This is a genomic window from Guptibacillus hwajinpoensis, assembly GCF_001039475.1.
Taxonomy (GTDB): Bacteria; Bacillota; Bacilli; order Bacillales; family Guptibacillaceae; genus Guptibacillus; species Guptibacillus hwajinpoensis.
The window spans coordinates 1-57,671 of the sequence record NZ_LELK01000001.1 but is presented as its reverse complement, the minus strand read 5'-3'; the positions used below and the strand labels follow the sequence as shown (position 1 = coordinate 57,671).

Here is a 57,671-nt window from a genome sequence, read left to right as displayed (position 1 = left end):
AGGAGAAAGGGTGTCTTCTTAACGGTTGTTGTTTTCTCGAGTTTTGTTGCCCACTTTTGTAAATCAAACTGAGGTTCAAGATGAATTTGAATCGTTTCTCTTCCACACAACGATGTTACTTCTTGCCTACCGCCTCCCTGTAATGCTGGGTATTCGCGCTTTTGACAAGTAGGGCACCCTTCTTTTGGGGTAGAGAATTTCATAGCGTAACGATGATTATTCCAAATATCCATCGTTAGTAAACTACGATGAAGTTGATCATGCGCTCCTGACACATATTTCATAATTTCAGTTACCTGATAGGATGCGATCATATCAACAATAGGTGAAATGACACCAATCGTGTCACACGTTTCACCTGACGATCCTTCCCCACTCTGTATAAAGCAACGAAGACATGGGGTTTCTTCAGGTACAAACAAAGCGGTCATACCACGAGAGCTTACAGCACCACCATACACAAATGGAATGTTTTCCTTAAAACAAGCATCATTTAGTAGAAAACGAGTTGAAAAGTTATCTGTTCCGTCCATTACAAAATCAATTCCGTCAAGGAGATCCATGATGTTCCCAGCGTTTACGTCAGCTGTTACCGCATCAATCGTAACGGAAGAGTTCATCTTTTCAAGTTTTTTCTTTGCCGCAACCGTTTTGGGTAACGAAGCTGCTACATCTTCCTCATCAAAGAGCATTTGTCTTTGCAAATTGCTTTGCTCTACATAATCGCGATCAACAATTCTTACGTAACCAAACCCTGCTCGGACAAGATGATTCGCAATTGCGGTTCCAAGTGCTCCCATCCCAACAATTAATGCGCTTGATTGACTAAACTGATTTTGTCCCTCTTCTCCAATAGGTGAAAAAAGCATTTGCCGTGAGTATCGTTTAAAGTCTCCCATCTAGTCGATCCCCTTCTGAATAGTCTCGTATTCTTCAGTTGTATTTACATTCATAAAATGTCGTTGATTCGATGCATTAACAGAAACATAATGCACCTTAATTTCATGGAGTAAATCCGTCATTCGCTTTCGTTCATCTTGCAAATGATGTTTAATTACATTCTCACAAGAAGCATGGTAGATTGCGCACAGCGGCTGAATTCTTCCATTCTCTACTGGAACAATAGCCATTGCATCTGGATGAAGCATTAATTCATCAATTAACATGGTAATAAGACCTTCTGTTAGAAAAGGCATATCACATGCGATCGTAACGAAATAATCACCTTCCGTCCTTTCCATAGCAGAATAAATACCTGCAAGAGGGCCCATACCGTCAAATGAATCAACATCCGTTAACAATGTCACTCGATCGCCCTCGCCAATACTAAATTGTTTCATCAAATCATTTTTTGTAACGATAGCTGTTTCACTTACAAGTGGAAGAAGTTGATTCAAAACAATGCGATAAAATGGTAAACCATTTAATGTTGCGAAAACTTTAGGTGAGCCAAACCTTCTCGATTCCCCACCAGCAAGTATTAGGCCATTGATTTTCATATAAACCAAAACCCTCCCGAAAATCCACCGATAATGGATGAAATAAAGTTAACAACATCGTTATTTAATCCCGAGAATCCTTTTGTTCTAAGGGTAGCGGTTTGACAATGTTCATGACGTTCAGTATTAATTCCACACACTCGGCATCGAAACTCTTCTTGAAAGGACGCACCAATTAGTGTATCAAACTGACAACCTATGAACCCACCAAGTGTTACGAATAGTAAAAGTGTAATAGATCCCTCAAAAACGAAAGTACCTATACTTCCAATCAACAATGCTCCAAGAAAAGAAGCCGTTACTCCGAACAAACTAACTGCGCCAGATGTACCAGCGGGAACAAACTGTCTTGTCTTAATGTGAAATGGTGAACGCTTCGATAGAACGCCTAGCTCAGAAGCCCAAGTATCGGAATTAGAAGCTGCAAGGGCTGCTAGAAAAAATCCCAACCACCAGTTAGATGGAAAGAACGCCATCATAATACCGGCAAACGCAGCAGCTCCCCCGTTTGCCATTACCTGATACTGATCCCTAGCTGATCCCTTTTCTACAATATCTTCTATCGCTTCTTTTTTCCTTGCTTTGTATTTACTCCACACAGTCGAAGATAAGAAGAAAACTCCAAGTAATAAAAGCCCTTTCCATTCAAAGCCATATGCTATTAAAGTCCCAACAATCGTTGCAGCAATCGCTCCACCCTTTGTTAGGGAATTCACTTTATATCCTATAAAACCTGTTATTCCACTCAACAAGAAGTATAGAAGCATCATCTGACGCTTAGAAGTTGTTCATTTGTAATAATCGCTTGCACAGGAATATCAAAAGATTCAACTGGAACTGAATCCACTAATTGAAATTCATAGGCAAGAGAAACTGTTGCGTTAGGATAATTCTGCAAGAATCGATCATAGAATCCTCCACCAAATCCAATTCTATATCCTTTTTGATCAAAAATGAGGCCTGGGACAACTAGTAAATCGATCTCATGAGTATGACAAATGATTGTCTCTTCTGGCTTAGGTTCTTTCAAACCAAAGTATACGGTTTCTAGTTGATTCCACTCGGTTAAGTAATAAAAGGTCATCTGCTTTGACTTTGGATCGCATTTTGGTACAGCTACTTTCTTTCCTTCTGACCAAGCCGCTTCAATTATGCTCTTCGTATTGACTTCATTTTTCATTGCAATTGTTAACCCAATCGTTTCTGATCTTAAATAATGTTTATATGTAAAAAGTTGTTCTTTGATTTCGTTATCGAGTTTTTCTTTTTCATTTGGAGTTATTTCATTTAATCGCGCTTTCATATTTGTACGCCATTCGTGTTTTGATTGCACATTCATTCCCCCTACTTACATTTAGTTTAACGGATAATATGCAAATAAAAAAGCAGTAGGATATCCTACTGCTTACTTTGTTTCACGGTGTAACGTTTGCTTTTTAAGTCTTGGGCTGTATTTTTTAAGTTCAAGACGATCAGGGTTAGTACGTTTGTTCTTAGTCGTGATGTAGTTACGATCGCCTGTCTCAGTGCAAGCCAATGTAATTTGTACGCGCATGAATATCCCTCCAAATCCTATCAAACTGTTCATTTAACAACATACTTCATCATGATAACAAACAAATGTTATTCAATCAAGTTGTTTTTCTTGATAACTCTTCATATTTTTCAAGATAATCTTTAACAACATCAACATAAGTTGCATGCGACCAGGTAAGCGGGGCCACTGAAAGCGGCTTCCCCGTATATGGATGAACCTGCTCTGGTAGTATACCACTTGACAGCGCTTGTTTAAATACCCAACTAATATGGCCCTTTGCTTCACCTAATTGTTCAATCGATTCAGCACGAGCAATTTTCCATTTAGCAATCCAGAGCGTACAAATTACCCATGGATTACCAGGAACTTCTTCAACATTCTGTGATTGTTGAAAATAATAATCACTCACATACCGAGCTACTCCACCGATACTTGTATTGACAGTTAATCGCTTTTCAACTTCTTCCATAGTACGAACAATTCGAGCATCGTCAGCCTGGAAAACACCGAAAGCAAACAGTCCGAAAACACTGCTCTCAATTGTATAGTCCTTCGTTACTTCTCCTGTTTCGTTATTCGTATAAAGTCCTCTAATAAAGCAAGCACAATCACTATCGTATAGATGCGTTTCGATACCGTTCTTGATCCGCTCTGCTCCTTCGTAATAACTGTCTGCTCGGTCGTCTTCTCCAAACAACCTTGCAAACGAATGGGCAGCCATCAATCCACCGTAACAAGCTGCAGACGTGAAACTAAATATTCCGAACCGCTCTTCCCAAAGATCATAGGACGGCAAAGGTAAATTTAGGTTCTCATCCATGAACTCAAGTAAAAATTTCGCAGCTGGTCTTACTAGAAATTTATATAGAGACTGTGCGAATTCAATGTCCCCTGTAGATTTGTAATGCTCCCAAAATGCCCATAATACAAGACCCGTTTCATCTTCCTGAATAGGTAGCTGTGAATGTTTTGATCGATCAATATAAGGATGCCAGCTTGACCCTACTGACCCATCTGGGTTGTATTTATGATGCAAATAGCCTTCCTTTGAAAGAAGTTCAGCACAACATCGATAGAAGTTCGACACCATCCCATGGTAACCCGCCTTTGACATAGCAGAAGCAATCAATGCACCATCTCTTGGCCACATGTAGCTATAGTGATCTCGATTGTAGTGCAAGATATCTGAATCATTCGCCGCTATTATTGTACCGTTCTGATTTGTTTGCGTACGCACAATAAGCAAACTTCGTTTATATAGTGAAAGGAGCGCTTGATCCAAATCTGATTCTGGTAGCACTGATTTGTTTACCCAGCGGTTCCAGTACATCCTAATCTTTTCAACAGTTAGAAGAGTACCAATTTCACTTACATATTCATGAATGTTACTTACTTCTTCTTTCGTTCTCCCAACCGTCATCCAGTAGTACGCTGTTTTCTTACTATTGGCCTCTAGTATTGTTTCAAGAGAGAACGTACTATCGACAGATCCCTGTGCAATTGGGTTTGCGTGTAGATGTCCATCCTCGGCATCCCGCCACGTGCCTTCCGCTGCCTGAAATCGTTTCACACCTGTTGTGTATTGTTTAATTCCCGTCTCATCAAATTCCCCATTAAATAGAAAGTAGCGATACCGCTTATAATGGATAACAGATTTCGTATCAGGACAGTAATATGCTGTATCTCCAACTTCTGTTTCATAGATATTTAAATCCTGATGGAAAAAAAGTCTAACTTCACGGCTTTGATTCTCTAAATTATGAACAGTAATCTTACGAATCATTAACATTTCCCTCTGATGAACGCCTTCTTCAAATATCAGTTTAAGACCAAGATGAGGATGATAAGCCGTACTATAGGTCACAAGCGTGTCCTGATCATAATCAGGATGAATTTCCCATTCAGATGAGTGGAGCCATGAGAATTTACCATCGACCCAAACGCCAATCCGATTTGCATGTCCCTGTACATGATTCTGCTGTCCTACATATGGATAGTAAATATCCCTTATTTGTAAAAACTGATCCATATTAATAAGCAGTTGCCCATTTCCAATAACTAAATGTCTTGGCATCTAAACGCCCCCCTGTCAATCTCCTACATTAGTGTATTGCAGAAATGGACAGGTCATTACTATGGTTTTCATAAAAAAACCACATTCCAAATGGAATGTGGTTCCCTACATTATTAAGCATTCAAGTCGTAACGTTTGCCTTTAACAACGTAAATGACACTTTCAGAGATGTTCGTACAGTGATCTCCAATTCGCTCGATGTAGCGACAAATAAAGGATAGCTGTTGAATTTGACTAACACTTTCAGGATGCTTTGTCATCAGTTCTAGTAATTCTTTCACAAGGCGACCGTACATGTTATCAATTTCATCATCTGCATCTGCAACTGCCATCGCTTGGTTAACATCCTCATCGTAGAATGATGCGAGTACTTCTCTCAACATATTATTCGCTTTCTGAGCTAGTGCAGGGATTTCCTCAATAGGTTTCACGAAAGGTTTATCACCGATCCTGATGATAGACTTCGCGATATTAACTGCAAGATCCCCAACGCGCTCAACATCAGTCGTAATCTTCAATGCTGAGATCAATCGTCTAAGGTCAGTGGCAAGAGGCTGTTCTTTAGCAATGAGCCAAATGGCTCTTTCGTTAATTTCCTCTTCAAGTCGATTGATTTTATTGTCATTTTCAATGATTTCGAGTGCTTTATCAACATCTTGATTTTTAAGTGCTGTAATGGCTTCATCAACAGAAATTTGTGCTAAAGATCCCAGTTCAAGTAGCTGTGATTTGATTTCGTCTAATTGTTCCTGAAAATTTTCTCTAACTACCATGTATGCTCACCCCCGAGTAATATTAACCGAAACGACCTGTAATATAATCTTCTGTGCGTTTGTCAGAAGGGTTTGAGAACAACTGATTCGTATCAGAGTACTCAACTACCTCTCCGTTTAAGAAGAATGCAGTTTTATCAGAAATACGAGCAGCCTGCTGCATGTTATGCGTCACAATAATAATGCTGAATTCCTTTTTCAATTCCTGTACAAGCTCTTCTACTTTCAGTGTTGAAATTGGGTCAAGCGCAGAAGTTGGTTCATCCATGAGAATAACATCTGGTTCAATTGCAAGACAGCGTGCGATACAGAGACGTTGTTGCTGACCACCTGAAAGTCCATAAGCATTCTCGTTTAAACGATCTTTAACTTCTTCCCAAAGAGCAGCACCTTTAAGGCTTTTCTCCACAATTTCATCTAAAATCTTCTTGTTTTTAATACCATGGATCTTTGGACCATAAACAACATTTTCATAAATTGATTTTGGAAATGGATTCGGTTTCTGAAAAACCATTCCTACTTTTGTGCGAAGATCTTCCACTTTGTACTTGTTCTCAAAGATGTTCTTCCCGCGATAGTTGATGTCACCAGACATTCTCACAATTGGGACCATTTCTACCATGCGGTTAAGTGCTTTAATAAAAGTTGATTTACCGCAACCTGAAGGGCCGATAATTGCTGTCACTTGCTTCTCAGGAATATCGAATTTAATATCCTTTAGCGCCTGATCCTTACCATACCAGAGGTTGAAATTCTCAATGCTATAGACTGTATTGACTTCTTTTTTCTTTTCTTCAGGACGTGGAGCTTTTACAACCTTCTTTTCATCCATAATTGTCTTCATGATCAAAATCCCCTTTACTTGATGATGAGAGCATCTATTCTCTTATAATCGTTTTGAAAATTTATTTCGAATTAGGACCGCAATGGAGTTCATGATAAGAAGCATTGCTAATAATACTATAATACCAGCTGCAGCAACATCATGGAATTCGGTTTGCGGACGACTTGTCCAGTTAAATATTTGAATAGGCATAACAGTAAACCCAGATAATAAATTCTCAGGTAAATACGCCACAAACGTAAGCGCACCAATCATGAGAAGTGGCGCTGTTTCACCGATAGCACGCGATAACGCTAGGATTCCTCCAGTCAGAATTCCTGGTATTGCAGCAGGTAAGACGACTTTTTTAATCGTTTGCCACTTTGTTGCACCCATAGCATATGATGCTTCACGTAATTCTTTCGGTACAGAACGAACTGCCTCCTGAGCTGCTACAACAATGATTGGCAAGATTAGCAAACTCATCGTTAAACCACCCGCTAGGACACTTCTACCCATTTCAAGCATTCTTACAAAGACAGTTAGTCCAAGTAAACCAAACACAATTGATGGAACACCAGCTAGGTTTGAAATATTAATTTGAATAAACGTCGTAAAACGGTTCTTCTTTGCGTATTCCTCAAGGTATATCGCTGTTCCTACTCCGATTATCAATGACACTGGAGCAATAACGGCCATTAGCCATAAAGATCCAAAGAAAGCTGCTTTAATCCCTGCTTTTTCTGGGAATCTGGAAGCGAAGTTTTGGAAGAATTGTAAGTCCAGATAACCAATTCCTTGAGTCAATATCCGATATAGCAAGATAACAAGAACGACTAACGCAAAAATTGTTGTTCCAAAGAAAACACCTTTAAGAACTTTATTTTGCTTGAGTCTAGTTTGCATTCTACTTTTGACTTTTGCCTGATCAACTAATTGCATTAGTATTCCTCCCTGAATCTACGAGAAATATATTGAGCAACAAGGTTCATAATGAGTGTAAATAAAAACAGCGTCATACCAACAGCGTAAATGCTGTAGTAAATCGTTGTTCCGAACCCTGCGTCACCAAGACTCACCTGTACAATATATGAAGTCATCGTTTGGATAGACTCTGTCACATCAAGTGTAAGTTTTGGTGTTGCCCCACCTGCTACCGTTACAATCATCGTCTCCCCAATTGCACGAGATATCGCAAGTACAACTGAAGCGATGATTCCTGAGAGTGCTGCTGGAAGAACAACTTTAACAGCAACTTCAAAACGTGTTGCACCTAAACCGAGAGCTCCTTCACGGATTGCATTTGGCACAGAGCTCATTGCATCTTCCGAAAGTGAAGCAATCATAGGAATAATCATGATACCAACTACAATTCCTGGGCTTAGTGCATTAAAAACAGGTAAACTTGGAATAACATTTTGTAGAACGGGAGTGACAAAGGTTAAAGCGAAGAAACCATACACAATTGTTGGAATTCCTGCTAAAACTTCTAAAATCGGTTTAATGATTCGTCTAACTCGATCAGTTGCATATTCACTCAAATAAATGGCTGCTCCAAGTCCAAATGGCACTGCAACAAGCATAGCAATACCAGTAATCAAAAGAGTTCCTGAGATCAATGGCCAAATGCCATAGTCTGGATCACTTTCAAAAAACGGATACCAATCTTTACTTGTAAAATATTCAATAACAGATACTTGGCTAAAGAAAGTAATTGTTTCAACGATTAATGTAAATACGATTCCAAGTGTTGTTAATACCGATATGATTGCACATATCAGTAATATCCCTGGAACAATTTTTTCAACAATTTTCGAACGAGACTGTTGTTTCTCTTTTTTATCTTTTATCATCTGACGAATTGACCCTTGCATTTATTACTCCCCCTCACAAAAGAGCAAAACAGGATAAAGTGAGGAGTTCTAACTCCTCACTAAACTGTTTCATTTAATATTACTTACCAGCGATTTCGTTTAGCTTGTCCAATGCTTCAGTGTATTTCTCTTCAGGAAGTGCTACATAACCAACAGCCTCGGCCATGTCACCAGCATTTTCAAAAGTATACTTAGCAAAGTCATTTACTGCTTGTTTATCTTTAACAGACGAATGCTTAATATAAGTGTACATTGGACGAGAAAGTGGTTCGTATGTGCCATCTTGAATTGTTTCAGCGTTAGGCTCAATAGCTTCGCCTTCACCGTTTACAATTGGTACTACATTAAGATTTTCTTTATTTTCAAGGTAGTATGCATATCCAAAGAATGCCATTCCATTCTTAGAACCAGTCACACCATTCACAAGAACATTATCATCTTCAGAAAGCGTTGCTTCCTTATTCATTTGCTCTTCTTCAAGAACGACTTCGTTGAAGTAGTCGTACGTACCAGAGTCAGTACCAGGGCTAAATAGCACGATTTTTTCTTCTGGCCATTCAGAGTTAATATCACTCCACATTGTTGCTTCGCCTAACCAAATTTTCTGAAGTTCTTCAATAGTAAGCTGGTTTACCCAGTCGTTTTCTTTGTTTACTACGATTGAAAGACCATCTTTAGCGACTTCAAACTCAGTGAAATCAATACCTGCTTCTTCAAGTGCTTTCACTTCTTCTTCTTTAATAGGACGAGAAGCGTTACTCATGTCAGTTTCTCCAGCTGAGAATTTCTCGAATCCACCGCCAGTACCGGATACACCAACGCTTACCTTAACATCAGGTTGTGCAGAAGCATATTCTTCAGCAACAGCTTCCATAATTGGAAATACTGTAGAAGATCCGTCCATCAATACATCTCCGGATACTTTATCAGAAGACTCTTCACCGTTACCGCCATTGCCTTCGCTATTATTTCCGCAAGCTGCTGCGAAAACTAACACCATCGACATAACTAGCATAAGCATAATGCCTTTGAACTTCATGTGATTTCCCCCTAAATGGATGTTTGTACTGTGAATGGTGAGATGCCGTTACTCATCTCTCTCACAAGTCATAGAATACAGCCCAGATATTAATGACATATAAACCGAATGTAAAGAAATTGTAAAGACGTGTAGGAAAACGTTTTAATTTGTCTTTTTCTGGGGACTTAGGGATATTTATATACATTCAGATTATGAATTTATTAATAACAGAGATGCATCTCCCCTTAATGTGTCCCCTGATATATAAAAAAACCGCTTTTCAGCGGTTTTCTTCTTAATCCAAATCTTCTTTTTTGGTTTCTTCATAGTTTTTTGGCTTCTTGGCTTCATCTTTTAAATCAAAGTAAGCATCAAGAATACGTCCACCGATCTTTTTGTTAACTTTACCAGAAGTTGAATCATTTAATTCTGGAACAACAACAGAAAAAGCTACTTCAGGATTCTCATATGGAGCGTAACCAACAAGAGTGAGGTTATAATCATCACCTATCTGAGCCGTACCAGTTTTTCCGGCTGCCACATAATCATTACTCTCGAAATATGATCCTGATCTTGCTGTTCCTTCCTTGGTGTTCATAACCATCCACATTCCTCGTTGTACATGTTCTACTTTATCTTCACTCATTTTTATTTTATTCAACAATTTAGGTGTGTGTTGATAAAGAACTGTATTGGATAAATTTTCTTTATCAGATGGTTCATGCACTTCTTTTAGGAGATGGGGTTCAATACGATATCCATCGTTAGCAATAGTTGATATATATTGAGCCATTTGAACAGGTGTATACGTATCATATTGTCCAATTGAAAAATCAAGAATCTTACCAAAATCATTAGAACCACCACTCAAACCAGAACTTTCTCCTGGTAAATCGATACCTGTTTTGACCCCCAGACCAAACTGAGAGAAGGATTCCCTAAATTCATTATAAGCTGTAGGGTCATAGCTACTGCTTTCATATGGTGCATAATCATATTCTGCCATCATCATAGCAATTTTCCACATATAAACGTTTGAAGATCTCTGTAACGCCACTAGATCTGTAATTGGCCCCATTGCATTTGCAGTATAGGAAGATTTTTTACCTTCATCTTTAAAATACAATACTTCGTCTCTTAGTACTGTATTTGGTTTAATTACGTCATATTGATATCCGGTTAAAACTGTAGCTCCCTTTACAGTGGACCCCATGGCATAAGCGTCACCAATAACGCCAAACGTTCGATCTTTAAATTCACCTTTGCTATATTCTTTACCTGCAAGAGAAAGAATCTCGCCAGTTTCAGGATCCATCATGACTACATAACCACGAGTAGCTCCATATTGTCTGGCATCACGTAATTCTTCATCTAGAATTTTTTCTACTTCTTGTTGCAAATCAATATCAAGAGATAGAACCAAGTCATTTCCTCGTTTACCTTCAATTACTTCGGGCTCACCAATTGGTTCCCCTGATTTATCAGTAACATACGTAAGCTTTTCTTTTTGGCCTTTTAAATACTCTTCATATTCTTTCTCAAGATAGCTAATACCAACTTGGTCGTTTCGTTCATAATCTCTTAGTCCGTAATAGCTAAGTTCATCGCGAGGAATCGGTCCTACATTCCCAAAGATTGTCTGAAGTGTATCTCCATATGGATACTCTCGTGTCGCATCAGCCTGAATTTCGATACCTGGAAGCTCTCCAAGATTTTCACTTATCTTTGCAATTTCATCTTCTGTTAAACCGACTTTGATTGTTTGCGAAGAAAGTGCATACCCATTATCCATCGCTCTTTTGATCGCAGCTACTTCCAACTCAGCAGGATCGTTTTTGATCGTATTTAAATCTTTATCAGAAATGCGCTCAATTTGAAGCTGATAGGCATCACCAGACTCCATCTCTTCCCATTCTTTTTCAGTTAATTTCGCTTTTGCTTCTTCAGGGTTTGCGATAATCCAGTAATCTTTCAAGTCTCGATCAATCACATCATCTGTATCTTTTTCAATGAAGCTAGCTAATTTCTGGGCTAATTCGAGTCTCTCAGCCTGCTTCGTATTTTGCGTTCGAATATATGTAAGCGCAAATTCCGGATTATTGTCTACAAGAACGCGACCGTAACGGTCATACATTTTTCCTCTTGGTGCTGTTGATTCTGCAGTCACATTTTCTGTTTGTTCAGATACACGTTGATATTCTTCACCATTCACGATTTGAATGACTCCCAATCGCAAGATCAACGTAGAGAACAGTAGAAAAACGGATAGAAACAATATATTAAGCCTGAACGGAACATGGCTTTTCTTTTTTGAATGTTTCACGATTAACTCCCCTCCAACACATATAGACACCTGTTGCAGACAGGTGTCCCTCTGTAATCTCTTCTACTAACTATACTTACTGGTGTCACAAAAGTAAAGGGACTAAGGAGCTATTGTAACGCTTCTGGTGGTGATTCTGTTTCTGAAACAGGTTTGCTTTTCAGCTTCCTAATAAACAGATAGATAAACGAATATCCTGCACCTACAATCAACAATAAGATCGGGATACTTTTTGCGTCGTTAAACAAAGAGACAGCGATTAGAAATAGGATGATGGAAACTATCCTGCCTAAATTGAGATATACTTCTCGAACCACAATATATTCTATTCGCATTTCAGCAGCATTCCATGCTTTCCCTATTACATCATACGTTAAAGAAATATATGGTACGAGAAGTAAAGGATAAGCAAGAGAAATACATATTCCATAAACGAGTAGCTTCCCGAAGGTCAAATCAGATATGAGAAGAAAAACAGACGCATAAAGCATAATTCCACCATATAATATAGCTTTTTTTCTAAAGCGCGGTTTAATGAGTCGGGTTGCAAGGTAATAAGCAAGAAAAGCGACTGCTGAATTAACAAGTCCAAACGTTCCAATCGCTAGTTCACTTTCAGTTGTAATAAAGACAAGGACAACAATAATGAAAATAAAAGTCCCCTCTCTAATTCCTTGAAAGAAGTGAGCATGCAATATATTCAACCAGTCTGAATTTGATTTCCTCTCTTGGAACACTCGTCTAAATGAAAATGTGCCTTTTGCGGAGCGTCTTTCTAAGAAGAAACTTAAAATTACAGCCGTGAAAAACAATGCAAGTGAAACCGCAAAAATTACTTTATAGCCTGTAAACGCTTCGAGGCTTGATATTACAAATCCCGCGAAAATCGGTCCAATCATCCCTGCAAATGATGTAAGTAGACCTAGAAACCCATTAAAAAAATCTCTCGTTTCTGGTTCAGTAATCTCAAATGTTAACACATTAAAAGCAAGCCAGTAAAAGCCAAAACCTATACCAAGTAATGCTCCTAGTAAGATCAGTAAGTGACTCGCATTCTGACCTAGAGCTAAGACTGTAATATAGAAAAGTGCAAGAAATATGACCCCTATTCTTAATACAATTACCCTGTCCATTTTCTTCGCCCACTTACCAGCCAGGATAAAGGTTAATGGTTGACTAATTACAGCTGCAAGATTGTAAATGCCTATATCAGTAAACTCACCGGACTGTTTCCACAGGTACACATTTACAAACGTGTTTGAGAGCGCAATGCTCAATGCATATAATCCACCGATTGTAAGCAATAACAATAAATCCTTTGTTACTTCTATATCACCAATCATGTGTTTAATGACTTTCATAGCAAACTCCCCTTTTTTCATCCACCCTTATTTTGTATTAATTCCTGCTCGTTATGCGGATGTTTCAAAAAGGATAAACTGTTTTTGAAAGGGGATATGACATGTTCTGCTTTAAACACCAACACAAATCAATCATTCCTGAAGTTCGAAATCATTTCATTATGACGTTAGAAGAAGTGCTTAACCAACTCAATGGCTATTATGTCTATCACAAAAATCGCCATACCATACTCATTAATAATGACTTGGAAGAACTTATCATTACCATGTCAGACAGGCAAATCCTTATAATAAGCGAGTACGACTTTGAAGACGGCTCTAGCCTTACTGATCTCGTCATTGAAAAGGCACTAGCTATTTTTGGTTCCATTTCTGTTCGAATTGAATACTAAAAACCCCGACAACAGAGTTGTCGGGGTTAATCAATTACCTTTTATTATTTAGCTGCTTCGTAACGCTTAGCAACTTCATCCCAGTTTACAACATTCCAGAATGCGCTGATGTAATCAGGACGTTTGTTTTGATACTTAAGATAATAAGCATGCTCCCAAACATCAAGACCTAGAATAGGTGTAACACCTTCCATTACAGGAGTATCTTGGTTAGGTGTGCTCGTTACTTCAAGTTCGCCGCCTTTAACTACTAGCCATGCCCAGCCTGAGCCGAAGCGTCCAGCAGCAGCGTTAGCGAAATCTTCTTTAAAGCTTTCAAAGCTACCGAATTTCGTTTTAATTGCTTCACTTAAGTTACCTGATGGTTCTCCACCGCCATTTGGGCTTAGAAGTTGCCAGAAAAGTGAGTGGTTTGCATGTCCACCGCCATTGTTTCGAACAGCAGTACGGATGCCTTCAGGTAGAGCATCAAGGTTACCAAGAAGGTCTTCAAGGCTCTTAGATGAGTGGTCTTCATGACCTTCTAGTGCACCATTCAACTTTGTTACATATGCGTTGTGATGCTTGTCGTGGTGGATCTTCATTGTTTCTTCGTCAATATGTGGTTCTAGTGCGTTGTAAGCGTAAGGTAGTTCTGGTAGTTCAAATTTAGCCATTGTGAATCTCCTCCTTAAAATAATATGTAACTTGCTGTCAGGACGGGAATCCCGTCACTAGGACATGACGACGTCACAAGTTTACAGTAGCAGATTTGTCATGCGTTTTCAAATAATAAACATTTGAACTTCCGCAACACATATAGATTTTCCCCGCTATATTTAAAATTAAACATCCGAGTAAAAATAGAAACAAAAAAACTCGTCATAAATGACGAGTGGGATCTTTGTTAAGTGGTGGCTCCGGACGGAATCGAACCGCCGACACGAGGATTTTCAGTCCTCTGCTCTACCGACTGAGCTACAGAGCCGAGGGATCTTCTTAAATGTTAGAGAAAACAAGTTAATCTCTATACAAAGAATGCAATATTATTAATATGTATCGTTCACTTACTCTTGAGTGTATTAGCACCTAAGTTTGAGTCTAGGTTGCCCTAATGGGACTCCGAATTAAGTTTTAACGTAGAAGTTTATTCGACGTAGTCAGAATTTATAATTGGTTGCGGGGGCAGGATTTGAACCTGCGACCTTTGGGTTATGAGCCCAACGAGCTACCGAACTGCTCCACCCCGCGACGATATAAATGAATTAATGTTCCTCTACAAGATAATGCTTCAATGCATTGAAAGAGTAAATGGAGGAGGAAGAGGGATTCGAACCCCCGCGGGCGATTAAGCCCCTGTCGGTTTTCAAGACCGATCCCTTCAGCCAGACTTGGGTATTCCTCCGATATGCATTTGGTGGACCCTGCAGGACTCGAACCTGCGACCGGACGGTTATGAGCCGTCAGCTCTAACCAGCTGAGCTAAGGGTCCTTATGTAATATAGTGGGGCGGCTGATGGGAATTGAACCCACGAATGCCGGAATCACAATCCGGTGCGTTAACCACTTCGCCACAACCGCCACTGTGTGTCGTTTTAAAATAAATGGTAGCGGCGGAGGGGATCGAACCCCCGACCTCACGGGTATGAACCGTACGCTCTAGCCAGCTGAGCTACACCGCCATATGGCTCCACAGGTAGGATTCGAACCTACGACCGATCGGTTAACAGCCGATAGCTCTACCACTGAGCTACTGTGGAATATTTCTTAACGACAAGAACTAATATACCATATTAGAAAACAAAGCGTCAATAACTTATTTGAAATTTATTTTCGCTTTAACTAAATTAATTCTGAAAACACTATACCATTCTTTCGTTTACTCATCAAGAACGCCAAAATTATAGTACATAGACTAAGAATACAATCACCATGATAGCTTGAAGAACACCTTTCATTAATGCTCCTCCTAAAAACCCTAGTAGTGATCCTACTCCAACTTGAACAGATTCTTTAAACGGTTTACGGTGAAGAAGTAATTCAGCGCCCACAGCTCCTATAAATGGTCCAAGGAGTATTCCAGCGAACGGAATGACAAAGGGTCCTATTAACAACCCAATCGTACTTCCCCATATAGCTGCTTTTGAACCACCGTATTTCTTTACCCCGAATAAGTTGCTTGCATAATCTGCTGCGAACAATAAAACAGTGAGAAGTAACTGAATAACCCAGAAATAAATCGTCATCGGAGCAAACTCAAAAAACAGACCATACATCATAAATCCTATGTAGAGAAATAACACAGCAGGGATAATGGGATATATTAATCCTACAAAAGCCACTAGAAACGAAATACTAATGAGTAACCAAAATAAAATTTCCATGTTTTCACCCTCCTTTTCCTTTTCCTTCTATTATATACTCACAATTTATTTCCTTCTATTAATATTAGTTAAACACTATAAAAAAATGGAAGCAGATTATTTCTCTGCTTCCATCTTAAACGATTCTATTCTTCGCCAATAACTGCTTCAGCAATATTCACAGCATGGTCGCCGATACGCTCTAGATTACTGATCATATCAACGAATACGATTCCTGCACTACCTGTGCACTCGCCTTCGTTCAACCTTAGAATATGCTGTTTACGAAGGGATCTTTCCATCTTATCTATCTTATCTTCTAACTTCACAACTTCATGAGCTTTCTCAGTATCCCATTTATCCAATGCATCGAATGCTTGTTGAAGAGTTGTGAGAGTCAACTCGAACATATCGTCAAGATCTTTCATAGCAACATCTGTCATTTTCACTTTATTACTAAGTTGATAATCTGCAAGTTCAACGATATTTTCCATGTGGTCTCCTATACGTTCAATATCACGTACAGAGTCCATTAACATTCCGTGTCGAGTCGATTCTTCACCTGATAGAGAAGTTGCCGACAGTTGGATTAGATAATCTGTAATCTTAGTATCTAAGTTATTAATAGCTTCTTCATACTGAGCCGTCTTTTCTGCACTCTTCTGATCTTTTGAAGTCACATATTTAGAAGCTTCTTTTACACCTTTATAAGCAAATTCGCTCATACGGATAACTTCTTCTTTAGCCTGACCAAGCGCAACAGATGGAGAACGTTCGATAAAGACTGGATCAAGATGTTTGGGCTTATACTCAATAGTAGTATCATCACCAGGAATAATCTTTGTTACTAATACAGCAAGTAAAGCAATGAATGGGAACTGAATAATTGTATTAGAAACATTAAAGATACCATGCGCAAATGCTATTGTCATTTCTTCATTTAAATTCAATACACCTTGGATATATGATATGAAAGGTGTGTACAGTGATAAAATAATCAAGAAGATCGTTGTTCCAATTAAGTTGAAAATAACATGTGTAAGAGCTGCTCTTCTTGCTGCTACTGAGGCACCAATTGATGCTAATACAGCCGTTACGGTTGTTCCTATGTTATCTCCAAATAGTACTGGCATAGCAGCTTGAAGCGACATAGCATCCTGAGAGAATAAACTTTGAAGAACGCCAATAGTCGCACTCGAACTTTGTACAATAACGGTAAATACGGTACCAATGACTACTCCTAATATTGGATTGTCACTCATACTAACAGTAAGGTCTTGGAACGCCTGAAGGCTTCTTAAAGGTTTCATACCATTACTCATCAGTTCTAAACCATAGAATAATCCACCAAAACCAAATATTATTTGTCCGAGATACGTTATCTTTTTGTTTTTAACAAAGAAGATTAGTGCTGCACCGATAAAGATTATTGGTAATGCGTAATCTTTGATAGGTATACCGATTATGAATGCTGTTACGGTTGTACCTATGTTTGCACCCATTATGACGCCGATAGCCTGTCTAAGAGTCATAAATCCTGCATTAACTAGTCCTACTGTAAGAACTGTAGTACCTGAGCTAGTTTGTAATAAGATAGTAACTACTATCCCTGCTAGCACACCCATAAAAGGATTCGTCGTAAACCGGTCCAATATATCTCTTAACCGATCGCCTGCTGATCTTTGAAGGCCATCTCCCATATACTTAAGTCCAAACAGGAATATACCTAGACCTCCCACAAACTGAAAGATCATCTCCTGAACGTTGAGTTCCATCATTTCAACCCCTTGCACCTAGATTTATTTTTTTCGACAATACTCAACAAAGTCCCTTGTCTATTATCTACATCGACACCCCCTTTGTAAAGAGTTAATATAGATTTGTAAATTTATTATTAGTAAGTGACCATTGTTTCAGAAAAGTTTCAGATCTTTTGTTGTTCACGTACTCCGATTTAAGCTAAACTGGTTTTGAGGAAAGACCCCTTAATTGGAGAGGAGATTTTGATTTGAACGTTTTTAAACAACTTTATTACAGTTTATACTCACCTAAAATGATGGCTCGCTTTCGTTTCCAAAAACTCGGAAAGCCTATTCTTTATGTATTTTTACTTATGCTACTCACTTCTGTTCCTGTTGGAATCATCACGGCTGTTTCGTTCACAAACGCTTACGACGAGCTTAAGACGTACATGAATGAAGTACCTGAATTTACATTGGAAGACGGGAAGCTTACTTCTGAGCAATCGGAACCTCTTATACGAAATAGAGACGGGCAAACGTTTATATTCGACTCAACAGGAGAAACGAAACCTGATGATGCTCTAGAATATGATGCAGTCATCGCCTTTCTTGAAGATCGTATAGTTGTAAATGATGGAGGTACAAGTCAAGAGTTTGATTACAGTAATTTCAGTACGATGACACTTACAAAACAGGATGTAAGTGAGCTTTCTCAAAACTTAGATAGCCTGTTGCCAATTTTTATTCCCCTGCTTATCTTTGTTGTCTATCTATTTCAAACTGGGCTTAAGTTTATTGGCATTACAGTGCTAGCTACAATTGGTTTACTTTTGAGAAGTATCTCCAAACGCAAAGTATCTTATAAACAACTATGGGTACTTTCTGTTTATGCCGTTACAATTCCCACTGTTTTCTTTGCAATTATGGCGACTTTAAAAACATCAGTACCATTAGGATTCTTGCTATACTGGTTTATAGCGATCATGCTTCTTTACTTAACAATTAAAGAAATACCTCTTCCGAAAAAACGAGTAACAAATGAGCGCACTGATGAAGTAAAATAAAGCAGATTTCAGATAATTCTCAAAAAACACTTGCAATTCGTTTTCACATCATGTAGATTATTGAACAAGAATCATCACAAAAACTTTATACAATTTCATTTCTTATCTAGAGAAGCAGAGGGACTGGCCCTATGAAGCTTCAGCAACCACCGGATTATTTCTGGAAAGGTGCTAATTCCAGCAAGTTGAATTCAACTTGAACGATAAGAAGAAGAGCAGCCAAAGTCTTCTTCTTATAGAGGGCTTTTTTTTATTGCCCTTTACTTATTGGAAAAGGAGAATGATGATGTCAAACAAACAGTATGAAACCTCACTCGTTCAATTAGGTAACAGGTCCGATCCTCAAACAGGGGCTGTAAATCCACCGGTTTACTTCTCTACTTCATACAGCCATAGAGGGGTTGGCCAATCTACTGGATACGATTATTCAAGAACGAAAAATCCAACACGATCCATTCTGGAAACAGCTATAACTGAACTTGAGCAAGGTGATCAAGGTTTTGCATTTAGCTCTGGAATGGCAGCCATTCAAGCAGTTCTCTCTCTCTATAAAACAGGTGATCATATACTCGTTTCTGACGATTTATACGGTGGCACGTATAGGCTCTTTTCACATGCTGAAAATCATTTTGGTATTACATTCACTTATTTCGACAGCCAGCAACTTGAATCCATCCCATCAATTATTCATGATTCCACAAAGGCAATCTTTGTTGAAAATCCGTCTAATCCATTAATGAAACTGACCGACTTAACAGAACTCGCACATATCGCTCATGAACACACCCTGCAACTAATCGTAGACAATACGCTGTTTACCCCTCTTTTACAAAATCCACTTGTTACAGGTGCAGATATTATTGTCCATAGTGCAACGAAGTATCTTGCTGGTCATAATGATGTTCTGGCTGGACTTGTTGTAGCAAAAGGCGAAACCCTTTGTGCTGATCTTGAACGATATCAGAATGGAGCAGGTGCAGTTCTTTCTCCATTCGATTCATGGTTAGTCATACGTGGAATGAAAACTCTCCCCCTTAGACTCAAGCAACATGAAATAAACGCAAAGCTAGTTGTGGAATACTTGACTAAACACGAAGCTATAACAGATGTTTTTTATCCAGGGAAAGGCGGAATGCTCTCATTCCGCTTAAGTTCCGAAGAAGGTGTCGACATTTTCCTAAGAAACCTGAAGATCATCACTTTCGCAGAAAGTCTTGGAGGAGTTGAGAGCTTTATTACCTATCCTGCTACTCAAACTCATTCAGAAATCCCAGAGGAAACGAGATTTGAAAAAGGAATTTGCAATCGATTGCTTCGCTTCTCCGTTGGAATCGAAGCAATTAACGATCTTTTACAGGACCTACAACAGGCACTAACTAATAAGGGAGGCCGTTCAACATGACTGACCATTCTCATACATTTCAAACAAAGCTACTTCATAATAAACACAAAGCTGATGAGGAGACTGGAGCGGTGAGCGTTCCAATCCATCACGCTTCTACGTTTCATCAAACCGATTTCGATCAACCCGGTCGTTATGATTACAGCCGATCTGGCAACCCTACCCGTGAAGCACTGGAAACAACGATCGCAAATCTTGAAAGTGGTTTTCGAGGTTTTGCATTTGCCTCAGGCATGGCGGCAATTTCTACTTCCTTCATGCTCTTATCACAACGCGACCACGTACTTGTATCTGAAGATGTCTACGGAGGGACTTATCGCATGATTCATGATGTCCTTATTCGATTTGGAATCGAGCATACATTTGTAGATATGACGAACCTAGAAGAAGTGGCTACTGCCATTCAGCCAAACACTAAAGTGATTTACATTGAAACACCTTCTAACCCGCTGCTTAAAATCACAGATATCCAAGCTGTTGTGAAACTTGCCAAAGCGAATGAGTGTTTAACCTTTGTAGATAACACCTTTATGACTCCCGCTCTTCAACGCCCTTTAGAATTTGGAGCAGATATTGTTCTTCATAGCGCAACGAAATTTATAGCTGGCCATAGTGACGTTGTCGCAGGCCTTGCCGTTGTTAGAAATGAGCAACTTGCCGAGAAGCTTTCGTTTCTTCAGAATTCTTTTGGCTCAATCCTAAGTCCGCATGATTCATGGCTTGTTCTTCGAGGGTTAAAAACGCTCCATTGTCGACTTGAGCAATCATCAAGATCAGCATTTCGTCTCGCGCACGCACTGGCGAAAGAACCAATCATTGAAGAAGTCTACTACCCTGGCTTCTCATTTCATCCAGGCCATTCTACACACCTTTATCAAGCTGGAGGTCCTGGAGCTGTTCTTTCCTTTCGTCTTCCTGATGAAAATGCTGTTCGATTTTTTACAAAACACGTTCAACTCCCTGTATATGCGGTTAGTCTTGGTGCTGTAGAATCAATCCTTTCTTACCCTGCTAAAATGTCTCATGCATCAATGCCTTCTGAAGAAAGAAAGAAACGCGGAATCACGGATGGATTGTTACGCATTTCGGTAGGACTTGAAAACGCAGACGACTTGCTCCAAGACTTTCAAAATGCCTTGGCAGCAATAAAACGGTATGACACACCTACTAGGGGACTTCAGGTATGAATCTGCTTAAAGCACTCGAGAATAAAGTTCTAATTGGTGATGGAGCAATGGGGACACTTCTCTATTCCTACGGTATTGATCAATGTTTTGAAGAATTAAACCTTTCCCACCCAGAACAAGTTGTAAATGTTCACCGGGCTTATGTTGATGCTGGATCAGAAGTTATACAAACCAATACGTATGGTGCGAATTACAGTAAATTAGCTCGTTATGGTCTTGAGGACCTTGTTAAAGAAATAAATACTGAAGCAGTAAAGTTAGCGAGGATGGCTGCAAAAGAATCAACATATATTCTAGGGACGATAGGTGGCATACGAGGAATAAACGCCTCATCTACACCACTTGATGAAGTAAAGCGTAGTTTTCGAGAACAACTTTATTGTCTCCTGTTTGAAGGTGTAGACGGCATCATGCTTGAGACATATTACGATCTAGAGGAACTGATAACAGTCCTTGAAATCGCGAGAAAACATACGGACCTCCCTCTAATTGCACAAGTGTCTATGCACGAACCAGGCGTTCTTCAAGATGGGACTTCACTTTCATCTGCACTTAACCAGTTAGAAGCTGCTGGGGCAAATGTTACTGGCGTTAACTGTCGTCTTGGACCCTATCACATGATCCAATCATTAGAGCAGGTTCCGTTATCACACAGTTTTCTATCTGCCTATCCAAATGCTAGTTTGCCCGATTATGAAGATGGACGACTCACCTACCCAACTGCACCAGACTACTTTAAAGAAAGTGCAAAGGCTCTACATCAACAGGGAGCAAGGTTAATTGGCGGCTGTTGTGGTACAACGCCAGAACACATTGCAGCTGCAGCTAGTGTATTAAAAGACGTTAAGCCTATCACTTCTAAAAAAATAACTATTAAAGAGAGCGATTCATTAATCTCTGAAACTAAAAATGAACGAATACCCCATCTTCATGAAATCGCTCTTAACAAGAAGTCAACCATTGTGGAGCTTGATCCACCTAAGAAATTATCGATTGATAAATATCTTAAAGGTGCAAAAGCTCTCCAAGAAATTGGAGTTGACGCTATCACTCTTGCAGATAACTCACTTGCTTCACCTCGCATTTGCAATACTGCAATGGCATCTACGATCCAATCTCACTATAATGCCCGCCCTCTTGTTCATATTGCATGTCGCGACCGGAATATCATTGGTCTTCAATCTCATTTAATGGGTCTTCATACACTCGGAATAAATCAAGTACTCGCCGTCACAGGAGATCCAACTAAGATAGGAGATTTTCCGGGTGCCACATCTGTATATGATGTTTCTTCATTTGATCTTATTAAACTAATCAAGCAGTTTAATGAAGGAATCTCGTATTCAGGTAAATCACTCGGCATCAAAACATCTTTCTCCATTGCAGGTGCTTTTAATCCAAATATCCGCCACCTTGACCGAGCCGTTTCAAGACTTGAAAAGAAGCAGCAACATGGTGCTGATTATTTTATTAGTCAACCGATCTTCGATGACAAACAAATAGTAGAGGTATATGAGGCAACAAAGCATTTAACATGCCCGATTTATATAGGCATTATGCCGTTAACAAGCTCTCGAAATGCAGAATTTCTTCATAATGAAGTACCCGGAATCAAACTATCTGATTCTATAAGGAGTAGAATGACAAAAGCTTCTGACGATCAAGAGGCTCAACTAGAAGGACTCGCTATAGCCAAGTACCTCATCGATACAGCCTTTGATTTATTTAACGGCATTTATTTAATTACGCCATTTTTACGGTATGAACTAACTGTAGAGTTAGCTCGATATATTAAAGAAAAAACTCGTTTAGAAGATGAAAGGAAGATTCGTAATGGCCTACACATCGTTTAAAGATCATCTACAGAAGAAAATCCTTGTTCTAGACGGAGCTATGGGGACAATGATTCAACAGGCAAACTTAGCAGCAGAAGATTTTGGAGGTGAAGCATACGAAGGCTGTAACGAATACCTATCATTAACGAGACCTGATCTCATTCAATTAATACATGAAGACTATTTGTCAGCAGGTGCTGATATTATCGAAACAAACACGTTTGGAGCAACTGATCTTGTTTTGGACGAGTATGACCTCGGGCATTTAACAGAAAAAATCAATTATACGTCTGCTCTTCTTGCAAAGGAAGCGGCCTCTACCGTTTCTACACCTTCTAACCCTCGCTATGTTGCAGGTGCAATGGGGCCAACGACAAAAACATTATCTGTTACAGGAGGAACAACGTTTAAAGCCCTCTGCAATTCTTATGCTCTACAAGCGAAAGGATTGTTGAAAGGGGGTGTCGACCTTCTCCTTATTGAAACGAGTCAGGATATGTTAAACGTTAAAGCAGCGTATGTTGGCATTTCGAGGTCTTTTAAAGAACTAAACCAAACCGTTCCGCTGATGATATCAGGTACGATTGAACCTATGGGAACAACACTCGCAGGTCAAAGCATTGAAGCATTTTACTTATCTCTCGAACATATGAATCCAGCAGTTGTAGGACTAAACTGTGCAACTGGACCGGAGTTTATGAGAGATCATATTCGCTCTCTTTCTGACCTTGCAACTACTGCAGTCAGCTGCTATCCAAATGCAGGTCTTCCTGATGAAGAAGGCAATTATCACGAAACGCCAGAAACGCTAGCTGCTAAAATAACCGGCTTTGCTAACAAAGGTTGGCTTAACGTTGTAGGTGGTTGTTGTGGCACTACTCCAGCACATATTGCAGCCATTAAGGAATCTGTAAAAAACATCAAACCTAGAACTGGTCCTTCATCACACCCGCATGCGATTTCTGGTATAGAGCCGTTAATTTACGATGAAAGTGCTAGGCCCATTCTTGTTGGTGAACGAACGAACGTTATTGGTTCAAGGAAATTCAAGCGCCTTATTGCGGAAGAAAAATTTGAAGAAGCATCAGAAATTGCTAGGTCACAGGTAAAAAAAGGGGCACAGGTTATTGACATCTGCCTCGCAAACCCCGATAGCGATGAATTGGCTGATACCGAGAACTTTATGAAATACGTTGTAAATAAAGTGAAAACCCCTCTAATTATTGACTCGACGGATGACGCCGTAATTGAAAAAGCTCTTTCCTATTCCCAGGGTAAAGCAATCATTAATTCGATTAACCTTGAAGATGGAGAAGAACGATTCGAAGCAGTTGTACCTTTAATTCATCAATATGGAGCTTCGGTTGTGGTAGGAACGATTGATGAAACTGGGATGGCGATTACAGCAGAACGAAAGCTTGAAATCGCTAAGCGATCTCATGACTTACTCGTTTGTAAATATGGACTTAACTCTTCAGATATCATCTTTGATCCGCTTGTTTTTCCAGTAGGTACTGGTGATGCGCAGTACATTGGTTCAGCAGCGGAAACGATTGAAGGAATTCGAATGATCAAGAAAGAGCTGCCTGATTGTCAAACAATTCTCGGCATAAGTAATGTTTCTTTTGGTTTACCACCAGTTGGTAGAGAAGTTTTGAATGCTTCTTATCTGTATCATTGTACAAAAGCAGGTCTTGATTATGCGATCGTAAACACTGAAAAACTTGAACGATACGCATCAATTTCTGAGAAGGAAATTCTGCTTGCGGATGAATTGCTTTTCACAACAACTGATGAAACACTTGCAGATTTCACAGCTTTTTATAGAGGCAAGAAAAAAGAAACGAAGGTGCACTCCACTCTAACACTTCAAGAACGCCTTGCCATGTATGTAGTTGAAGGAACAAAGGAAGGGCTAATCCCAGACTTAGAGAAAGCTTTGCATGAGTATACTTCCCCACTCCAAATTATCAACGGACCTTTAATGACCGGTATGGCTGAGGTCGGGAAGCTTTTTAATGATAATCAATTGATCGTAGCTGAAGTTCTCCAGAGTGCTGAAGTTATGAAAGCATCTGTTGCGTTTCTTGAACCGCATATGGAGAAAGAAGATTCTTCAAGCTCGAAAGGTAAAGTATTATTAGCAACTGTGAAAGGCGATGTGCATGACATTGGAAAAAACCTGGTCGAGATCATTTTGAGCAACAATGGTTTTGAGGTTGTTGATCTTGGAATCAAAGTAACTCCTACCGACTTAATTAAACAGATTGAGAATCATCAGCCTGATTTCATCGGCCTTTCTGGTTTACTTGTCAAATCCGCTCAACAAATGGTATTAACTGCGCAGGATATGAAACAAGCAAAAATTTCTATACCCATTCTCGTCGGTGGTGCGGCACTATCTAGAAAGTTTACAGATAATCGAATTTCGCCAGAGTATGATGGACCAGTATTTTATGCAAAAGATGCAATGTCTGGATTAAGCATTTCAAACCAGCTCAGTAATGAAGATGAGAAAAGAGCTCTGGTTGAAGAGCATACGAGAAAAGCAGCATCGCTGACTACTCTTCCTTCCTCATCATCAACTACAGCCGTGGCGATTAAGCAAGAATCCACGGTATCCTTAGCACCAGTATTTACGCCTTATGATCTTGCTCCTCATGTATTAAGGAATTATTCAGTAGCCCACATCGAACCATATATTAACATGCAAATGTTAATTGGGCATCATCTAGGCCTTAAAGGAAAAGTATCAAGACTTCTTAATGAAAAAAACGCAAAGGCTCTCTTTCTAAAAGGTGTTGTTGACCAACTCATTGCACGAGCAAAAACAGAAAACTGGATTAAGCCTTCTGCTAAGTACCAGTTCTTTCCAGCTCAGTCTAATGGAAATGATGTTATTATATATGATCCAATTGATCATCAAACAATCATTGAGCGCTTTACATTTCCGAGGCAATATAAGGAACCGTTTTTGTGTCTAGCAGATTACCTTCATCCAGTCTCAAGCGGTGTAATGGATTATGTTGGATTTTTTGCAGTGACAGCTGGAAGTGGAATTAGAGAACGGTCTGTAGAACTCAAGAGCCAGGGTGACTATCTTGAGAGTCATGCACTACAAGCACTTGCACTTGAAACAGCTGAAGGTCTTGCCGAGCATGTCCATCAACTGATGCGTGACAAATGGGGATTCCCAGATCCAACAGATTTCACTATGCAAAATCGCTTCTCTGCTAAATATCAGGGGCAACGATTTTCATTCGGATATCCTGCATGTCCTGAGCTCGATGATCAAAAGAAGTTATTCGATCTCATTTACCCAGGTGAAATTGGTATAGAACTAACCGACGGATGTATGATGGAGCCTGAAGCTTCTGTAACAGCTATGGTGTTCGCTCATCCAGAAGGGAGATACTTTAACGTACTTTAAACTGCAAAGAGAAGCATTCGAAAGGTTCGAATGCTTCTCTTTGTTCTGTCAGTAAAGAATTATGTAGCACAACACATGATAACTAGTGCCCATTCCCTACATTGATGAATTTCGTTATCATTGCTTTTTCTAGAATTCTTTTACGTTCTTCTTCATCTATACATAACTTCTTAGTTTCTAAACGAAGTTCATATAGTCGATCTACATAATTACTATAGGAGTTATTATACCTCATTGCGAGATCATCTCTTATCTTCTTAGCAAGTATAGGACTTGCTCCTCCTGTCGAGACTGCAATACTCAGCTTCCCTCGCCTTAGTATAGCTGGAATGGAAACATTACCCGCCTTGTAACTGTGCGATGCATTTACAAGCTGATGCTCACTCGCATGCTTTACAACAAAATCGTTCACAGCAATAGAATTTGTCGTTGTAATGATTAGGAATGCTTTACGTAAGTCTTCAGCAACAACTTCACGTTCAATTAGATGTATTCGATGTTCGAGTACAAGTTGCTGGATTTCTTGATGAATCTTTGGACTAATGACCGTAATTAATGCACCACATCCCAGTAAATTCTTTATCTTTCTTCTCGCAATTCTCCCTCCACCTACAATGATCACTTTTTTCCCACTAAGGTTAAGCATTACTGGATATTCGTTCATGCTTTTATTCCGGTTGCTTCAATAATACGTTCTCTCAATACCTCTCTTAAGTCCGCGTGGTACCCAAGGTTATCGGTAAGTACAAATTCCTGATGAAATTGATTTAACTTCCTTATATCATCTTCCATCTCTCTCATGAGAATGCCTGTAAATAAAAGGTATGGGATAACAAATACCTGACTATTTGTCGTTTTAGCGTGCTCTAATCCTTCTTCGAAAGTTGGATTAGCAGCCGCTAGAAAGCATACGGATACCTTATTAAACGGTAGTTTTAAGTTAATCATCTCTGCAATTTGTTCCATCTCTCTTTTTATATCCGGATCACTACTCCCTCTCCCAACAAGCAGCGCAGTTGATTCAGCTTTAACCATAATGCCTGTATTTCGTACACGATCAGAAATAACAGATATTAGTTTTTCATGAACACCGAGAGGACGACCAATTTGAAATACTACTTCAGGAAACTTCGTCTGAGCAATCTCGACTTCTTTAGGAATATCTTTTTTGGCATGTGTTGCAGCTAACAGTAGCACTGGTATGATCGCGATATCTGTCGCTCCTTTTTGGATACACAATTCAATACCTTGCTGAATGGTCGGCTCGGCGAGTTCGAGAAAGCACGTTTCTTGTATGGGATATGGAATATCAGATTTGCATTTCTCTACAAACGCTACCGCCTGATCGCGCCCTTCTTTCACTCGACTACCGTGGCAAATATATAAGACAGCCTGCACGCTTAACCCCTCCTATAAAGCATTAACAGCTATAGATGCATTCTTCTGGTCGTGAGACATTTCCTCAAACCAGCTCAATTTGGATCTTAAGTTAACTACCTCGCCAACCACAATCATGCTCGGATTCTGAATGTCTGCTTTCTTTACTTCTTCGATTATGTTCTCAAGCGTACCCGTGACTGTTCTTTGCGCACCAGTTGTACCCCAGTGGATAAGTGCAACAGGTGTTTCCTTCTTTCTTCCATGCTTTTGAAGCATTGAGCAAATATAAGGTAAGTTACTTACACCCATGTAAATAGCTAATGTATCAATCCCTTTCGCAAGACTTTCCCAGCGTAGCTCTTCTTCCTCGCCCTCTTTACGGTGACCAGTGACAAAAGCAAAAGTAGAACTAAGTTCACGATGCGTTACTGGAATCCCCGCATAAGCTGGAGCAGCAATACCTGAAGTGATACCAGGCACTATTTCGAAATGAACACCTTTATTCGCCAACGCCTCTGCTTCCTCGCCCCCTCTACCGTAAACAAAAGGATCGCCACCTTTCAATCTGGTCACAACTTTCCCTTTTAAGGCATGCTTAACAAGAAATTTGTTGATCGTTTCTTGTTTAAGAGTGTGATAATGAGGGAGTTTTCCACAGTAAATCAATTCAACATCTTTCTTTGCATAATTCAAAAGATCCTTATTAATTAAACGATCATACAAAATGATATCTGCTTCTTCAATGCACTTTACGCCTTTTACTGTAATAAGATCAACGTCACCTGGACCTGCACCAACTAAATATACTTTTCCCAACATGCATTCTCCTCCTGTCCTCATCAGTAATGAAAACTTTACCCCGCTGAAAGCATCATTTCGGTAATAGTTCTTGCTGAGCCAAATAAGAAATAACTTTATTCGCACACGCTTCAGGTGTCTCATGGTTTGATTCAATAACAATCTCTGAATTAATTGGCTCCTCATAAGGCGAAGAAACGCCAGTAAAGTTTTGTATTTCACCATTATGTGCTTTTTTGTATAACCCCTTAGGGTCCCTAAGCTCACATTCATCGATTGGACACTTTACATAGATTTCTACAAATTCACCTGATGGAAAAAGGTCCCGTACAAGTTTTCGATCACATTGATATGGAGAGATAAATGCAGTTATAGCGAATTGACCGCTATCAACGAATAATTTCGATACTTCGCCGATGCGCCTTATATTCTCTTTTCGATCACTTTCTTGAAAGCCCAAGTCCCTATTCAGCCTCTGACGAATGTTATCACCATCCAATACGTAGCTTTGAACGCACAGTTCGTGTAATTTAATAGAAACAAGGTTAGCTATAGTTGATTTACCTGATCCTGAAAGACCTGTAAAAAAGAGCACAGCACTCTTATGCTGATTTCTTTGATGCCGCAACTCTTTGGTAACAACGGAATCGTGCCATGTTAAATGATTGTTCACTCCCATACCTTTCTCCTTTCTATGCCTTAATTGATTGATTACTCATTCCTTTGATTAGCACTTCAACAACTTCAGGTCTACTAAACGTTTCAGGGAGAGGCTCCCCTTTTCGCAATAGAGAGCGGACTTTTGTTCCTGAAAGAATGACATGATGATCTTTATCATGTGGACACGTTTTGGCAGTTGCCATACTTTCACACTTCTCACAATAGAAACTATGCTCGAAGAACACTGGTGTAATACCAAGCTCCTCTTTCGTAAACATACTGAATATTTTCTGTGCATCATACGTTCCGTAATAATTTCCTACTCCTGCATGGTCCCTTCCAACGATAAAGTGAGAGCAGCCAAAATTCTTTCTAACTATCGCATGAAAAACAGCCTCTCTTGGACCTGCATATCGCATAGCTGCAGGAAATACACCAAGATGAACGCGCTCTGACGGATAATAGTTTCCTAAAAGAACCTCATAGCTTTCCATTCGTATTTCTGCTGGTATGTCATCAGACTTCGTCTCACCTACTAGCGGATTCAAAAATAATCCGTCTACTGTCTCGAGAGCTGTTTTTTGAATGTATTCATGCGCTCTATGCACTGGATTTCTTGTTTGAAATCCCACAACAGTTTCCCATCCTTTGCTCTTAAAATAGCTTCTTGTTTCTGCAGGATCAAAATGATACTTCTTGAACTGTCCTTTATTACTTCTTTCAATAAGCGTAATTGTTCCTCCAACATAAACAGCTGGTCTTTCATAAACCTTCTTCACTCCAGGGTGTTCATCATCTTCAGTAAGATACACACATCGAGCTTCTTCTTTTTTATCTGGCTCATAAATGGATTCAATGAACAACGTCCCATACACAGTTCCTTTGCTCACGAGTTTTACTAGCTCACCTACTTCTACCTTCTTGGCTATATCGTGATTTACAGGTAAAGTAATCGGGATACTCCAGGGCACTCCGTTTTCTAACGTTAGGTGTTGTACGACAGATTGGTAGTCATTTTCATTTAGGAAACCTACTAGTGGACTGTAAGCACCTGTACCTATTAACTCCAGATCACTTAATGCAGTATCATCTAATTCAATTTCATTCTTTATTCCTTGCAATGAAGCATTCGGCTTATAACGGCTAACCAATTGGCCACCGTGTGGTTTAATGGTTGTCATCTCTATCCCTCCAAAAATGTAGATTCTTCTCCGATGATTAAACAGTTCGTTTTTGTGTGCGAATCGACTTTATAAGACTACTCGAGCCAACTGTAGCAAGAACGACGCTGCCAATGGCTACTAGTGTATATAGATCACTCTCTAGAAACAGCTTCACCATGCTATATGAAATAACTAGTGAGAACACAGGTGAAACGGCCCAGACTTTCAACATACGAGTAATTACATCTTTTTGCCAAAGCTGAAATCCATTTTTTGCTGTTCCAATTCCTATGATCGAAGATGTTGTAATTTGCGTGAGTGGTACTGGAATACCTAACAAAGAGGCACCAATTACTAGCCCCGCACTAGTTCCTGAAATAGCACATCCTTCCGCAAGTGAGAACCTTGTAATTCGGTATCCATTTGTTTCAATCACTCGTTTACCAAACACGAGGGCACCAAGCGCAACAAAACTCCCACCTAACAAGGCCCCAGTAGATAAAGATAAGACACCCGCTCCAACAAGAGGGCCTACAGCATTTGCCACATTATTCATACCTGCTGAGAAAGCTTCAAGAAAGCCTGATACAATTAGTACAATCCCTAGTGTCCGTTGGTATTTGTGCGTCAATTTCCAACGATGCTTTAGCCATGAAACAAGCTTTCCTGCGAAATAAGCAATCAAAAAGGAGACAATCGGAATAACGATCCAAAGCAGCATGATGCTCATTACATTTTGGAAATATAATGCACGAAAGGCTATACCGACTCCTACTACTGAGCCAACCGTCACTTCACTTGTTGAAAGAGGTATGCCTAACATATTCGCTAAAAAGAGAGCAACAGTTGCCGATATAAAAATGATTAGGATCACTTTAATGCTTAGAACAGAAGATGGAATAATTCCACTTCCCATTGTCTTGATTACGTTTCCCCCACCAAAAGCCGCTCCCAAGATAATCCCAATTGCACAAAGAAGCAATGCTGTTTGTCTTCGTTTAATCGCACCTGCTCCATAAGCTACTCCCATAGATGCAGCTGCTCCGCTCGCTCCAATATTCATTGCAAAGAACATCGCAACTGCTATGACAAGAATCGTCATAATCATCAGTCCTTAGGTGCCGAATCAAAATGCAAGCCGCATTCTGTTTTCTTCTGGTTAGCCCACCTTCCAGACCTCGAATCACTACCCGAAAGTACTCTTTCCGTACACACCGAACATCCTATACTTGGGTACCCCTTGTCATGGAGTGGATTGTAAGCAAGATTGTTCTCATGCACATATCGCCAAACTTCTTTCCACCTCCAATGAATAAGGGGACATACCTTAATAGCCTCAAATTTCTCGTCTTTGTTTAGAAAGTTCGTCTTTTGTCTCAATGGTGACTGTTCTCTTCGTAATCCTGATATCCATGCACTTTTTGGATCCAATTCTTCGTGTAGTGGCATGATTTTTCTAAGATTACAACATTTTGTTGGGTCACGTTTCCATAATTCATCTCCATGTGAGTCTGCTTGTTCACTTACAGACTGCAAGGGCTTTTTTAATTTAATCGTTAAAAAAGGATATTTCACTTTAACCTTTTCAATTAATTCATATGTTTCATCAAAATGGAGACCCGTATCTAGAAAGACTATTTCACCTTGCTTAGTGACTTTAGAAATCAAGTCAATTAAGACGACACCTTCTACACCGAAGCTACAAGCATATACAATGTCATTTTGATAAGTGTGATAAGCCCACTTTAAAACTTCAAGCGCTCCTTTTGTTTTTGAATTGCTATCAAAGTCGGGCATTTGCCCTGACCAACTGCTGTAAGAATAGTGCATGAAGATCCCTCCTCTTCCAACCTTCAAAGAAAAAGGCGGTTCTAACCTATGTGGTTAGAACCGCCTCTAGTTTCTCTAGTCAGCGCTTTTTAATCTAGTCGTTCTTTTTCTTGCCTTTCAAGTTGAATAACTTTTCCATCTTGAACCACGAGGGTAATTGATCCAAATTTCAACGTACTGAGCATATGTTCGATTCGAGCTGCAACATCTGAAAAGTTCTGTTCTTTTCTCACCAGTTTCAACCTCCCTTAGAAAGAAATAATCGATAGGAGAGGCTCAACAACTTAAAAAAGCCTTCCCAAATTGGAAAGACAGATCAAGTTACCTTGATTCCCCTTATCTTCCAAAATGGACTCCATTTTGCTGGAAGTAGCACCTTGCAAAAAGCAGGTTGCCGGACGTCATCGGGCCAGTCCCTCAGTCTCTCTTGATAAGTTATTTTCTAAATCTTAACTATTATCTAACTATATGTCAACCCTAGTTTATTGATCGGGATTAACGGAATAAAAATAAATAAGAAATAACCCCGAATCAATGAATCGGGGTCTAATTATATTAAATAGGATGTCGTTTACTCTTTTCCTTCTGTTCCTCAATCACAATTCGCGTCCCATCAACAGATGTAATGATAACTTCAACATCTTTGTCAATCCAGTTCCCTGCTGATATTGCACTGTATTTCTTGTCATTTACTTTTATAGTTCCACTTGGTCTGAACGCTGTAAGGGTTGTAGCCCCTTCACCAATTAATCCCTTATATTCTTCATTCATCGAATTATAGCCCATCTCGCTACTTAGGCGATCCTTAAGCGTCATCTTAGTCCACATTGCACGCGCCTTGAAAACACGTAGAAAAAGAAATGACGCAGCTGTACCTATTAAGAACCCGCTTGATACTAGTAGCCCGTAAATGAAAGTGGGAGAAGGTATAGCGACAGCAGTAACCATCATTAAGAGTCCAATTAATCCGAACGTTCCATCGTTTAACAACTTCCCATCAAGAATAACGAGACCAAGCCCTACTGCAAAAACAAGCCCCATCCAGAGAATTGAAGATAGTGATGTTAAATGAAAACTAAAGTAAAACGTAAGCATTAGAATTCCAATCAATCCAAAAATCCCTTTAACACGAACAAGTAATTCGCCAAATAAGAATAGTACACTAACTAGAATGATCAGAAAACCTGCGATCGGCAACGACAAAATACCCATACTCGCTCCCTCCTTCTCTCTTCTATTACGTTTAGAAGTTCAAAAAGTTTCAGTTTATTATCATTTTAAGATTTGAATAACCCTTTTAGACCATCAATAAGCGCTATAAAAAAGTCAATGATTTTACCAATGAACGATTGTGTTTCTTCTTTATTTAGGAATTCATCCAGATTTTCTCTTGCATTCTCTAATTGACTCTTCATTTGATCCCAATCAATATTAAGGTCCTTCATTCGATTAAATAAAGCAACTAAACCATCAAGTTCATCTTGTGTCAATTCAATACCTGAATCGCTAGCGATTTCATTAATCAGTGTTCTAAGCTCTTCTTCTGTTTCTGGTGGGTTGGTTGCTATCTCATCTTTAACTTTTGTCATTAATTCTGTAGCTTTATCAGCACCAATACTATCACTGAGCTTTGCAGTTGTCACAAGCTCCTCATTCGCTACCTGCTTTTGTTCTTCAGGAATGACTTTGTCAGAACTAAGTTCATAAGCTTTGATAAGCCCTGTTAGTGCTGCAGTTCCAGACACCTCAATCGGAGCGGTAACATAGATGTCTGCATCTTTAACACCGGCCGTTATTAACGCATTCGCGTACATTTCATCTGTTACCCAGTTAATGTTCTTAGTTTCAACACTAAGTCCAGCATCTTTCTCTCCAATTGTTATGGAAGAGGAAGATAATGCACGCGTTCCAATTAGTGCTTTACTTATATAATTTCCGAGGTATTTATGCTCCTCTTCATTCGAAACAGTGACTGTCATTACGTCTTTAGGAGCATCCATTTCACTCAGCAAATTTTGCTTTTGATCCTCAGTTAAGTCTTCTCCAAGAGTGACAATAACATCTCCAACACTAGCGTCTGCTAGAGCAACAACAGGCATAATTGACATGATCAACAACATAGACAGAATAAATGGCATTACTTTTTTTAACATGTTTTGATCTCCTTTTTTCCGTAAGGCTTCCTTGATAAAGAGGGTTGCACTCTTCATCTCCCTGTTATTTTACTTGACCATCGATTGAAAGAAAAGATAATTCCTTTAGAAAGGTGGCATATATTGGATGGACAAGCATAAAGTAGAACGAAAATACTTCTACAATGGGAGAGGTGAAAGGTATGCGAAAATTTCTGTCTATCTCGCTTTTTCTACTAGTCCTTCATACAACGTATTACGATTTAACAATAGGAACACTCGCTTCTCATCCAGTTGTTTCAGTAGTAGACAAGCCCATTGAAAAAGAAGCCGAACCCTTCATCATTTACCAAGTTCAGGCTGGAGATACCGTTCTTTCATTAGTGGAAAAAGCCAACGGAACAGTTCCTGTTTCGATCGATAAAATCGTTCACGATTTCGAAACATTAAACAATACCCCACCTACACATATACAAATCGGAAAGGAATATCGAATTCCAACATACTGAAGACAACACGGTCAATCATTATTTCTTGTCAATAGCTCTCAAAAGTTGCTACAATGGGGTAGTACTAAAGATGAGTCTTATTCCCTATCTGGGAGTATATACAAAGCGATCTAAATCATGAGGTAAGCAATCCTACATGTAAAAGGAGCGATTTTCGCATGAATGAAATTATCCACCGTAGTAAAACTAGACCTGTTAAAGTAGGTCCTTTAACAATAGGCGGTAACGATGAAGTTATTATTCAGAGTATGACAACTACTAAAACGCATGACGTTGAGGCAACCGTTGCCGAAATTAATCGTCTAGAAGAAGCAGGATGTCAGATTGTCCGCGTAGCTTGTCCAGACGATCGCGCGGCAGATGCGATTCCAGAAATTAAAAAGCGAATCAACATTCCTCTTGTAGTAGATATCCACTTCAATTATAAGCTTGCACTTAAAGCAATTGAAGGTGGGGCAGATAAAATCAGAATTAATCCTGGTAATATCGGTCGTCGTGAGAAAGTTGAAGCTGTAGTAAAAGCAGCAAAAGAAAAAGGAATTCCAATTCGTATTGGAGTGAATGCTGGTTCTCTTGAAAGAAAAATTCTTGAGAAATACGGTTATCCAACCGCTGAGGGAATGCTAGAAAGTGCGTTGCATCATATCAAGATTCTTGAAGACCTTGACTTCTACGATATTATTGTATCGATGAAGGCTTCTGATGTAAATCTTGCTACTGAAGCATACGAACTTGCAGCACGCTCATTCGACTACCCACTGCACCTAGGTATTACTGAATCTGGTACACTCTTTGCAGGTACAGTTAAAAGTGCAGCAGGTCTTGGCGTAATCCTCTCAAAAGGAATTGGTAATACTGCTCGTATTTCACTAAGTGCAGATCCAGTTGAGGAAGTTAAGGTAGCAAGAGAACTTCTTAAGTCATTTGGTCTTGCAGCAAATGCTGCAACTTTAATCTCTTGCCCGACTTGTGGTCGTATTGAAATCGACCTCATTTCAATTGCCAATGAAGTTGAAGAATATATTTCAACTATTAAAGCACCAATTAAAGTCGCTGTCCTCGGTTGTGCTGTAAACGGTCCTGGTGAAGCACGTGAAGCAGATATCGGTATTGCTGGAGCACGTGGTGAAGGTCTTCTATTCAGACATGGTGAAATCATCCGTAAAGTGCCCGAAGAAACTATGGTTGAAGAACTCAAAAAAGAAGTCGATAAAATCGCTGAAGAACATTATAAGAAAATGGAAGAAGAAAAGGCCAAAGCTGAAGCCAATTCTTGATCTTCCTCTTGAAGAAAAGCCTGACATCCAGTGGATGTCAGGCTTTTTACTAGAACGTATTTCCACTAAAAGAATGGTGCGAAGAATAAACTGATGATCATTGAAGCGGCACCAACACCAATTGCCCAAGAACCGAGCGCTGTTAGCCCTTTTCTTCTCGCAACAAATCCAACGACTATACCCGCTGCTCCAAGTATAACGGGTAGAATAAATAAGGATAGGATTGATAAAGCTAGTGCGGCTACACCAACTCCTACACCAGTCGTTTCCTGTTCCTTTCTTTTAGCTTCAAAATGTTCTTGACGCTCCTCAGAGGTTGGACGTTCATTTTCAGGCGACTGCAAATAAGGACGGTCTAATACACCTGGTGCTACTTCGGCTGCAGCTTCTTCGAGGTATTCCTCTTCAGATTTGCTGTGCAACTCCCGTTCCTCGATGAAATCCTCATCATGTCTGTCTTCTGTCATATACATCCCTCACTTTAGCATGTTGTGGAGCATGCTTAGTATTCGTAAGAGCTAGGAAGAATATGTTTTTTACTTCAGTAAGATACTGCCAATTCCTAAGCTAAAGAGATACCAATGTGTGATATGATGAGGGAAGAGCAAACATAAAGGAGTTCTGTTATGACAATTAAACGACTTGGCCTTGATATTGACGGGACTGTGACGAGTCCTAAAACTTTTCTGCCTTATTTAAATTCATCGTTCAACAAAAAACTGTCTCTTACTGATATTACCCAATATGATCTTGCAAACTTACTCAATATTACACAAGAAGAATTCTTTGAGTGGTTGAAAAGCAATGAGGAAACCATCTATTCGAATGCCCTCATAGCTGAACACGCACATCCAATATTAGAGGATTGGAAAGGAAATTACGAACTTTTTTATATAAGTGCAAGGGGTAATCATTTACTTGATACAACTAAAAATTGGTTTACTACAAATCGTGTTCCATACCATCACATTGACCTAATAGGTAAACATGACAAAATAAACTCCATTAAAAAGCACCAAGTTGATGTATTCTTCGAAGATAAACATGATAATGCTTGTGATATAGCCGAAGAATGTGATATTCCCGTTATTCTGTTTAATACTCCATACAACCAGGGCGCTGTTCCATCTGGCGTTAAACGATTAGATACTTGGCCAGAAGCTAGAAATTGGCTCCAACAGTATAACAAAAACGGAAGAGCTTAAGCTCTTCCGTTTTTGTTATTGTGCCTGACACTCTCCGCATTCTCCATACACTTCAAATTTGTGACCTGTTACTTTGAACTCAGAATCCCCTACAGGCATATCCTCCATCGGGCAGGATTCAATTTGCCGCGTTTTTCCACATTGCAAACAGATTAAATGGTGATGGTGATGGTTAGTCGAACAACTTAGTCGATAGCGTTTCTCGCCGTTCCACTCTGTTTCTTCTAATATTTCCAAGTCTTTAAACAGCGTTAGATTTCTGTAGATCGTATCTACACTCATTCCAGGATAGCTTTTTTGCATATGGATGAGCACATCCCTTGCAGATAAATACCTTTTTTCTTTTGCAAATAATGTAACGAGATCTTCGCGTTTTTCAGTATATTTGAAACCCTCATCTTTTAGAATCCGCAATGCAGTAGATACATTCATACTTCCACCTCTATATGTTAAGATTTCCTCTGCTTTAATCGCTTAAATAAAAGAACAGCTACCAGAATAAGCGCAGATAATAGTACAATGGTGCCCCCTGGTGCGATGTCGAGATAATAAGCCAGAACAAGTCCACCAAGTACAGCTAACTCCCCAAACAAGATGGAAAGACCAATTGTTTGTTTAAACCCTTTAGCGATTCGAATACTAGCTGCAACTGGTAATGTCATTAAGGCAGAAACAAGTAGCACCCCAACTATTTGCATTGAAACAGCAATAACAAAAGCAACGAGTAATATAAAAATAAATTGAATGGATTTTCCTCTTATACCTGAAACAACCGCATGCTCTTCATCGAATGAAAGAAAGAATAATTCCTTATATAATAATGTTACAACAACTAATACCACTACTGTAATAACGGCAACTGCCACTAAATCAGAGCGACTAATTGCAATTACACTCCCGAATAGATAATTGAACAAATCTGAATTAAATCCATCCGCAAGGGATAAGAAAACAACGCCTAGTCCAATACCACCAGATAATGTAATCGGAATCGCTAGTTCTTCAAAGTGTTTGTATACCTTCCTTAGCTGTTCAATAAACAACGAACCTGCGGCCGAAAATGCCATCCCCATATAGACTGGATTAATACCCTGCCAAAATGAAGAATACTTCCCAATAAGTAAGCTTGCCGCAATCCCTGCAAGGGTAATATGAGAAAGGGCATCTGCTATCAAAGCCTGCCTTCTAACAACAATAAATACGCCAAGTAAAGGGGCAATAATCCCAATTAGTACTCCTGCCAAAAAAGCGTTTTGCAAAAACTCAAATTGCCATAAAGCCTGAATCATTTATACTCCTCCATGACCATGATCGTGACTTAAAACGTGGACATGGTGTCCATAAAATCCTGAAAGGTCACGATCACTAAACTGTTCAAATTCCTCTGTTTCGCCATGGAAATGAAGAGATCTGTTTAAACATGCTACATGAGTAACCTTATCTGTAATTGTTCCAATATCGTGAGTAACTAGAAGAAGCGTTATGCCATTATCTCTATTCAGCTTACCAAGTAGTTGATAGAAATCACTTGTAGAGTTTGCATCTACACCAACAGTCGGCTCATCTAGAATAAGTATATCTGGATTACTTACAAGCGCCCTCGCAATAAAAACTCTTTGTTGTTGACCACCTGAAAGATCACCTATATTGCTAGAACTATACTCATTCATTCCAACTAGCTGAAGCGCATCGTGTACGGCGTCTCGATGACTAGACTTCATAAACTTAAATAATCCCAACTTACTTGTTAGCCCCATTGATACCACTTCGAATACGGAAGCAGGGAATCCAGAATTAAAACTATTCGCTTTTTGAGAAACGTAGCCAATTTTACTCCAATCATGGAACTTATTAATTCTCTGACCAAATATATTCACATAGCCTTTTTGAGGTTTAAGAAGACCAAAGATTATTTTGATCAACGTCGATTTTCCTGATCCATTTGGTCCTACTAGACCAACAAAAGCTCCCTCAGGTATTGAGAAAGTAATATCATCAAGAACATAATCGTCTCCATAGTGAAACGAAATGTTTTGGAGATCAATAATAGTATTCGAATTTGTCATAAACAAAACCTGCCATTTATAAGAATGATTACGATTTACTTTATGTAGTATACATTATGTTATAGCATTTTGTAAAATATCATCTAGAAGGAAATAGTTCTGAAATTAAAGTAGATATAAATAGAACCCAAGATAAAATCCCCCATCAGAATGGGGGATTTTATTTCTTTACGCTTCTCTAAGAAAAGCGAAGGTGCTATTTAACTAGGATTACAACTCATGAAGGCTTGCCATTTCCTGAATTTCTTCAGAATAGCCGCTTTTAGGAGTACCTTTTTCAGATACATAAGCCTTCAATCCGCCAATGCCGCGATTATATGCCGTCAGGGCTTCATCCCAGTTACCATATCTATCGTAAAGATAATCAAGATAGGTTACTGAGAGGGTCATTGAGAAATAAGGATCAAACAACTTTTCCTCAGAATAATTTATTCCTGCCATGTCGGCAATCCAAGGTGCAGTATTTGTCATAAATTGAGCCATGCCATATGCATGTCCGTATTTCGTTTCAGGTCCTGTTAAATCAGGATCAAAGGTGTTTCCTGTTTCTACTTTGAGGAGTTCATATGCAATCGCAGGATCAATATCTACTTTCATTGATTGATATGAGAGGAAAAGACCCCATTTTTTGCTGAACTTCCCTTCACTGTCGTCATAGAATTGTTCGGAGTAAGCTTTTGCTTGCTTCCACTCTTCTACACTGACAGAACCTGGGTCAAGTGAATAACCCGTTTCATTTTCTAATTTAGTTAAAGCTGTCTGAGTTTTCATCTGATCGTTCTCGGATGTTTTTTGATCCAATTCCCCGACTTTTGTTTTCGCATCGGCCACTTGCTCATTGAATAAATGAGATTGAACGAGAAATAGTACTAGGACGAGAGTTAGAACAATTGCAGTGATCATTGACAGAGATTTTTTGAAATGATTTTTGATAAAATTAATAGTCTTGCACTCCTTTTCAACTGGTATTAATAAAGCTGGAGAGCACCAGTTAAGTATATACCCTATCATTTTAATCTCAAACCTTCCTACTATTTTGCTCGGGTGTTCACCACTTTCTTAGGTGCTTTTCGTATACATTGTTCCCATGAGAGTTAATTTCCGCTCCAATTAGCTAATTGTGGCTTTTTACTCAATAATAATTATTTCAAAATCAACACTGTTCATTAAACATAGCCAAGAAAAAAGACCCCTTTATAAAGGAGTCTTAGTGTATTGGTGATTTGAATTTCGCACCTCTTGTTTCTTGGGTGTTCATAATTGTAATAAAAGCCTGAGTATCGATATCATAAATAACACCTTTAAGCTTTGTCACTTCAAGACGCGTGATTACAACATAAATGACTTCTTTCTCTTCATCTGTGTAGCCACCTTTACCAATAAGCTTTGTTGTACCTCTCCCAAGTCGATCAAGGATGGCATTTGAAATCTCTTCATAATGATCAGACACAATAAGAACAGCTTTCGTTTCATCGAGCCCTTGAATAACCGTATCAATTGTTTTAAATGCAATATAGTAAGCCATAACGGAATACATCGCATTTTCCCAGCTAAAAACAAACCCAGCCCATATGAAAATAAAGATATTCGTAAACATCACAAATTCACCAATTGAGAACGGAATTTTCTTTGTTAGCAAAATACCAAGTATTTCAGTTCCATCCATTGAACCTCCATGCCTTATAACAAGCCCAACTCCAAGTCCTAAAGTAAGACCTCCGAAAACCGTCCCTAGAATAGGTTCTGTTGTAAACGGCTCTGTATGATGCAATAACGTCTCAAAAGCTGCAAGCCCAATAATTCCAAATAAAGTTGAGAATGCAAATGTTTTACCAATTTGTTTGTAACCATAGTACATAAATGGAATGTTTATAACGATTACGAGAATTGCAAAGTTGAAAGGGGTTAAGTGATCTAGAATAAGGGAGACACCTATGATCCCACCGTCAATCAGCTGATTTGGAACAAGAAATAATTCAATAGCGACTGCTGCGAGAAATGCTCCGAACATAATCATTAACAAACGATAGATCAGATGTAGTTTACTTTCTTTCCTATGTTGTTTTTTCTGCATTACGCCCTCCTAGGCTAACTATGTATATTATTATTTATTATATAAGAAATACCGAGCTTCTTAAAGTAATGAAATCCAATCTTTGAACACTTCCTTCAGCGACCTGCATAGTATGAGGTAGGCAAAGGGGGCAACGTGATGAATCCTATTCAACTCCAACTTGTTAACTTCAAATTGAATCGCATAACCACTGATGAACTACTTCAACTTTCTAAGCAATACAACATCACACTTTCTGAAAAAGATGCCAAAAAAATCGTCCAAATATTAAAGCAGGAGAACATTGATATCGCTAATCAAACGCAAAGAAAGCGCATCTTAATGAAAATCAGTCGAGAAGTTAGTCCAGCTGTTGCATCCCGAGTTAACAAGTTAATTCTTTCATTTCTAAATGAATGACAAAAAACCGCTAGTGCGGTTTTTTGTTAGGCTATGTTAATGAACAATGTTGAGGCTCATTTACNTTTGCTCAGGCGAATGGGCACCACAGGGCGACCTTTCAGCAGAGCTGAAAGGCGAGTGAAACTGAGGTTTCACTCGAATGAGCCAAAAATCGAGAAATCAACAATATGAGCTAACATAGCCTTTTGTTAAGAAATTGTTAGCTTACTTTTAAGATCTTCATCAAATGTTTGTTTGCGAAGCATCTCAATTTCAAGCTTGTAAGGTGCTTTTTTGTTCTTCTTATCTTCGCCTACATATGGCGTCTCAAGAATCTTCGGTATATCCTTCAATTGTTCGTGATGAATCACGTTATTTAATGCTTCAAAACCGATATATCCGAATCCAATGTTCTCATGACGGTCTTTCGATGCGCCACGTTCATTCTTGCTATCATTTACATGAAGCACTTTCAGACGATCAATTCCAACAATACGATCAAATTCATTTAGAACACCATCAAAGTCATTAACGATATCATAACCAGCATCATGGGTATGACAAGTATCAAAACAAACGGATAATTTCTCATTATGGGTAACACCATCGATAATTTGAGCAAGCTCTTCGAAACTTCGACCACATTCAGATCCTTTTCCAGCCATCGTTTCAAGCGCAATTTGCACTTCCTGATCCGTTGTAAGAACTTCATTAAGTCCTTCAATAATTTTCTTAATGCCCTGCTCAGCACCTGCTCCCACGTGAGCACCAGGATGTAATACGATTTGTCTTGCTCCTAATGCATGGGTTCGTTCAATTTCTGACCGAAGAAAATCTACACCGAGTTGAAACGTCTCTGGTTTCGTAGTGTTTCCAATATTAATTATATAAGGAGCGTGCACGACAATATTGTTAATCCCGTGCTCTTTCATATGTTCCGTCCCTTTTTCTATATTCAGTTTTTCAATCGCTTTTCGTCTTGTATTTTGAGGTGCACCAGTATAAATCATGAAAGTAGTTGCACCGTATGAAACAGCCTCTTCACTTGCACCTAAAAGCATTTTATCTCCACTCATAGAAACGTGCGATCCTATTTTTAACATTTAATTCATTCCTTCCTTTACTCCCTCCATATGATAGCACAGAGGTTTTTACAAGGTAAAGTAAACAAAAACCCTCTCACAAGAGGGTTTTAAGTTATTTATTTTCTTCCGCGCTTATGTTGGATGCGGTCTCGTTCTTGCTGCATTTTCTTCTTATAGCCTGGTTTAACTTTCTTTGGCTTCGGAACGAAAACTTCCGGTTTAGATGAAGTAGGTTTCTTTCGAGGAGTAACAGGTTTCGCTTCTACCCACTCACCATTCTTTACTTCTTTGTATTCAATCTGAATCCCTTTTGCAGATAACTTTTGAACGGCTTGCTGATCTGAAGGCTCTGCTAGAGTATAAGCAATTCCATCCTGTCCTGCACGAGCTGTACGACCTACTCGGTGAATATAGAAATCCAGGTCTTTCGGAAGCTCAAAGTTAATAACATGAGAAATACCTTTAATATCAATTCCTCTTGAAGCAAGATCAGTTGCCACAACGTACTGACACTCTGCATCTTGTATTTTCTTCATAATCTGTTTACGTTGACGTGCTTGAACACCACCGTGCAAACGTTCAACATTGTGGCCATTCTCTATAAGAAAGTCAGCAACTTCATCAGCTGTTTGTTTTGTATTTGTAAATACAAGAGCTAAATAAGGGTTAATAGCTTTAGTAACATTTAGAAGTAACTCTTTCTTCTCACGATATCGTGCAGGTATGAAAATGTTTTCGACTTTATCAGCCGTCACCTGTTCAGCATTCACTTCAACAAACTTAGGGTTGTCCATATATTTTTTAAGGAATGGCTGTAAACTTTTCGGAATTGTAGCAGAGAAGACTAGCATTTGTAGATCCTTTGCCATTCTTGATGCAATATAATCCACATCTTCAATAAAGCCCATATCTAACATCTGATCCGCTTCATCTACAACAAGCATTGTTGCAGGGAAAACACTCAGTGCCTGTTCTTCTACGAGGTCCTTTATTCGACCTGGTGTTCCAATAACAATATGAGGTGTATTCTTCATTCGACTAATCATGCGTTTGCGATCCGTACCGCCTACAGCCTTCTTAATCGAAATAGCTTCTTCCTCAGGTAGAGTTGTAACTAACTTGAGTGCTTCATTATAAATTTGGTCCGCTAACTCACGAGTAGGCGCTGTAATTACAGCCTGACATTCGTTCTTCTCGTGATTAATTCGATGAATCAGTGGCAGTAAGAAAGCTAACGTTTTACCTGATCCAGTCTGGGATTGACCAATGGCACTCTCGCCATTTCGAATAGCAGGTACCAAGCGTTCCTGTATTTCAGTTGGTCTTGTAAATTTCTGTACTTCAAGTGCCTCAATTAAAAAAGGCTTTAATCCTAATCTATCAAATTGTTTCATTATTATTGCTCCTCCATCCATTAATCCACCTTGTATTATAGACCAATTTGTCCAAAAGCGCCATACGTCAAAAAACGACACTCTATTACTGTCATGCCCAATATCCCTTGTTCTCACACCTTCGATTTCTTTTAGCATACCTTATTAGTAACAACATTATAAATTGGTCAAGTTATGAAAAGGAGGGTATCACATGAACCAATTTCCTCCCTCCCCTCAAGGCGGCCCAGGACCTGGAATGGGTTTTCCATTCTCTGGTGGTGGATTCGGAGGCCCTAGTGCCGGTATGCCACAACCACCTCAAACAGGAACAGGCGGGCTTCTTTCTAGAATTCTAGGTGGAGGCGGAGGTACTCCTCAATCTCTTCCTATGCCTCCTGGTTCTTTTCCTGCTCTTCAGCGTGGCGTTTTGCCCGGCGTTCCTCAACAAGCCGGTGGAATGCTATCAAGGATTCTTCCTGGAGCAGCAGGTCAGGGTGGCATGGATATGATGGGAATGATTCAAAATGTACAAAAGGTTATGCAGGCAGCAGACACGATCAAACCAATGGTTCAGCAATATGGGCCGATGGTAAAGCAGCTTCCAGAAATGATTGCGCTTTTTAAGGAGTATCAGAAATCGAACAATGATAATGATGATAGTGAAGATGAGAATACAGATGATGAGCCCCTAAAGACAAAGAAAAAAACAAACAAGAGTAAGGCACCTAAAAAACCGCCTGTCAAAGCAACGAATAAGAAAAAAGAATCGATTTCCGAAGAAACCGTTCGAAAATCAAAGCCAAAACTATATGTTTGAACAGCCCCATTCATTGAGTTATCAGACCAACTCCTTTATAATTGAAATAGATTAGTTATACAACAATCCTTATATGGGTTGAGGAGGTTCTCGATGAAAGTCACAAAAATTTCACCTAGAGGTTACTGCTATGGTGTCGTAGACGCTATGGTTATAGCAAGAAATGCCGCTCTTGATAAAACACTACCACGCCCTATTTTTATTCTTGGGATGATTGTTCATAATAAACACGTTACAGATGCCTTCGAAGACGATGGCATTATTACACTTGATGGACCAAATCGGATGGAGATATTGAAAAATGTTGAATCCGGTACAGTCATTTTTACAGCTCACGGAGTATCACCTCAAGTACGAGAGCTTGCAGAAGAAAAAGGCTTAACAGTTCTCGATGCGACTTGTCCTGATGTTACGGTGACTCATGATTTAATTCGAGAGAAGCAAAAGGAAGGCTATCATGTCATTTATGTTGGCAAAAAAGGCCACCCTGAACCAGAAGGCGCTATGGGAATTGCCCCTGATATTGTGCATCTAGTTGAAAAGCCTGAAGAAGTTGATGAGCTTTCAATTGACTCCGAACGAATTATTATTACAAACCAAACGACTATGAGTCAGTGGGATGTTCAAGAAATTATGGAAAAAGCAATGGAACGTTATCCACACGCTGTTATCCATAACGAAATATGTAATGCTACTCAGGTTCGACAAGAAGCTGTTGCAGAGCAAGCTGGAGATACGGATCTTGTGCTAGTAGTTGGGGATCCAAAAAGCAACAACTCAAACAGACTTGCACAGGTTTCAATTGAAGTTGCTGGAACACCAGCATATCGAATTGCTGACGTATCTGAAATCGAGCTTGAATGGCTTGAGGGAGTTGAAACAGTTGGTGTAACAGCTGGAGCTTCAACACCTACACCAATAACTAAAGAAGTCATTCGATTCCTCGATCAATATGATCCTGAAGTTCGTGATACGTGGACTCGCGAAAGAGCAGTGCCCGCTTCAAAAATACTCCCTAAAGTAAAAGTGAAAAAATAACAAATAATCCCGCCTCTCTTGAGGCGGGATTATTTGTTATCTAAATTGAAAGGGGTCCGTTATTACTCGCGATGGAATAATTTCAGTATCGTAATGCTTATCTTGCATAAATGATTGCAATTTCTTCTGAACACCTTCGATCATAATCTTTTCGATATTATGACCAGCGTCAATGATTTGAAGTCCTTCCATCATTGCATCGTGTGCTACATGGTAATAAATATCTCCTGACACAAAAACATCTGCACCACTAAAACGAGCAGCATGTATAAATTTATTTCCATCTCCACCAAGCACAGCTACCTTTTTCACAGTTGATTGAAGATCCCCTACAATCCGGATACCGCTAGCGCCAAGCTTGTCTTTAACAAAGCTAGCAAATTCCTCTAGCGTCATGTCGTTTTCTAAATGTCCAATTCTGCCAAGTCCTAGCTTCTCTGATTCATTTTCCAAAGGATAAATATCATATGCCACTTCTTCATATGGATGCGCTTTTGTTATCGCTCTAATTACTTTACTCTGCAAGTCTTCAGGGAAAACACTCTCTATTTTCACTTCTGGTACTGCTTCCAACTCCCCTGTTTCTCCTATATAAGGAGTTGTTCCCTCTGTTGGCCTAAACCTTCCAGTACCATTGGAGCTAAATGTACAGTCACTATAGTCACCAATATAACCAGCACCAGCATTTGATAGAGCTTCTCTCACATCTACTTCATGAGTAGCTGGTACAAAGATTGCTATTTTCTTGTACTTGTTCTGAAATGTCTCTACAAGTACCTTTGTATTTTTTAAAGAAAGAGCATCAGCAAGCATATCATTTACTCCACCGGGAGCAACATCCAAATTCGTATGCGCAGCATATACTGTTATATTGTTTTTTATTAATGTTTCGATCATTTTTCCTTGTTCAGTATCTAAATTAATCTTCTTGAGCGGCCGGTACAAAATTGGGTGATGGGCGATAATCAAATCCACACCTTCTCTAATAGCCTCATCCACTACATTAGGTAAGACATCTAGAGCAGTCATTACTTTATTTATTTTTTTATTCAAACTTCCAACCTGTAAACCGATTGGATCACCGTCTTCCGCATATTTCTTTTTCGACCAGGACTCGAATTCCTGAATAATTGCCTGGCCTGATGCTAATTTACTCATGAAAGTACCTCCTTAATTAAGTCACGTTCATTTTTCACTTGTGCCTCTTTTTCTGAGATCGCATCTGCCTGTTTTAATGAGAGAAGAATACGCTCACGCTTCATCAACTCATTCTGCCACTTTTTCATAAACGCCTCGTTTTTCTCTTTCATTAAGATTGGGCCAGCAAGTAATTGTTTCTGAAGATCCTTTCCATTCAATCCTTCGTAAGGTTTTTTTCCATCGCCTGCATCAAACACTAGAATTTCGTAAATTTTATCATCTTCTTCTATGATAGATTCATGTACAAGTTCCCAGTTCAAGTCAGCAAGTCGTTCACGAAGAAGGTGAGCTGCAACATTAGGTTGAAGTATCAAACGATTAACGCCATCTAGTTTTTCCAGGCCGCCTAGCAAAATATCCCGGATAAGTTGCCCACCCATTCCTGCAATTGTAATTGTATCAACTTCTCCAGGAGAAATAACTTCCAGTCCATTCCCCTTTCGAACAGAAATCACATCAGCAAATCCACTTCGTGTTACTTGATTTCGTGCAGATTGATAAGGTCCTTCATTTACTTCTCCTGCAACTGCAAAAGAAATTCGATTATGATTCATTAAATAACACGGCAAATATGCATGATCTGATCCAATGTCAGCAATTCTACTTCCATCAGGAACGAAGCTTGCCACTAGTTTAAGTCTTTCTGATAATAATTTATCGTTCATTTTTTCACCACTACTTATTTAGTTTCTTTACTCTAGTTTACCCTCTCTGTTTCAGACTTAACATAGAAGCACACAGAGAGATTTAGTATGAAATACAAATAGAAAAGCCTTCTGTTCTCACAGAAAGCTTCTTTTTTTATCCTATTTTTTCTCAGAAAGCCACTTAGCTACCGCCTCAGCTTGTTCACCTTGAATAAGTCCAGCAGGCATTCCGCTACCTTTACCGTTGTTAATGATTCCGAGAATTTCGTCCTTGGAGTACTTTCCGCCAACTGCAGTAAGAGCTGGTCCTACTTGACCTCCAAGATCCCCACCGTGACAGGAAGCACAGCTCTGAGCATAAATTTCTTCAGGTGCCGCTTCAGCTTGCTCTTGTTTTTCTCCGTTGCCTTCATTGCCCTCAGCGCTTTCTTCGCCACCCTGCTGCAATGCCCAGAAAGAAACACCAATAATGAGAATTAATCCAATAACTGCTGTCCACGCAAATGGGATAAGCGGATTTTTTTTCATTTCTTTTCCTCCTTGTACCGATTCGCTGATATCGTTTTCCCCAATTATGTAAGAGTAAACAAATCATAACTTATTTTACTTGAAAACGCTATGAAAGAAAAGGGAAACCGAGGCAAATCACATATTTGTCATAGTTTTCACTCTGTTTCTATCATAGCAAATATTTACGATAAAACAAAATGGCATCAGCACATTTACTGATGCCTTTCGTCTATTATCAGATGGTTTCTGTCTTATTCTTGGCCCAATCAGCTACAGATTCACGAAGACGGTACTTTTGGATTTTACCAGATGCAGTCATAGGGTATTCATCCACGAAAAACACTTGACTTGGAATCTTATATCGAGCGATCTTCCCTTCACAATAGGACCTAATATCTGCTTCAGAAACAGATTGATTTCCCTTTAATTGGATACAAGCGACGACTTTTTCACCGTACTTTTCATCCGGTAATCCAATCACTTGAACATCAAGTACAGCTGGATGAGTATAAAGAAATTCTTCAATTTCACGAGGATATATATTCTCTCCTCCCCGTATCACCATATCCTTTAGCCTGCCTGTAATCTCTACATAGCCTTTCTCATCCATTTTCGCAAGATCGCCTGTATGAAGCCAACCTTCTTCATCAATAGCTTCATTTGTCGCATCAGGCATATTGTAGTACCCCTTCATAACGTGGTATCCCCTCGTACATAGTTCGCCAGTAAACCCAGGTTCTGTTTCTTTTCTTGTCACCGGATCAATAATTTTCACTTCAACACCTGGAAGGGCTTTACCTACCGTATTCACTCTATAATCAACTGGATCATTGGTTCTGGTTTGTGTGATAACAGGTGAAGACTCTGTTTGACCGTATGCAATTGTGATTTCTGACATATTCATGCGACTCATTACTTTTTTCATTACTTCTATTGGACATGGGCTTCCAGCCATTATTCCAGTTCGAAGAGAACTTAAATTGTAAGAATTAAACGTTGGTAAGCTTAGCTCAGCAATAAACATCGTTGGCACACCGTGAAGTGCTGTACATTGCTCATTTTGTACCGTTTTAAGTACAAGTTCTGGTTCAAATTCAACGATTGGAAAAATCGATGCCCCAGCAGAAAATGCAGCAAGTGTTCCAAGCACGCATCCGAAACAGTGAAAAAATGGAACTGGGATACAGAGGCGGTCTTTTTCAGTTAGTTCCATACATTGTCCGATTTGATGGCCATTATTTAAAATATTCGAGTGAGTGAGCATAACGCCTTTAGGAAATCCAGTAGTACCAGAAGTGTACTGCATGTTGATGACATCATCTGGTTGCAGTTCTTTTTTTCGATTGGCTAGCTCGTGATCACTAATAGAATGACTTTCATTCATGAAGATTTCCCACGCTAAGAAAGAAGGATGTGGATCATTACCAATGAAAATAGCATCCTGTAAATGTGGCAACAACTCAATAGCGCATTTTCCATTTGCTACGTGATCGCCATCTTTTTGAAGTTTTAGAAACGCTTCAGGATAAGATGTGCCTTTAAATCCATTAATTAAAAACAATCGTGTTGCTTCGGATTGCTTAAGTACATATTCAAGTTCAGTCGTTTGATAATTGGTGTTTACGGTAACTAAAACAGCCCCAATTTTGGCCGTTGCAAATTGAAGCAAAAGCCATTCAGGCACATTAGTTGCCCAGACCGCAACATGCTCGCCTTTTTCAACGCCCAACTTTAGTAGCGCTTTAGCAGTCCGATTAACTTCTTCGTTAAATTCGTTAAATGTATAACGAATACCCTCATTAGAATATACGACAGCTTCTTTTGATCCAAATTGTTTTACTTGTCTCTCAAGCATTGAGCCTATCGTCTCATGAAGCAGTTCTGTCATAGACACACCCCTATCTATAATCTAAACTAACCGAGCGCTCGTTCAGTTTAACAGCCAATTTCACGAGCAATTACCATACGCTGAATCTCAGAAGTACCTTCTCCAATTTCAAGAAGCTTCGCATCTCTGAAATACCTCTCGACATGATAGTCACGCATATATCCATTACCGCCATGTATTTGTACAGCTTGATCACAAACTTCCATACACATTTCAGAGGCATATAGTTTGCAGATCGATGCTTCCTTCGTAAATTTCTTGCCCTGATCTTTCAACCATGCAGCTTTATATACCATTGTTCGTGCTAATTCAATTTTCATCGCCATATCAGCGAGCTTAAATTGAATTGCTTGAAACCTCGAAATCGCGGTTCCGAATTGTTTTCTCTCATTTGCATATTGTAACGCTTTTTCATAAGCTGCCTGAGCAATTCCGACGCCCATTGCACCTATTCCAATACGTCCTCCGTCAAGTGTGATAAGGAACTGTCTGAAGCCCTCTCCTCGCTTACCTAGCAAATTTTCTTCAGGTACGCGCACATCTTCCATAACTAATTCGGTTGTATTAGAAGAATGAAGTCCAAGCTTTTCGTAATTATCAACTACTCTAAAGCCTGGTGCTGAAGTAGGCGCAATAATAGCACTTATCTCCTTCTTTCCATCTTTACGATCTGTAATAGCAGTTAAAGCAAGGTGATCAGCATAAGAAGCATTTGTGATGTAACATTTACTTCCGTTGATAACCCACTCTCCGTTTTCCAAGTAAGCTTCTGTTTCTGTTCCCCCTGCATCACTTCCAGCGTTAGGCTCTGTTAGTCCAAACGCTCCAAGAGATTCACCTGAACAAATAGGAGCTAGATATTTTTGTTTTTGTTCCTCAGTACCAAATAAATTAAGTGGCGCTCCACCAAGTGAAACATGTGCTGAGTAAGTAATACCTGTCGATCCACATGCTCTACTTAACTCTTCGACAACTATTGCAAAGCTGATCGTATCTGCTCCGCCACCACCATACTCCTCAGGGAACGGGAGGCCCATTATTCCTAGATCGCCAAGTTGCTGAAAAATTTCTTTAGGAAATCGCTTTTCTTTATCTCGTTGTTCAGCACCAGGTGCAACTTTTTCATCAGCAAATTCTCTAATCATCTTTCGAATCATAGCTTGTTCTTTCGTTAAGTCAAAGTTCATGTAAGAATAACCTCCTGTAAATTACTTCTCTATAATGTGAATGCGCTTACATTTTATTATCTCTTTAAGTTGTTATTTTTTCAACATTTTAGAAAATAAAAATAATTAAATATATTATTTTTTTGTTATCTTATTACTAAACCCTTTATTCATAAGCTTGTGGGCTTTTGATGGAAAAAGGGTGATTTGCAAAACGAATGAAAAATCAGTAAAATAAATGACAAGAAATGTATTCGTTTTCGTGTGAACTAGTTTGTTGTACTTATTGCTACTCTCAATAAAAAAACTCCGCCTGCGGCATGCAGACGGAGAGTATATCTAACCTATTCAAGAAAATCTTTGAGTCGTTTGCTACGGCTTGGATGACGAAGCTTGCGAAGTGCTTTCGCTTCAATTTGGCGAATTCGCTCGCGTGTAACACCAAATACTCGTCCTACTTCTTCTAATGTTCTGGTACGTCCATCATCGAGTCCAAAGCGCAATCTAAGAACATTCTCTTCTCGATCTGTTAAGGTATCGAGAACGTCCTCCAATTGCTCTTTAAGAAGCTCGTAAGCAGCTGCGTCCGATGGCGCAAGAGCATCCTGGTCTTCAATAAAATCACCAAGGTGAGAATCATCTTCTTCACCAATAGGTGTTTCAAGAGAGACAGGTTCTTGAGCGATCTTTAGGATTTCACGCACTTTCTCTGGTGAAAGATCCATTTCTTTACCAATTTCTTCAGGAGATGGTTCGCGGCCAAGATCTTGAAGAAGTTGACGCTGAACTCGAATCAATTTATTAATCGTTTCCACCATATGAACGGGAATACGAATCGTTCTTGCTTGGTCTGCTATTGCTCGTGTGATTGCCTGACGAATCCACCACGTTGCATACGTACTAAATTTGTAACCTTTTCGATAATCAAATTTCTCAACTGCTTTAATGAGTCCCATGTTACCTTCTTGAATTAAATCTAAGAAGAGCATGCCTCGTCCAACGTATCTTTTTGCGATACTTACAACAAGTCGAAGGTTTGCTTCAGCGAGACGACGCTTAGCCTCTTCGTCACCTTCTTCGATACGTTGTGCTAGACTAATCTCTTCCTTTGCAGAAAGAAGGTCTACACGACCAATCTCTTTAAGGTACATACGAACCGGATCATTTATTTTGACACCCGGAGGAACACTTAAGTCGTTTAAGTCGAATTCTTCTTCTTTATTAACTTCTTGAGGCGAAGGGTTGTCAGAATTATCTTCGATGACTTCAACACCTTGTTCCTCTAGATATTCAAAGAATTCATCCATTTGATCGGAATCTTGTTCAAACGGAGACAACCGTTCTACAATCGTAGAGTAAGTAATTAAGCTTGTTTTCTTTCCAAGCTCTACTAACTGCTCTTTCACTTGATCGATGGTTAATTCACCTTCCGCCGGCTGGCGAGTTGGTTTTTCAGCCATTCGATCCCCTCCTTCCATACATCTCAACAATACAGATAGTCAATTTCTCAAAATGTTTTTTTAATATTCTTCTTCATCTCGAGAATCTCCATGGCAATTTTAGCTGCCTGGACAAAGTCTTGCTTCATTTCCGCTTCTTTTTTCTCTTTTTCTCTCTCTTCTATCTTTATCCATTCTGGATAATTTAACACCTGTCGAATATAATCTTGGAGTTCTTTATCCGACACGTCTTCATTTAAATCCATCATGGCCAATTCAGAAGCAATTTTGACAAGGTTAGGATCAGTAAGCTGCTCCATGAATTGGCTAACATCCGCATCATGTCCATTAGCATAGAAGCTATACAAGTAAGCAGCGATCGCACTATGCTCGTCAATATTAAACGAACCGCCAACCTCTTCCTGCACTTTTTCTGCTACATCTAAGTCACGCATCATGTAAGCAAGCAGAATTCGTTCTGCATTCTGATAGGCAGGCAGGAGTTTCTTCTTCACATAGAAATTTTTCCTAGCATTATTATCCCTTTTTGGAGGAGCATTATCCTTCTTATTCTTCCCCTCCTTATGAAATTGGAATACCTGCTGCTTTAATGCATCAAGTGAAAGTGAGAACTCCTCTGATAACTGTCTAAGATAATGATCTCTTTCCACAGCTTTCGTAAGTCCACTAATTTCTTTAAGTACTTCTTCGATATAGCGGATTCGTTCTCCTTCATCTGATAGGTTTTTCCCTGATCTGAGAACCTCCATCTTAAAAGCCATGACCGTTGGCGCAGCCCCTATTACATCCTTCTCAAAACGTTCTGCTCCGTAAGTTTGGATATAGTCATCGGGATCTAGTCCATCAGGCATTTTGGCTATTCTCACGTAACAACCAGCCTCAATTAATTCATCTGCAGCTCTAATAGCTGCCTGTGTACCAGCCTTATCAGAGTCATAACAAATCACAACGGATTCTGTTTGTCTTCTGATAAGTTTGGCTTGATCTTTCGTTAAGGCTGTCCCAAGACTTGCTACAACATTTTGTACCCCATTCCCGTAAGCTGTAATCACATCAACGTATCCTTCTAGAAGAATCGCCTGATCTTTCATACGAATTGCAGAACGAGTTAGGTGAAAGCCGTAAAGAAACTTCCCCTTTTGAAAGAGAGTCGTCTCTGGACTATTTAAATACTTAGGTTCACCACTTCCGATGATTCTTCCACCAAAAGCAACTGGTCTGCCTTTGGGGTCCCATATTGGGAACATAATGCGATTTCGAAAACGATCGAAATACTTTCCATCAAACTCTCTTTTGGCTAAAAGACCAGCGTCGGCTACTTTAGGAAGTGGGTAATTCCTCTTCTGTAAATAGTTCGTTGCGTAATCCCATGAATCAGGTGCAAATCCTAGTTGAAATTCCTCAATCATTTCATCTGTAAAGCCACGATCATTTAAGTATTCACGAGCACCTTTGCCTTCAGGGGTTTTGACCATACAGTGATTGTATAACTTAGCAAGAAAGTCATGTGCTTTGTAAATCACATCGTTTTCTGATGCTTTAGCTCCACTGCTCTCTCGATCTTGAATTTCAGGCAATTCAACACCTGATTTCTGTCCAAGAACTTGAACTGCTTCTATAAAGTTATACCCTTCAATTTCCATTAAAAACGAAAAAGCGTTACCGCCTGTGCCGCAGCCAAAGCAATGATAAATTTGTTTATCAGGTGCTACTGAAAAAGAAGGAGTGCTTTCGCCATGAAAAGGGCAAAGGCCAAAGAAATTTCTTCCTTGTTTTTTCAGTTGGACATAATCGCTAATTACATCAACGATGTCTGTGGAACGGCGAATCGCTTCAATTTTATCTTCTGGGATTCTGCCACTCATTCATTATCACCAACAGGTTTTATAATTTCGACAAATAAAAATAATCTCCTTCATAATTCGACAAAACTTCAATTAATTTTTTTCGAAATTGAACACGATCATCGCCAGTGAATTTACGTGGACCTTTCGTGTGCTTTCCTGCTCTTCTACTTTTAGAAGCAAGGTAACGAGTATGTAGAAGAGTTGAAATGTTCTCTTCGGTGTAACTTTTTCCTCGCGGAGAAAGAACAAATACACCCTTAGGCAACAGTAGGCTTGCTAACCCATAATCTTGAGTTACGGCAATGTCTCCTTTGCTCGAATGGCGATGAATGTAGAGATCTGCTTCTTCCTTCTCAGAGTCTACCATAACCCACTTTGCTTCTCTGAATGTTGTGCTCATATGAGCATACGAAGCAACAAAAATGATTTCAACGTTTGAAAGAGCTTGATTAAAAGACATTATTTCTTCTTTAACTGGAACTGGACAGGCATCTGCATCGACAAAAAGCGTCAGTTTCTTTTTCGTCATAATTCTCTATTCTACATCTCCCTGAGTTATCCTTCTTTTGAAATTTATGTTTTAACTTTCAGATTTTTTATCTAGACTATTTAACAAATCTGACAATTCATCTAAAAGCCTTACTTTATGATTATAGACAATTTTTATTGACAATATTTGATTATATACTAAATTTATTAAATTGAACAGATAAAAACCATAAAAAAACACCATCACCGTATCATTTTTTTCATGTCGATGATGGCCATTTCCCTCAATTATTGTATTAGGAGGAATGCTTGCCTTTATAAAGGCTTAAAATAAGATTTGCTGTTTCCTCTACTGCACGATTTGAAACATCAATGACCTGACAGTTCATCTTTTCAATGATTGAATTAAAATACTCTAATTCTTCATTTATTCGAGACATATTTGCATAGCTAGCTTCTGCATTAAGTCCTAGTGCTATTAAGCGTTCTTTACGTATATTATTTAATTTCTCTGGGCTAATTTTCAAAGCATAGCATTTTCCCTCTGCCACACTAAACAACTCTTCTGGAGGATCAACTTCCGGCACGATCGGTACGTTTGCCACTTTTAAACGTTTGTGTGCTAAATATTGGGATAATGGCGTTTTGGATGTTCGAGAAACACCAACTAATACAATATCAGCAAGAGCAATCCCACGAGGGTCTCTTCCATCATCATACTTAACAGCAAATTCAATTGCTTCTACTCTTCGAAAATAATCCTCATCGAGCTTATGTACAAGCCCCGGTTCATTGCGAGGAGCTTTGCCTATGACTGATTCCATATGATCCATCATTGGACCTATAATATCAACTGCTTGAATATTCTCTTTACGTGCGAGATTAAGAAGAAAATCACGTAATTCTGGAACAACAAGAGTGAAAGCTACAATTGCCTTTGTCTCTTTCGCAAGCGTCATAACTTCATGAATAGTAGCAGTATCTTCTACATATGGTACTCTACGAACATCAAAATCAGTAGGGTCGAACTGGCTTGCAGCAGCTTTTACCACAAGTTCTGCCGTTTCACCGACCGAATCTGATATTACATACACAATGGCTCGATTAGCTGTATTTGTCATAAAAACCTCCTATGCTAAATAATTTCATCTTTTGCAAGATCAACAAGAGATCTGGTGATATTCGTCTTAGTAATTCGACCGATGACCTCTATCCCATCCTCTACTTCTTTTACAATCGGCAAGGCGTCTATTTGTTTCTCAATTAGTTGGTTTGCTACTTCTATTAAAAGATCATCTTTCGAACAAACCGTAATATTAGGCATTCTGGTCATAATAATTGTTACAGGAATGCTTTCTAAATTCTGCTTGCCAAGCGCAGCTCTTAAGAGGTCTTTTCTCGATAGTACCCCTACTAAGTGTGCTCGTTCATTCACCACAAAGAGTGTTCCTACATCTTCTAGAAACATTGAACAAATTGCATCATATACGCTAGCATTCTCCTGGACCACTACTGGAATAGACTTATAATCATCTACTTTGATTTTTCTTATTTTTTCAGTTAAAAGCTGCGATCCTGTTTTGCCAGTATAAAAATAGCCTACTCTTGGTCGCGCGTCAAGATAGCCAGCCATTGTTAGAATTGCAAGATCCGGTCTAAGTGTTGCTCTTGTAAGGCTAAGCTTTTCAGCAATATGCTCACCTGTTATTGGGCCTTCATTCTTCACAATTTGAAGAATTGTTTCTTGTCGGTTATTAAGTTGGATGTGACTCACCACCTTCGTATAATGTTATACTTTATTTTCATTATTATATACGATTATACCATCCGGACGAAAGTACTCAGCCTACTTTTAGAGAATCGGTGGCTTTCTTTGTTTTCAACTAGCCCTGTAACGAATAAAGAGCCCCGAATACATTAAACTGTACCCTTTGTAAAGGACACTTTAAAAAAGGGTTAGGCTGACCTAAGGAGATGATTCCTGTATTCAACAG

The 57,671-nt window shown here is 39.3% G+C and carries 56 protein-coding genes, 7 tRNA genes and 2 riboswitches (1 of these 65 running past the window's edge); of the genes, 12 read left to right on the top strand and 51 right to left on the bottom strand.

Annotated features, from left to right (window positions below; genetic code table 11):
- From AB986_RS00310 to AB986_RS00250, 13 genes are all read right to left on the bottom strand, one after another.
- On the bottom strand, window positions 1-899 hold the 5' portion of the coding sequence (locus AB986_RS00310; RefSeq protein WP_048308898.1) for a ThiF family adenylyltransferase. The gene continues 121 nt to the left of window position 1, outside the view; the window shows 899 of its 1,020 coding nt (coding positions 1-899); the start codon lies at window positions 897-899; its stop codon lies off the left edge, out of view.
- Window positions 900-1,499 carry a molybdenum cofactor guanylyltransferase gene (gene mobA / locus AB986_RS00305; protein WP_048308897.1) on the bottom strand — a complete coding sequence of 200 codons (600 nt, stop codon included), beginning with the start codon at window positions 1,497-1,499 and terminating at the stop codon, window positions 900-902.
- Window positions 1,496-2,266, bottom strand: a complete 771-nt coding sequence (locus AB986_RS00300; RefSeq protein ID WP_053215984.1) for a DUF92 domain-containing protein — start codon at window positions 2,264-2,266, stop codon at window positions 1,496-1,498. The genes mobA and AB986_RS00300 overlap by 4 nt, the downstream gene beginning before the upstream one ends.
- The gene (locus AB986_RS00295) at window positions 2,266-2,832 is read right to left on the bottom strand and encodes a 5-formyltetrahydrofolate cyclo-ligase (RefSeq protein WP_048308895.1); all 567 of its coding nucleotides are present in this window, start codon (window positions 2,830-2,832) and stop codon (window positions 2,266-2,268) included. The genes AB986_RS00300 and AB986_RS00295 overlap by 1 nt, the downstream gene beginning before the upstream one ends.
- A gap of 72 nt (window positions 2,833-2,904) precedes the next feature.
- The gene (gene rpmG / locus AB986_RS00290; RefSeq protein ID WP_048308894.1) at window positions 2,905-3,054 is read right to left on the bottom strand and encodes a 50S ribosomal protein L33; all 150 of its coding nucleotides are present in this window, start codon (window positions 3,052-3,054) and stop codon (window positions 2,905-2,907) included.
- A 76-nt stretch (window positions 3,055-3,130) separates the two neighbouring features.
- Window positions 3,131-5,110: a glycoside hydrolase family 15 protein gene (locus AB986_RS00285; protein ID WP_048308893.1), complete on the bottom strand. Its 1,980-nt coding sequence runs from the start codon at window positions 5,108-5,110 to the stop codon at window positions 3,131-3,133.
- A 113-nt stretch (window positions 5,111-5,223) separates the two neighbouring features.
- Complete coding sequence (phoU, locus tag AB986_RS00280) at window positions 5,224-5,883, bottom strand: phosphate signaling complex protein PhoU (protein WP_048308892.1); 660 nt, start codon at window positions 5,881-5,883, stop codon at window positions 5,224-5,226.
- Between the two features lie 22 nt (window positions 5,884-5,905).
- Window positions 5,906-6,727, bottom strand: a complete 822-nt coding sequence (gene pstB, locus AB986_RS00275; RefSeq protein WP_236690283.1) for a phosphate ABC transporter ATP-binding protein PstB — start codon at window positions 6,725-6,727, stop codon at window positions 5,906-5,908.
- Window positions 6,728-6,769: 42 nt separating this feature from the next.
- Complete coding sequence (gene pstA, locus AB986_RS00270) at window positions 6,770-7,648, bottom strand: phosphate ABC transporter permease PstA (protein ID WP_048308891.1); 879 nt, start codon at window positions 7,646-7,648, stop codon at window positions 6,770-6,772.
- Window positions 7,648-8,580, bottom strand: coding sequence for a phosphate ABC transporter permease subunit PstC (pstC, locus tag AB986_RS00265; RefSeq protein ID WP_048308890.1), 933 nt, complete (start codon window positions 8,578-8,580; stop codon window positions 7,648-7,650). The genes pstA and pstC overlap by 1 nt, the downstream gene beginning before the upstream one ends.
- 79 nt (window positions 8,581-8,659) lie before the next feature.
- On the bottom strand, window positions 8,660-9,619 hold the full coding sequence (locus AB986_RS00260) for a PstS family phosphate ABC transporter substrate-binding protein (protein ID WP_048308889.1): 960 nt from the start codon (window positions 9,617-9,619) through the stop codon (window positions 8,660-8,662).
- 277 nt (window positions 9,620-9,896) lie between these two features.
- A complete protein-coding gene (locus AB986_RS00255) occupies window positions 9,897-11,924 on the bottom strand; it encodes a peptidoglycan D,D-transpeptidase FtsI family protein (RefSeq protein WP_236690282.1) in 2,028 nt (675 codons plus the stop codon).
- Between the two features lie 110 nt (window positions 11,925-12,034).
- A complete protein-coding gene (locus tag AB986_RS00250) occupies window positions 12,035-13,285 on the bottom strand; it encodes an MFS transporter (RefSeq protein ID WP_048308888.1) in 1,251 nt (416 codons plus the stop codon).
- A 101-nt stretch (window positions 13,286-13,386) separates the two neighbouring features.
- Here AB986_RS00250 and AB986_RS00245 point away from each other — a divergent pair, with 101 nt between their 5' ends.
- Window positions 13,387-13,677 (top strand): hypothetical protein, encoded by a 291-nt coding sequence (locus AB986_RS00245; protein ID WP_048308887.1) that lies wholly within the window; start codon window positions 13,387-13,389, stop codon window positions 13,675-13,677.
- 44 nt (window positions 13,678-13,721) lie between these two features.
- Here AB986_RS00245 and AB986_RS00240 read toward each other — a convergent pair whose 3' ends face one another.
- From AB986_RS00240 to AB986_RS00195, 10 genes are all read right to left on the bottom strand, one after another.
- Window positions 13,722-14,333 carry a superoxide dismutase gene (locus AB986_RS00240; protein WP_048308886.1) on the bottom strand — a complete coding sequence of 204 codons (612 nt, stop codon included), beginning with the start codon at window positions 14,331-14,333 and terminating at the stop codon, window positions 13,722-13,724.
- Window positions 14,334-14,568: 235 nt separating this feature from the next.
- Window positions 14,569-14,644, bottom strand: a tRNA-Phe gene (locus AB986_RS00235).
- Window positions 14,645-14,830: 186 nt separating this feature from the next.
- Window positions 14,831-14,907, bottom strand: a tRNA-Met gene (locus AB986_RS00230).
- Between the two features lie 61 nt (window positions 14,908-14,968).
- Window positions 14,969-15,061: transfer RNA gene (locus AB986_RS00225), tRNA-Ser, on the bottom strand.
- Between the two features lie 10 nt (window positions 15,062-15,071).
- A tRNA-Ile gene (locus tag AB986_RS00220) sits at window positions 15,072-15,148 on the bottom strand.
- A gap of 13 nt (window positions 15,149-15,161) precedes the next feature.
- Window positions 15,162-15,237 (bottom strand) — tRNA-His (locus AB986_RS00215).
- Window positions 15,238-15,261: 24 nt separating this feature from the next.
- Window positions 15,262-15,338 (bottom strand) — tRNA-Met (locus tag AB986_RS00210).
- 3 nt (window positions 15,339-15,341) lie between these two features.
- Window positions 15,342-15,416, bottom strand: a tRNA-Asn gene (locus tag AB986_RS00205).
- Between the two features lie 141 nt (window positions 15,417-15,557).
- Complete coding sequence (locus tag AB986_RS00200) at window positions 15,558-16,040, bottom strand: DUF456 domain-containing protein (RefSeq protein WP_048308885.1); 483 nt, start codon at window positions 16,038-16,040, stop codon at window positions 15,558-15,560.
- 125 nt (window positions 16,041-16,165) lie between these two features.
- Window positions 16,166-17,794 (bottom strand): Na/Pi cotransporter family protein, encoded by a 1,629-nt coding sequence (locus tag AB986_RS00195; protein ID WP_201779263.1) that lies wholly within the window; start codon window positions 17,792-17,794, stop codon window positions 16,166-16,168.
- A 233-nt stretch (window positions 17,795-18,027) separates the two neighbouring features.
- Here AB986_RS00195 and AB986_RS00190 point away from each other — a divergent pair, with 233 nt between their 5' ends.
- The 5 genes from AB986_RS00190 (at window position 18,028) to metH (ending at window position 26,679) form a co-directional block, all read left to right on the top strand.
- Window positions 18,028-18,825 (top strand): DUF1189 domain-containing protein, encoded by a 798-nt coding sequence (locus tag AB986_RS00190; RefSeq protein WP_048308883.1) that lies wholly within the window; start codon window positions 18,028-18,030, stop codon window positions 18,823-18,825.
- A 99-nt stretch (window positions 18,826-18,924) separates the two neighbouring features.
- Window positions 18,925-19,035: riboswitch (SAM riboswitch) on the top strand.
- A 76-nt stretch (window positions 19,036-19,111) separates the two neighbouring features.
- Window positions 19,112-20,227 carry a methionine biosynthesis PLP-dependent protein gene (locus tag AB986_RS00185; RefSeq protein ID WP_048308882.1) on the top strand — a complete coding sequence of 372 codons (1,116 nt, stop codon included), beginning with the start codon at window positions 19,112-19,114 and terminating at the stop codon, window positions 20,225-20,227.
- The gene (metC, locus tag AB986_RS00180) at window positions 20,224-21,414 is read left to right on the top strand and encodes a cystathionine beta-lyase (protein ID WP_048308881.1); all 1,191 of its coding nucleotides are present in this window, start codon (window positions 20,224-20,226) and stop codon (window positions 21,412-21,414) included. Before AB986_RS00185 ends, metC begins: the two co-directional genes overlap by 4 nt.
- On the top strand, window positions 21,411-23,267 hold the full coding sequence (locus tag AB986_RS00175; RefSeq protein WP_048308880.1) for a bifunctional homocysteine S-methyltransferase/methylenetetrahydrofolate reductase: 1,857 nt from the start codon (window positions 21,411-21,413) through the stop codon (window positions 23,265-23,267). Before metC ends, AB986_RS00175 begins: the two co-directional genes overlap by 4 nt.
- Window positions 23,248-26,679, top strand: coding sequence for a methionine synthase (gene metH / locus AB986_RS00170; RefSeq protein ID WP_048308879.1), 3,432 nt, complete (start codon window positions 23,248-23,250; stop codon window positions 26,677-26,679). Before AB986_RS00175 ends, metH begins: the two co-directional genes overlap by 20 nt.
- Window positions 26,680-26,761: 82 nt before the next feature.
- Here the strand turns inward: metH and AB986_RS00165 are convergent, their stop codons facing one another.
- From AB986_RS00165 to AB986_RS00125, 10 genes are all read right to left on the bottom strand, one after another.
- Window positions 26,762-27,343, bottom strand: a complete 582-nt coding sequence (locus AB986_RS00165; RefSeq protein ID WP_048308878.1) for an NAD(P)-binding protein — start codon at window positions 27,341-27,343, stop codon at window positions 26,762-26,764.
- On the bottom strand, window positions 27,340-28,077 hold the full coding sequence (locus tag AB986_RS00160; protein WP_048308877.1) for a sirohydrochlorin chelatase: 738 nt from the start codon (window positions 28,075-28,077) through the stop codon (window positions 27,340-27,342). The genes AB986_RS00165 and AB986_RS00160 overlap by 4 nt, the downstream gene beginning before the upstream one ends.
- 12 nt (window positions 28,078-28,089) lie before the next feature.
- Window positions 28,090-28,875, bottom strand: a complete 786-nt coding sequence (gene cobA / locus AB986_RS00155) for a uroporphyrinogen-III C-methyltransferase (RefSeq protein WP_048310737.1) — start codon at window positions 28,873-28,875, stop codon at window positions 28,090-28,092.
- A gap of 55 nt (window positions 28,876-28,930) precedes the next feature.
- Window positions 28,931-29,536 (bottom strand): adenylyl-sulfate kinase, encoded by a 606-nt coding sequence (gene cysC, locus AB986_RS00150; protein WP_048308876.1) that lies wholly within the window; start codon window positions 29,534-29,536, stop codon window positions 28,931-28,933.
- A gap of 13 nt (window positions 29,537-29,549) precedes the next feature.
- Window positions 29,550-30,698 (bottom strand): sulfate adenylyltransferase, encoded by a 1,149-nt coding sequence (gene sat / locus AB986_RS00145; protein ID WP_048308875.1) that lies wholly within the window; start codon window positions 30,696-30,698, stop codon window positions 29,550-29,552.
- Window positions 30,699-30,735: 37 nt separating this feature from the next.
- Window positions 30,736-31,788 (bottom strand): sulfate permease, encoded by a 1,053-nt coding sequence (cysP, locus tag AB986_RS00140; protein ID WP_048308874.1) that lies wholly within the window; start codon window positions 31,786-31,788, stop codon window positions 30,736-30,738.
- Window positions 31,788-32,510 carry a phosphoadenylyl-sulfate reductase gene (locus tag AB986_RS00135; protein WP_084006349.1) on the bottom strand — a complete coding sequence of 241 codons (723 nt, stop codon included), beginning with the start codon at window positions 32,508-32,510 and terminating at the stop codon, window positions 31,788-31,790. The genes cysP and AB986_RS00135 overlap by 1 nt, the downstream gene beginning before the upstream one ends.
- An 89-nt stretch (window positions 32,511-32,599) precedes the next feature.
- Complete coding sequence (locus tag AB986_RS21300; RefSeq protein ID WP_152670895.1) at window positions 32,600-32,743, bottom strand: YezD family protein; 144 nt, start codon at window positions 32,741-32,743, stop codon at window positions 32,600-32,602.
- A 100-nt stretch (window positions 32,744-32,843) separates the two neighbouring features.
- A riboswitch (SAM riboswitch) is annotated at window positions 32,844-32,947 on the bottom strand.
- A 118-nt stretch (window positions 32,948-33,065) separates the two neighbouring features.
- Window positions 33,066-33,722, bottom strand: coding sequence for an NfeD family protein (locus AB986_RS00130; protein WP_048308873.1), 657 nt, complete (start codon window positions 33,720-33,722; stop codon window positions 33,066-33,068).
- 65 nt (window positions 33,723-33,787) lie between these two features.
- Complete coding sequence (locus tag AB986_RS00125; protein WP_048308872.1) at window positions 33,788-34,663, bottom strand: DUF1002 domain-containing protein; 876 nt, start codon at window positions 34,661-34,663, stop codon at window positions 33,788-33,790.
- Window positions 34,664-34,845: 182 nt separating this feature from the next.
- Here AB986_RS00125 and AB986_RS00120 point away from each other — a divergent pair, with 182 nt between their 5' ends.
- On the top strand, window positions 34,846-35,151 hold the full coding sequence (locus AB986_RS00120; RefSeq protein ID WP_048308871.1) for a LysM peptidoglycan-binding domain-containing protein: 306 nt from the start codon (window positions 34,846-34,848) through the stop codon (window positions 35,149-35,151).
- A 158-nt stretch (window positions 35,152-35,309) separates the two neighbouring features.
- Window positions 35,310-36,428: a flavodoxin-dependent (E)-4-hydroxy-3-methylbut-2-enyl-diphosphate synthase gene (gene ispG, locus AB986_RS00115; RefSeq protein ID WP_048308870.1), complete on the top strand. Its 1,119-nt coding sequence runs from the start codon at window positions 35,310-35,312 to the stop codon at window positions 36,426-36,428.
- A 65-nt stretch (window positions 36,429-36,493) separates the two neighbouring features.
- On the opposite strand, the gene AB986_RS00110 is transcribed toward ispG, so the two are convergent.
- Window positions 36,494-36,895: a DUF4190 domain-containing protein gene (locus AB986_RS00110; protein ID WP_048308869.1), complete on the bottom strand. Its 402-nt coding sequence runs from the start codon at window positions 36,893-36,895 to the stop codon at window positions 36,494-36,496.
- A 159-nt stretch (window positions 36,896-37,054) separates the two neighbouring features.
- On the opposite strand from AB986_RS00110, the gene AB986_RS00105 reads away from it, so the two are divergent.
- On the top strand, window positions 37,055-37,633 hold the full coding sequence (locus tag AB986_RS00105) for a nucleotidase (RefSeq protein ID WP_048308868.1): 579 nt from the start codon (window positions 37,055-37,057) through the stop codon (window positions 37,631-37,633).
- A gap of 15 nt (window positions 37,634-37,648) precedes the next feature.
- Here the strand turns inward: AB986_RS00105 and AB986_RS00100 are convergent, their stop codons facing one another.
- The 5 genes from AB986_RS00100 to AB986_RS00080 form a co-directional block, all read right to left on the bottom strand.
- Window positions 37,649-38,065, bottom strand: coding sequence for a Fur family transcriptional regulator (locus AB986_RS00100; RefSeq protein ID WP_048308867.1), 417 nt, complete (start codon window positions 38,063-38,065; stop codon window positions 37,649-37,651).
- A 17-nt stretch (window positions 38,066-38,082) separates the two neighbouring features.
- Complete coding sequence (locus tag AB986_RS00095; RefSeq protein WP_048308866.1) at window positions 38,083-38,922, bottom strand: metal ABC transporter permease; 840 nt, start codon at window positions 38,920-38,922, stop codon at window positions 38,083-38,085.
- Window positions 38,923-39,699: a metal ABC transporter ATP-binding protein gene (locus AB986_RS00090; RefSeq protein WP_048308865.1), complete on the bottom strand. Its 777-nt coding sequence runs from the start codon at window positions 39,697-39,699 to the stop codon at window positions 38,923-38,925.
- Window positions 39,700-39,909: 210 nt separating this feature from the next.
- Window positions 39,910-40,602 (bottom strand): lytic transglycosylase domain-containing protein, encoded by a 693-nt coding sequence (locus tag AB986_RS00085; RefSeq protein WP_048310734.1) that lies wholly within the window; start codon window positions 40,600-40,602, stop codon window positions 39,910-39,912.
- 304 nt (window positions 40,603-40,906) lie between these two features.
- Window positions 40,907-41,773: a YitT family protein gene (locus tag AB986_RS00080; protein WP_048308864.1), complete on the bottom strand. Its 867-nt coding sequence runs from the start codon at window positions 41,771-41,773 to the stop codon at window positions 40,907-40,909.
- Window positions 41,774-41,911: 138 nt separating this feature from the next.
- Between AB986_RS00080 and AB986_RS00075 the strand changes: the two genes are divergently transcribed.
- Window positions 41,912-42,172, top strand: coding sequence for a DUF2624 family protein (locus tag AB986_RS00075; protein WP_048308863.1), 261 nt, complete (start codon window positions 41,912-41,914; stop codon window positions 42,170-42,172).
- Window positions 42,173-42,363: 191 nt separating this feature from the next.
- Here AB986_RS00075 and AB986_RS00070 read toward each other — a convergent pair whose 3' ends face one another.
- A complete protein-coding gene (locus AB986_RS00070; RefSeq protein ID WP_048308862.1) occupies window positions 42,364-43,257 on the bottom strand; it encodes a deoxyribonuclease IV in 894 nt (297 codons plus the stop codon).
- A 98-nt stretch (window positions 43,258-43,355) separates the two neighbouring features.
- On the bottom strand, window positions 43,356-44,633 hold the full coding sequence (locus AB986_RS00065; protein ID WP_048310733.1) for a DEAD/DEAH box helicase: 1,278 nt from the start codon (window positions 44,631-44,633) through the stop codon (window positions 43,356-43,358).
- A 193-nt stretch (window positions 44,634-44,826) separates the two neighbouring features.
- Between AB986_RS00065 and vrrA the strand changes: the two genes are divergently transcribed.
- Both vrrA and AB986_RS00055 read left to right on the top strand, forming a co-directional pair.
- Window positions 44,827-45,432 (top strand): VrrA/YqfQ family protein, encoded by a 606-nt coding sequence (gene vrrA / locus AB986_RS00060; protein WP_048308861.1) that lies wholly within the window; start codon window positions 44,827-44,829, stop codon window positions 45,430-45,432.
- A gap of 93 nt (window positions 45,433-45,525) precedes the next feature.
- Window positions 45,526-46,470 (top strand): 4-hydroxy-3-methylbut-2-enyl diphosphate reductase, encoded by a 945-nt coding sequence (locus AB986_RS00055; RefSeq protein WP_048308860.1) that lies wholly within the window; start codon window positions 45,526-45,528, stop codon window positions 46,468-46,470.
- Window positions 46,471-46,506: 36 nt separating this feature from the next.
- On the opposite strand, the gene AB986_RS00050 is transcribed toward AB986_RS00055, so the two are convergent.
- The 10 genes from AB986_RS00050 to ccpN all read right to left on the bottom strand — a co-directional run bounded on the left by AB986_RS00050 (window position 46,507) and on the right by ccpN (window position 57,454).
- Complete coding sequence (locus AB986_RS00050; RefSeq protein WP_048308859.1) at window positions 46,507-47,628, bottom strand: Nif3-like dinuclear metal center hexameric protein; 1,122 nt, start codon at window positions 47,626-47,628, stop codon at window positions 46,507-46,509.
- Complete coding sequence (locus tag AB986_RS00045) at window positions 47,625-48,335, bottom strand: tRNA (adenine(22)-N(1))-methyltransferase (protein WP_048308858.1); 711 nt, start codon at window positions 48,333-48,335, stop codon at window positions 47,625-47,627. The genes AB986_RS00050 and AB986_RS00045 overlap by 4 nt, the downstream gene beginning before the upstream one ends.
- 141 nt (window positions 48,336-48,476) lie before the next feature.
- Window positions 48,477-48,845, bottom strand: coding sequence for a cytochrome c550 (gene cccA / locus AB986_RS00040; RefSeq protein ID WP_048308857.1), 369 nt, complete (start codon window positions 48,843-48,845; stop codon window positions 48,477-48,479).
- 217 nt (window positions 48,846-49,062) lie between these two features.
- Window positions 49,063-50,715 (bottom strand): AMP-binding protein, encoded by a 1,653-nt coding sequence (locus tag AB986_RS00035; RefSeq protein WP_048308856.1) that lies wholly within the window; start codon window positions 50,713-50,715, stop codon window positions 49,063-49,065.
- Window positions 50,716-50,762: 47 nt separating this feature from the next.
- Window positions 50,763-51,902 carry an acyl-CoA dehydrogenase family protein gene (locus AB986_RS00030; protein ID WP_048308855.1) on the bottom strand — a complete coding sequence of 380 codons (1,140 nt, stop codon included), beginning with the start codon at window positions 51,900-51,902 and terminating at the stop codon, window positions 50,763-50,765.
- Between the two features lie 323 nt (window positions 51,903-52,225).
- A complete protein-coding gene (gene rpoD / locus AB986_RS00025; protein ID WP_048308854.1) occupies window positions 52,226-53,341 on the bottom strand; it encodes an RNA polymerase sigma factor RpoD in 1,116 nt (371 codons plus the stop codon).
- 47 nt (window positions 53,342-53,388) lie between these two features.
- Window positions 53,389-55,206 (bottom strand): DNA primase, encoded by a 1,818-nt coding sequence (gene dnaG / locus AB986_RS00020; protein ID WP_048308853.1) that lies wholly within the window; start codon window positions 55,204-55,206, stop codon window positions 53,389-53,391.
- A 19-nt stretch (window positions 55,207-55,225) separates the two neighbouring features.
- On the bottom strand, window positions 55,226-55,717 hold the full coding sequence (locus tag AB986_RS00015; protein WP_048308852.1) for a YaiI/YqxD family protein: 492 nt from the start codon (window positions 55,715-55,717) through the stop codon (window positions 55,226-55,228).
- A 256-nt stretch (window positions 55,718-55,973) separates the two neighbouring features.
- Window positions 55,974-56,798 carry a pyruvate, water dikinase regulatory protein gene (locus AB986_RS00010; protein ID WP_048308851.1) on the bottom strand — a complete coding sequence of 275 codons (825 nt, stop codon included), beginning with the start codon at window positions 56,796-56,798 and terminating at the stop codon, window positions 55,974-55,976.
- A gap of 14 nt (window positions 56,799-56,812) precedes the next feature.
- Window positions 56,813-57,454, bottom strand: coding sequence for a transcriptional regulator CcpN (gene ccpN / locus AB986_RS00005; protein WP_048308850.1), 642 nt, complete (start codon window positions 57,452-57,454; stop codon window positions 56,813-56,815).
- Between the last annotated feature and the right edge of the window lie 217 nt (window positions 57,455-57,671).

Coding starts and splice junctions, on each gene's coding strand:
- mobA (WP_048308897.1), bottom strand. CDS start 1,499: ATGAAAATCAATGGCCTAATACTTGCTGGTGGGGAATCGAGAAGGTTT.
- AB986_RS00300 (WP_053215984.1), bottom strand. CDS start 2,266: ATGCTTCTATACTTCTTGTTGAGTGGAATAACAGGTTTTATAGGATAT.
- rpmG (WP_048308894.1), bottom strand. CDS start 3,054: ATGCGCGTACAAATTACATTGGCTTGCACTGAGACAGGCGATCGTAAC.
- AB986_RS00285 (WP_048308893.1), bottom strand. CDS start 5,110: ATGCCAAGACATTTAGTTATTGGAAATGGGCAACTGCTTATTAATATG.
- phoU (WP_048308892.1), bottom strand. CDS start 5,883: ATGGTAGTTAGAGAAAATTTTCAGGAACAATTAGACGAAATCAAATCA.
- pstB (WP_236690283.1), bottom strand. CDS start 6,727: ATGAAGACAATTATGGATGAAAAGAAGGTTGTAAAAGCTCCACGTCCT.
- pstA (WP_048308891.1), bottom strand. CDS start 7,648: ATGCAATTAGTTGATCAGGCAAAAGTCAAAAGTAGAATGCAAACTAGA.
- pstC (WP_048308890.1), bottom strand. CDS start 8,580: ATGCAAGGGTCAATTCGTCAGATGATAAAAGATAAAAAAGAGAAACAA.
- AB986_RS00260 (WP_048308889.1), bottom strand. CDS start 9,619: ATGAAGTTCAAAGGCATTATGCTTATGCTAGTTATGTCGATGGTGTTA.
- AB986_RS00250 (WP_048308888.1), bottom strand. CDS start 13,285: ATGAAAGTCATTAAACACATGATTGGTGATATAGAAGTAACAAAGGAT.
- AB986_RS00245 (WP_048308887.1), top strand. CDS start 13,387: ATGTTCTGCTTTAAACACCAACACAAATCAATCATTCCTGAAGTTCGA.
- AB986_RS00240 (WP_048308886.1), bottom strand. CDS start 14,333: ATGGCTAAATTTGAACTACCAGAACTACCTTACGCTTACAACGCACTA.
- AB986_RS00200 (WP_048308885.1), bottom strand. CDS start 16,040: ATGGAAATTTTATTTTGGTTACTCATTAGTATTTCGTTTCTAGTGGCT.
- AB986_RS00195 (WP_201779263.1), bottom strand. CDS start 17,794: ATGGAACTCAACGTTCAGGAGATGATCTTTCAGTTTGTGGGAGGTCTA.
- AB986_RS00185 (WP_048308882.1), top strand. CDS start 19,112: ATGTCAAACAAACAGTATGAAACCTCACTCGTTCAATTAGGTAACAGG.
- metC (WP_048308881.1), top strand. CDS start 20,224: ATGACTGACCATTCTCATACATTTCAAACAAAGCTACTTCATAATAAA.
- AB986_RS00175 (WP_048308880.1), top strand. CDS start 21,411: ATGAATCTGCTTAAAGCACTCGAGAATAAAGTTCTAATTGGTGATGGA.
- metH (WP_048308879.1), top strand. CDS start 23,248: ATGGCCTACACATCGTTTAAAGATCATCTACAGAAGAAAATCCTTGTT.
- AB986_RS00165 (WP_048308878.1), bottom strand. CDS start 27,343: ATGAACGAATATCCAGTAATGCTTAACCTTAGTGGGAAAAAAGTGATC.
- cysC (WP_048308876.1), bottom strand. CDS start 29,536: ATGGGAGTGAACAATCATTTAACATGGCACGATTCCGTTGTTACCAAA.
- sat (WP_048308875.1), bottom strand. CDS start 30,698: ATGACAACCATTAAACCACACGGTGGCCAATTGGTTAGCCGTTATAAG.
- cysP (WP_048308874.1), bottom strand. CDS start 31,788: ATGATTATGACGATTCTTGTCATAGCAGTTGCGATGTTCTTTGCAATG.
- AB986_RS00135 (WP_084006349.1), bottom strand. CDS start 32,510: ATGCACTATTCTTACAGCAGTTGGTCAGGGCAAATGCCCGACTTTGAT.
- AB986_RS00130 (WP_048308873.1), bottom strand. CDS start 33,722: ATGGGTATTTTGTCGTTGCCGATCGCAGGTTTTCTGATCATTCTAGTT.
- AB986_RS00125 (WP_048308872.1), bottom strand. CDS start 34,663: ATGTTAAAAAAAGTAATGCCATTTATTCTGTCTATGTTGTTGATCATG.
- AB986_RS00120 (WP_048308871.1), top strand. CDS start 34,846: ATGCGAAAATTTCTGTCTATCTCGCTTTTTCTACTAGTCCTTCATACA.
- ispG (WP_048308870.1), top strand. CDS start 35,310: ATGAATGAAATTATCCACCGTAGTAAAACTAGACCTGTTAAAGTAGGT.
- AB986_RS00110 (WP_048308869.1), bottom strand. CDS start 36,895: ATGACAGAAGACAGACATGATGAGGATTTCATCGAGGAACGGGAGTTG.
- AB986_RS00105 (WP_048308868.1), top strand. CDS start 37,055: ATGACAATTAAACGACTTGGCCTTGATATTGACGGGACTGTGACGAGT.
- AB986_RS00100 (WP_048308867.1), bottom strand. CDS start 38,065: ATGAATGTATCTACTGCATTGCGGATTCTAAAAGATGAGGGTTTCAAA.
- AB986_RS00095 (WP_048308866.1), bottom strand. CDS start 38,922: ATGATTCAGGCTTTATGGCAATTTGAGTTTTTGCAAAACGCTTTTTTG.
- AB986_RS00090 (WP_048308865.1), bottom strand. CDS start 39,699: ATGACAAATTCGAATACTATTATTGATCTCCAAAACATTTCGTTTCAC.
- AB986_RS00085 (WP_048310734.1), bottom strand. CDS start 40,602: ATGATCACTGCAATTGTTCTAACTCTCGTCCTAGTACTATTTCTCGTT.
- AB986_RS00080 (WP_048308864.1), bottom strand. CDS start 41,773: ATGCAGAAAAAACAACATAGGAAAGAAAGTAAACTACATCTGATCTAT.
- AB986_RS00075 (WP_048308863.1), top strand. CDS start 41,912: ATGAATCCTATTCAACTCCAACTTGTTAACTTCAAATTGAATCGCATA.
- AB986_RS00070 (WP_048308862.1), bottom strand. CDS start 43,257: ATGTTAAAAATAGGATCGCACGTTTCTATGAGTGGAGATAAAATGCTT.
- AB986_RS00065 (WP_048310733.1), bottom strand. CDS start 44,633: ATGAAACAATTTGATAGATTAGGATTAAAGCCTTTTTTAATTGAGGCA.
- vrrA (WP_048308861.1), top strand. CDS start 44,827: ATGAACCAATTTCCTCCCTCCCCTCAAGGCGGCCCAGGACCTGGAATG.
- AB986_RS00055 (WP_048308860.1), top strand. CDS start 45,526: ATGAAAGTCACAAAAATTTCACCTAGAGGTTACTGCTATGGTGTCGTA.
- AB986_RS00050 (WP_048308859.1), bottom strand. CDS start 47,628: ATGAGTAAATTAGCATCAGGCCAGGCAATTATTCAGGAATTCGAGTCC.
- AB986_RS00045 (WP_048308858.1), bottom strand. CDS start 48,335: ATGAACGATAAATTATTATCAGAAAGACTTAAACTAGTGGCAAGCTTC.
- cccA (WP_048308857.1), bottom strand. CDS start 48,845: ATGAAAAAAAATCCGCTTATCCCATTTGCGTGGACAGCAGTTATTGGA.
- AB986_RS00035 (WP_048308856.1), bottom strand. CDS start 50,715: ATGACAGAACTGCTTCATGAGACGATAGGCTCAATGCTTGAGAGACAA.
- AB986_RS00030 (WP_048308855.1), bottom strand. CDS start 51,902: ATGAACTTTGACTTAACGAAAGAACAAGCTATGATTCGAAAGATGATT.
- rpoD (WP_048308854.1), bottom strand. CDS start 53,341: ATGGCTGAAAAACCAACTCGCCAGCCGGCGGAAGGTGAATTAACCATC.
- dnaG (WP_048308853.1), bottom strand. CDS start 55,206: ATGAGTGGCAGAATCCCAGAAGATAAAATTGAAGCGATTCGCCGTTCC.
- AB986_RS00015 (WP_048308852.1), bottom strand. CDS start 55,717: ATGACGAAAAAGAAACTGACGCTTTTTGTCGATGCAGATGCCTGTCCA.
- AB986_RS00010 (WP_048308851.1), bottom strand. CDS start 56,798: ATGACAAATACAGCTAATCGAGCCATTGTGTATGTAATATCAGATTCG.